Source organism: Flavobacterium sp. PL11 (assembly GCF_035985025.1).
Taxonomy (GTDB): Bacteria; Bacteroidota; Bacteroidia; order Flavobacteriales; family Flavobacteriaceae; genus Flavobacterium.
The window spans coordinates 1-55789 of record NZ_JAXCIA010000022.1 but is presented as its reverse complement, the minus strand read 5'-3'; the positions used below and the strand labels follow the sequence as shown (position 1 = coordinate 55789).

Below are 55789 nucleotides of genomic sequence, written 5' to 3'. Positions count from 1 at the left end.
TTTTTTTCCTCAAAAAAGAGTATGTTTGTCTCCTGCTTGAGTATGGGTTTGACCAAATCAAAATAGTATACAAAGAATTCAGGAAGTATAAGTTAAATGAGTTCTATGTAATTCTCCAAAGTATATTTATTTAGCCGCGGAGGTAAGTAATCTTTAATTCCTCCCCAACTTTCAGGATTGAGCCGAAATAACCAATAGTGCTGGTCTAGTCCCCTAATAATCGGACTTTAACATTTTAAGTTTTACAAACATACAAAATAAGTAAATATCTTTGGCTGGCAAGGAATAAACGACGGCGAGTTTTACACCGATGTTTGTAGAGATGTTTCAGGCCTAATCATTTTGTTTTTATAAAAATTTAGTTCATCCAACTAAAAAGGTGAAATCTCTAAATTTTGCAAGGAACTGCACTTCAAGCTCGTATTGCCCGATATTTGATTATAGGGTATCTTGAGTTTGAATGTTATTCTGCGTTTAATTTCGTCTCTTTTTTGTTCGATTAATTTTTTGTTCCAGCATTCTAAAAAAATATTTGGAGGTAAATTACACACTGATAAATGCAGGCGTTCATTGTTATATTTTTCATAGAAAAAGGTCAAAACACCTTCCAATTCATCGATCGACCAAAAATTAAAAGGACGTAGTTTTTTTGCAAAAATTGCGTGTAAACTCTCGATATGACCATTTTTTTGTGGCTTATATAGATCTGTAAATACCTGATTGAGATAGTTTTCTTTAAAAAAGTCCTAAATTAATTTTGCCGAAAACCGACTATCGTTATTATTGCGAACCTCGATGTTCACGCCTCTTTCTAAGCAATTATTAAGTTGTAAATGATTGATTATAATATGTTCCCAAGCTCTATTAACATCTTCTTTTTTGATAGAATAGGCCACCATCTTGTGCAAGATAACTCTTGTGAAAGTATCAATAGTCGTCAAAACGTAATAATGCATTTTATACTTCTGTACCCAAACAAATTTAATGTCCATTTCCAATACTTCAAAAAGTTGACTTGGAAAAACCTTGCGATACTTTACTCTAGTTTTAGCGGGTTTTTGATGTTTCTTCTTTAGCAATTGTGACTCTTTCATCAATCGATATACTTTCTTACGATTGATGGCGTATCCCTTTATATTAAGCGCAGATTCCATTTTTTGATATCCATAATCAGTGTCAGGATCTTTGTGGAATTGTTTTATTTCTTGAATAATAATTTCATTTAAAACTTCAACTTTTTCGCGAGAATTATTGGTGTACAATGTAGTGAAGGAATAAGCCCGACCTTGCTTGGTTTTCTTCTTTTGATAATAATATTGATGTTCGGTTATCCCAGATATTCGAAAAGCTACTTCTCTTTCCACGTCTTGAAAAATGTAACTTCTTGCAATTTCTTTTTTTCTCCAAGACTAATTTCTTTTTTAGCAATTCGTCTTTCAATTTTCCTTCTATTTCTTTTTATATTACAATTTCTTTGAGTAGTTTGTTTTCCTTTTCTACCTCTGTAATACCTTGCAGTTGATTTGGAGTCATTCCATGTGAAAAACCCTCTTTGCCCATAGTTTCCATTTTCTTTTTCCAAGCATAATTACTCGCCGGAAATACAAATTACTTCTCTAATGTTAGTTTAACGCCATGTTCTGAAGCTTCTTTTATGATTTTTAGCTTCTCCTCTTTGGTAAATTTTCGATTTTCGATCGTACAAATTATAGTTTTTGATTTATAATTGTGTCCGATTATTTAAGGGGTTAAAACACTGCAGAATCGTGAAATTTACTTATAATTATTCAATATTTGAAAAGTACAAAAAAGTATAATAATTAAGTCAGATATAAAAATCAGCAAGGTAATTCATAAAAAGTATTCAGGACATAAAAATAATTACGCCCTCAATATGTTAATAAAATTAATACTTCAAAAACCATAAACTGGAAAAATTAAGCAAATGTTTATAAAACAAAAAACACTTGTAAATTTTTTACAAGTGTTTAATTAAACAATTTATTGGTATGGTCTTTTTTTTAAATAGGAGCGGATATCTCTTTTTCAATACAAGAATATAAGTTCTCTACTTGATTTGGTAATCGTTGTTTCAATGCAGCTTGTGCAGCAGCTAATCGAGCGATCGGTATTCTAAATGGGGAGCAACTTACATAGTCCATACCAATTTGGTGACAAAATTCAACCGAACTAGGATCTCCTCCATGTTCTCCACAAATACCTATTTTTAGAGTTGGGTCATAAGAACGTCCTTTGATAGTTGCCATTTCTATTAATTGACCGATACCTTCTTGATCTAATACCTGAAATGGGTCGGACTTTAATATTCCCTTTTCAATGTAAATGGGCAGAAATTTACCTGCATCATCTCTTGAATATCCAAATCCCATTTGTGTAAGATCATTAGTCCCAAAGGAAAAGAAATCAGCTTCTTTGGCAATTTCATTTGCTATTAAACAAGCTCGCGGGATTTCAATCATTGTTCCAACTAAATATTGAACACTATTTGCTTTTTCCGCAAATACTTTTTCAATAATATTTTTTACTAATTGTTTTTGTAATTTAAGTTCTTTTACGGTTCCAATCAATGGAATCATGATTTCGGGATACGTTGTAATTCCCTCTGTTTTCAATTCTAACGCTGCTTCAATAATAGCCCTTGCTTGCATCTCAGTAATTTCTGGATATGTTATTCCTAATCTGCATCCTCGATGACCTAGCATTGGATTGAATTCTTTTAGACTTTCTACTTTTTGAATGATAGTCTCCAACGAAACATGCATTTCAAGTGCCATCTCTTTTTGATTTATTATGTCGTGAGGTATAAACTCGTGTAATGGTGGATCCAACAATCGAATAGTAACTGGAAGATTTTTCATTGCCCTGAGAACATCTTTTAAATCGTTTTTGTGTATAGGTAATAGTTTGTTTAAAGCTTCTCTTCTTCCAATTTCATCTGTAGACAGTATCATTTCTCTGATACGGATTAATCTTTCACCTTCAAAAAACATATGTTCTGTCCTACAAAGACCAATCCCTTCAGCACCAAATTTAAGTGCATTTTGACATTCTCTAGGCGTTTCGGCATTTGCTCTTACGCGCATAGTCCTATATTTGTCTGCTAAGTTCATAATAGTATCGAAATCCGCACTTAACTCGGCCTCCTTGTTTTTTATTTTCCCCTTGTAGACTTCGCCAGTTGTTCCATTTAATGAGATCCAATCTCCCTCATTTAAGATTTGTGATCCAATTGTTATTGTTCTATTTTTGTAGCTGATATTTATTTTTTCGGCTCCAGAGACACAACATTTACCCATACCACGCGCCACGACAGCCGCATGAGATGTCATCCCACCTCTTGCTGTTAAGATGCCCTTAGCGATATTCATTCCTTCTAAATCTTCGGGAGAGGTTTCTATTCGGACCAGAATCGTATCACTATATTTATGTGCTTCATCGGCAAAAAATACAATTTGGCCTGTCGCTGCTCCAGGGGAGGCTGGCAATCCTTTAGCTAGTACCTCTGCTACTTTAATTGCTTCGTTATCAAAAACTGGATGCAAAAGTTCCTCTATCTTTGAGGGTTCTTGCATTAATAAGGCACGTTTTTCGTCAATGAGGCCAGCAGATAATAATTCCACAGCAATTTTAACCATAGCTGCCGCTGTTCGTTTTCCGTTTCGGGTTTGTAACATCCAAAATTTACCTTCTTGAATAGTAAACTCTAAATCCTGCATGTCATTGTAATGTCTTTCAAGAAGGGCTTGGGTAGTATTTAATTCCTTAAAAGTATTTGGCAATAACTCCTCTAAGGAGGGGTACTTTATTTTACGGTTTTCTTCAGAAACACCGGCCAATGTGGCCCATTTCTTGGAGCCCGTCAAAGTTATTTGCTGCGGAGTTCTTACGCCCGAAACAACGTCTTCGCCCTGTGCGTTTATTAAATATTCACCGTTAAAGATATTTTCTCCAGTAGATGCGTCCCTTGTAAAGGCCACTCCACTGCCAGAGGTTCCGCCCATGTTGCCAAAAACCATCGCCTGCACATTTACCGCTGTGCCCCATTCCTCTGGAATTTGATGCATACCGCGATAATAAATTGCCCTAGGATTCATCCAGCTATCAAAAACAGCAGTAATACTAGCCCAAAGTTGATCCCAAGGATTTTCAGGAAATGGCGCACCTGTTTGAACTTCGCATACAGCTTTAAAGTCAAAAACCATTTGCTTTAGATCTACTGCGTCGAGTTCGACATCCAAATCAACCCCTTTATTTTTTTTATATCTTTCTATAATTTCTTCAAAAGGATTCTGATCTTCTTTTGAAGTTGCACCAACATTTAATACGACCCCAGCAAACATTTGAACGAAACGTCTATAAGTATCCCATGCAAATCTGGGATTGCCCGTTTTTGCAATTAATCCTTCGACTGAATTATCATTCATTCCCAAGTTAAGAATAGTGTCCATCATTCCAGGCATAGAAATGCGAGACCCTGAACGAACGGAAAGTAAGCATGGATTTTCATCGCTACCAAAGGTAGTTCCCATTCTTTTTTCAACGGTAGCAATTGCTAATTTTACTTCCGCCATTAATAAAGACACAACTTTATCCTTGCCAAGTTGATTGTATTCCAAACATGTTTCTGTTGTAATTGTAAATCCAGGAGGAACCGGGATACCTAAGTTACTCATTTCAGCTAAATTTGCACCTTTACTGCCTAACAAATTTTTCATGGCAGCACTTCCATCTGTCGCTCCATTTCCAAAACTATAAACTCTTACTATTGCATTTTTTGGTCTCACCATCTGTTTCACATTATTTATATTAATTTATGTCAAATTTATAACTCATTCGGAAAAGTACTTTACAATTAACCGCACTTAAGATTCACCATACACTAACATCGATAACCCAGTGATTTTTGAAATACTTTAATATTATTTTTAGGTCAGGAAAGGTCTAAATTTTCTTGATGTAAGAGTAGTGTACTATTCGTTACGATATTACGAAATCGTTTTCGTAGAAACAAATTTAATTTAAATATAGGTAATTATTCAGGTTATTTCAAAAAATACATAGTTATGAATAATTCAAGATTTCGATTTTGAAAAAAGACGTTGTGTTACTAAGCGTTGTTGATTGTTTTCTAACAATTTATTCTTGATTTATCAGATGAAACCTCAGTAGTTTTGTTGCTTTGTCAAAAACAATTAAAATTGACTACGGACAAAAAACGCATAGCGGAATTAGAAGCAAAAGTAGTACAATTGGAAGCAATCATTTTACAACTACTCGAGAATACGAGACTCTCATGCATCTTAAAGCTAGTGGTAATAGTTCAGTTCCTCCATCTAAAGACGAGAACAGACCTTTGAAAAATCAAAGTTTGTGTAACAATAGCGGTAAAAAAGTTGGTGGACAAAAGGGACACAAGGGCAGTACTCCTGAGATGACAAATACACTTGATTTTATAATTAGTTATCAACCTAATTTTTGTAAAATTTGCTCTAAAGATTAGTCGCAAACAGCCTCTGAATTGGTAAGTCGTAGGCAAGTAGTTGACATTCCACCTATTAAACCTGAATATACTGAACATCGCATTTACAAGAAAACAATCTCTTGTGGACATTGTAATTTATCTGATTTACCTGTCCAGGTTAAGACTTCCATAAGTTATGGTTCTAATATTCAAGCCACTATTGCTTATTTGCATCCCCGTCAATATCTTCCTTTTGAAAGTATGAGTGCGTTTTTTGCTGATTTTTGTAATTTGCCAATTAGCCAAGGAACTATCTGTAATTTGTTGCAGAACTTCGCTGAAAAAGCCAAACCAGCATTCGCAATTATTGCAACAAAAATGAAACAACAAACCGTTGTTGGAGCAGATGAAACAGAAATAAAAGTTGATGGAAAGAAGGGCTGGTTTTGGGCATGACAAAACAAATTTATGACTTACATTGCTTTCTCTAACAATCGAGGTTTTGCCACTATTGAAGATAATTTTGCAAAAGGATTTACAAATGTTGTTTTGGTTCATGACTGTTGGCCAAGCCATTTCAAGACCACTGCAAAACACACCAACTCTGCATTGCACATCTTTTAAGAGAATTAGTTTTTTTTAACAAAAATATCAATCTAAATGGGCAACAAATTTTAAAGCCATGTTATATGCAGCTTTAGAACTCAAGAAAAATTTAACCCCAAATCAATATTTATCCCCCGTAAAACAAAGAACTCAAATACTTAAAACACTAAATGAACTTCTTCAAGAAACAATTCTCAAAAATCAAAAAGAACTCAATGCTTTTCATAAAATAATTACTACATACAAGGATTTTGTCTTTATATTTCTGAACCATTATGAAGTCCCATTAGATAATAATGGATCGGAAAGAGCTATTAGAAATGTAAAAGTCAAACAAAAAATATCAGGGCGGTTCAAATCTACATCTGGAGCCGATGCTTTTGCAATCATAAGATCTCTAGTTGATACCACTATCAAATCTAAAAAAAATGTTTTCAAGCACTTTCGCTTATAGCTTTGAAGGGAACTGAATAGTTACAAAACTTTTTATTGCTTTAAATTTCTAGATAAAACAATCAATTTTTAATCCCTTACTTTAAAAAGTCAAGAAATAATTTTTTCTTGACTAATCAATAGTACATTATTTTTATTTAAATATTAATCAAATGTCTCATTTTAAAAAAAAAATTGATTAATCAATCTCAGCATCCTTTTCCAAATCTATATTAATTCCGTTTGATTTCTGAAAACTAATTTTCCGTCAAAGGCATCTATTAAAACAATACTATCTGTTGTAATTTTACCTGAAAGGATTTCTTTCGAAAGTTCATTGAGAACATCTCTTTGAATCACTCTCTTTACTGGTCGTGCACCAAACTGTGGATCGTATCCTTTTTCTGTTAAATAAGCAATAGCTTCTGGAGTAGCATCCATGGTTATACCTTGAAGAGCGAGCATTTTAGTAACACTCTTTAATTGTAATCCTACGATCTTAGCAATATTTTCAGTAGTCAATGGCGTAAACATTACGATTTCATCAATACGATTGATAAATTCTGGACGTACTGTTTGTTTTAATAACGCCAGGACTTCAACCTTAGCAGCTTCAGTCGCAGCTTCTATACTTCCTTTTATTCCGAAGTTTCGAGCATCAAATTTTTCCTGTATAATTTGGCTTCCCATATTAGAAGTCATTATAATTATCGTGTTTTTAAAATCTGCTAATCTTCCTTTGTTATCGGTTAAACGTCCTTCATCTAATACTTGTAATAAGATATTAAAGGTATCAGGATGTGCTTTTTCAATTTCATCTAATAAAATTACAGAGTACGGTTTTCTACGCACGGCTTCAGTTAATTGGCCACCTTCATCATAGCCTACATATCCAGGAGGCGCACCCACTAAGCGGCTTACGCTATGACGTTCTTGATATTCACTCATATCAATTCGAGTCATCGCATTCTCATCATCAAATAGATATTCAGCTAGTGCTTTAGCTAATTCTGTTTTTCCAACTCCAGTTGTTCCAAGGAAAAGGAAAGTTCCAACAGGCTTTTTCATATCCTGAAGTCCAGCACGACTTCTGCGTACAGCGTCACTAACAGCTTCAATAGCTTCTTCTTGACCTACTACTCTGTGATGCAATTCATCTTCTAGTCTCAATAATTTTTCTCGCTCGCCTTGTAGCATTTTCATTACTGGTATGCCAGTCCATTTGGCAACCACTTCTGCGATATCTTCTCGAGTTACCTCTTCTTTTATTAAAGAAGTTCCTGATTGATTTTCCTGTAATTCTTTTACAAGAACGTCTAATCGTTCTTGTGCCTCTTTTATTTTACCATAACGAATCTCCGCTACTTTACCGTAATCACCATCACGTTCAGCACGTTCTGCTTCATATTTAAAATCTTCAATTTCAGTTTTTACCGCTTGAATATTATCTACTACATCTTTTTCAGATTTCCATTTTGCATAGATTTCGTTGCGATCTTCTTTTAGATTGGCCAAATCCATGCCTAAAATCTTAAGCTTGCTTTCGTCTTTTTCACGTTTAATAGCTTCGATTTCAATTTCTAACTGCATTACTTTTCGGTCCAATACATCTAACTCTTCTGGTTTGGAATTGATTTCCATACGCAACTTAGATGCTGCTTCATCCATTAAATCAATCGCTTTGTCTGGAAGAAAACGATTTGTAATATAGCGTTGCGATAATTCAACTGCCGCAATTATAGCATCATCTTTTATTTGGACTTTATGATGCGTTTCATATTTTTCTTTAATTCCACGCAAAATAGAAATAGCACTTTCTGTATCGGGCTCTTCGACTACTATTTTTTGGAAACGTCTTTCTAATGCCTTATCTTTTTCAAAATATTTTTGATATTCATCCAAAGTAGTAGCTCCAATAGCGCGTAATTCTCCACGAGCTAATGCAGGTTTTAATATATTAGCTGCATCCATAGCACCTTCGCCGCCTCCAGCTCCCACTAGTGTATGAATTTCATCAATGAACAATACGATGTCACCTTCTGAAGAAGTCACTTCTTTCACTACGGCCTTTAATCGTTCCTCAAATTCACCTTTAAATTTGGCACCAGCAATAAGTGCTCCCATATCAAGAGAATAAACGATTTTATCCTTTAAATTATCTGGAACATCGCCATCTACAATTCTATGTGCTAATCCTTCGGCAATAGCCGTTTTTCCTACTCCAGGTTCTCCTACCAGCATCGGGTTGTTTTTAGTCCTGCGTGTCAAGATTTGTAATACACGACGAATTTCTTCATCACGTCCAATTACAGGATCAAGTTTACCATTTCGTGCTAATTCATTTAAATTTTTAGCATACTTATTTAACGAATTATAAGTTTCCTCAGCCGATGCCGACGTTACTCTTTCTCCTTTTCGCAGTTCATCAATCGCTGCCTTTAGCCCTTTTCCAGTGACACCCTGATCTTTTAAAATTTGTGCCGCTTTTGTTTTCGAATCAAAAATTGCTAAAATTAAATGTTCTATCGAAACGAATTCATCTTTCATTTTTTGTGCGATAATTTCAGCTTCATTCAAAGTTGTGTTTACTGTTCTCGAAAGCATTATTTCGCCCCCAGAAACTTTAGGAAAGCTTTGAATAGTGCTTTCTAAAATTTGAATAAATAAAGGAACATTTACATTTAATTTTTTTAGAATAAAAGGAGCAACATTTTCATCTACTTCAAAAATAGCTTTAAAAATATGTTCGTTTTCTATTTGTTGTTGCCCTTGGCTTTGAGCCAATTGCTGAGAAAGTTGAATAGCTTCCTGAGATTTAATGGTGAATTTATTTATATTCATGATTTTATACTGATTTATTGATATTTGATTAACTTTGTATGATTAGACAATCTATATTCCATTATAAAATTATAGACAAATTGACAGAATTTTCATGATAATTATCATATTAAAATGTCAAATTGTCTAAAAACAAAACAATTATGAGTTTTTTTAGAAATATTTTTAGTAGTACAGATAGCAGTGGGGCAAAAGAAAGCAAAATTGATTGGATTGAACTTACAGATTTAGGTCAGTTAAATGAAATTAATGCAATATCCGCTATAAAGCCGGTTGCGATTTTTAAACATAGCACCCGTTGTAGTATCAGTAGGATGGCACTAAAACAGTTTGAAAATGAGTTTAATAACTCGGATAAAATTACACTTTATTTTTTAGACTTAATTGAAAACCGAGCTATTTCTAATGAAATTGCAAATCAGTTTGGCGTAACCCATCAATCACCACAGCTGATTTTAATAAAAGAGGGCAAGGTCATTTATCATGTGTCGCATAGCGATATTGATGCTGATGCATTAGGTAGTAAAGTTTAAATAAATTTATTCATAAATCCACGAATTCTTTTTTTAGTCAATTTGTGGATTTATTATTTTTAATAGCCACCAGTTGAACCTCCGCCACTAAATCCTCCACCTCCAAATTCCATAGGAGAATCAATTGTAGCTTCTGGCTTTAAGCCAAATTGAGAAGTCAAGATTAAGGCTTCCGTATGAAGAAAATCATTTGAATTTATAAATCGATCTGGTCTAAAGGTTATTCCTTCTTTTTTATCTTTTAACATTTTAATGCTGAAATACGCTATTGCAAAAAGAAGTAAACCTACTGTAATTAAATATATTTCAGCAGGTATATCAAGAAAGTAAAAGTCTATGGAGTACAAAGAAAATACAAAAGTTAACAATCCGATCCATAAGAAAGACCGATCTAATTTTTTTAAGCCATAAAAAATATAGCTAATAGGCACAATAAATGTGAAAATGTAAAAGAACCAAGCAAATGAAATGTCAGCATTAGCGGTAATCTCATGTCCTAATAACGCAACTGAAAGTTCACGAACTACCAAATAGTTTCCTGAAAAATAAAATAATAGTAAACTATAGTACTTCACTAATAGTAATCCTTTCTGACAAATAGGATATTGAACATTTATTGTAATTTTTACGCAAATAAAGCAGCAAACAATTGCATAAAGCATTAGAATAAATGGCAGTATACTTTTACCAACAACTCCCATTTCGAACATAGTATAAGCTATTGTGGCAGTGCTCGCAAAGCAAAAAATTATAATTGAAGCGCGATTGATATACCTAAAATAGCTAAGTAAAGCAACGATTGTAGTAACTGCTGCAATTACAAGTTCAAATTCATTAGTTATAGTTCCTATTGCTCCAGCTAATAAAAGCTGTCCACCTATAATAAAAGCATCATCTAATCCGTGCTCTAAGAAATTCTGTCTTGCAAAGAACTCTGCTCCAATAAAACCTACAGCTGCAAATATAAAAAGGAACATCTCAAAATTATTATCCAAAACACCCAATCCAAATAGCGTAAGAAAACCGCAAATAGATGAATATAAAAGCATTCCTAAAAGCAAAAAACCTAAGCGAAACAATATGTTTTTCTGTCTTTTGGGTGTCGGTAATAATTTCTTAATTATTGCAAATTGATCCTCTGTAATAAATTTAGCATCCAATAATGAATGTGCCTCTTCAACCAAAAGCTGATTTTCTAATCTTATTTTATCTTGTGCTATCATTTTTTAATTTCAGAGTTAAATTTCTTAATTAATAGTATAAAAAGGAATATAGCACCTATTAAATAAAATGGACTTAAAATTAATATGATTTCAAACATATCTGTCAAATTCAAGTAATCGATAATTTTGAATAAAGTAATATTTAATCCAATAAAACCATACAAGACAGTAAATATAAAAAGAGAAACAGCTTTGATCTGATAACTGTAATTATAAAAATAATAGGTAGCGATTCCTAAAATAAAGGAAAACAGAAGGTAGTAATTGTTATCAATGATATTATTCAAGCATGATATCCCAATCAGATGGAGTGCGAAAGTCAAAAATATTAATGCAAAATGTATTTTGAGTTTGATTTTAAAACTGTAACAATTCCATAAAATGAGCACGATACCTAATCCTGTCGCGGCATAACTTAAGGAATTTGTATCGTATAAACCATTTTTTAAAAATGACTGTGGAGTTACTGTCAATCCAATATATGCTGCTAATCCCATTAAAGCTAAAGAAAGTACGTTTTTATTATCAAAATAGTATCCGGAAAATAGTCCAATTGCAGTTGGGATTATTGTTGCTAAACCGTAGTTAGTACCGAATGTATTATACTGAATTTGAAGATAACCAATTAATATGCAAGTCAATAAGTTAGCCGTAAGAACGATGTATTCCATCACCGAACTTTCAAAATGCATTTGATTTTTTTGAAATGGCGGTGCTTTTTTAAAACTAAAGTAATAACATATTGCAGTTACAATGACAATCAATGAAATTATAATGGAATGTCCTATGGTATCGATGTTTTGATATATTAAAACACCAATTCCAGAGGTGAATAGTAACACAGATAAGTACAGAAATATTTTTAATTCTGCATTTAAAGAAAATATATTTAAACTTCGATAGCTTGAAATTTGTTTGTATTGCTCTTCAGTTATTAACTGTTTATCAAAAAGAGTTTGAGTAGCCCTTTGATGCATATTTTCCATTTAGCGTATTTTAGTTAACCAAATGTAAGGAAATTATAGAAAAAAACGTAATGAAAATCTCATCCCTTTAGATCAATAACTTGTTGTATTGACCACATAAAATTTTATCTTTATTTTTTTTAAATTCAAATTAACAATAATTATCTCATAAGTGTTTTTTTTCTGGATAATAAAACTACTACTTTTTAAGGATTATATAACTATTGTAGATTATATCTTCAAAAATTTATGATAATTAAAGAAGATAAAATTAATTAACACCTACTATTTTATAAAATTTTAACTTAATTATATAATAAAAAATTTTTATAATATAAGTTTTAGGGAACGTCATTTAACTAACTTGTGAGACATTAAATTCATAAGTAAGTTACATCAGTATGATAGATCGTTTTTTAAGAATCAGAGAAAATTCAGAACAACTTTGCAAACCTTTATTTATTGAAGATTTTTCGCTTCAGGCTAGTGAATTTGCATCACCGCCAAAGTGGCATTTGGCACATACTAGTTGGTTTTGGGAAGAGTTTGTACTAACAAAATATGCTCACAATTACACGCTTTACAATGAAGACTTTCATTTTTTATTTAACAGTTATTACAATAATGTAGGAAAGCGAGTTTTACGTCCTTCAAGAGGCTTAATGTCAAGACCTACTGTAGCGGCAGTTTATAACTATAGAAAATACGTTACTAACGCTGTAGTTACTTTTTTAAACACAAATCCAAGTGAAGATATTTTAGCTGTAATTGAAATCGGAATAAATCATGAGGAGCAGCATCAAGAACTTTTAATTTATGATATCAAATATATTTTAGGAAACCAACCAACTTTCCCCGTTTATCAAGATAGTTTTAAAACTGAAATTGAAACTCAAGCAGACCATTTTATTCAGATTAATGCAGGCTTGTATGAAATAGGGCATCAAGGAAATAGTTTTTGTTTTGATAATGAATTGGGTAGTCACAAAGTGTATGTGAACGATTTTGAGATAAGTGGCAAGCTAGTTTCAAATCGTCAATATCTAGATTTTATTTTAGCTGGAGGTTATCAAAATTTTAATTTTTGGCACGATGACGGATGGAGTTGGATAAATAGCAATAAGATTGAAGCGCCATTGTATTGGCATAAAATAGATAATGAATGGTGGTATTATACTTTAAATGGTTTAATTAAATTAGATTTAGATTTACCAGTGATGCATCTCAGTTTCTATGAAGCTTTTGCTTATAGCGAATGGAAAGGTTGTCGTTTACCAACTGAATTTGAATGGGAAATTGCGAGCAATAAATTCAAGTGGGGACAGCTTTGGGAATGGACAAACAGCGCTTATCTGGCTTATCCAGGATTTAGTAAATCATCCGGCGCATTAGGCGAATATAATGGTAAGTTTATGATTAATCAGATGATTCTTCGAGGCAATTCTGTAGCAACTCCAGAAGGACATAGCCGGAAGACATATCGTAACTTTTTTCCTCCAGATATGCGTTGGCAATTTAGCGGATTGCGATTAGCAAAATAATTAAAAATCAATAGTATAAAAATGAGCATAAATTAGATTTGGTCACAAAGACCGATGATGATATGCATATTCCTCCCTAACTGTCGGGACTAATAAAAAATAAATCTTATCTATATATGAAAGCAATATTTAATAAAGTAGTGATCGCAGAAAGTCAAGAAACTGTGGTCGTTGAAGGAAATCATTATTTTCCTTTTACAAGTGTTAATTGGGATTATTTTACAGAAACAAGTCATCATTCAACTTGCCCGTGGAAGGGAAAGGCTTCTTACTATACTGTAAAAGTTAATGATGAAATAAGTGAAAACGCGGCTTGGTTCTACAAAGAACCAAAGGAGTTAGCTAAGAAAATAAAAGATCATGTAGCATTTTGGAAAAAAGTCACAATCGAAGAATAAATTTCTCATTTATAATAAAATTATGAAAAAGTTTGATTTTATAATTATCGGTAGCGGGCAAGCGGGAGTACCTTTAGCTTTTAGCCTTGCTAAAAAAGGAACAGTTGCATTAATTGAAAAAAGTCTTATTGGTGGGACTTGTGTCAATACCGGTTGTGTTCCTACAAAAGCGTATGTTGCCAGTGCACGCCGAATGTGGGATAGCTTGCATGGAGAAGAAATGGGAATTGAAATTCCAGCTGGTGCAAAAGCTAATCTTGAGAAAGTAAAAGCGAGAAAAGAGATTTTAGTGAACGCTTCGCGCGAAGGTATTGAGAACAGTATTGCTGAAAATGATAACATTACGCTATTTAGAGGTGAAGCTCATTTTATTTCAAATTATGAAATTAAAGTTAATGATGATAAAATTACTGCTAATCAAATTTTTATAAATGTTGGCGCACGAGCAATTATTCCTATCGAATTTGCTACGGTAGATTATTTAACTAATGTTGATATTTTGCAGCTAACAAAGATTCCTGAACACTTAATAATCATTGGCGGAAGCTACATAGGATTAGAATTTGGTCAAATGTTTAAACGTTTTGGTAGTAACGTAACCATAATTGAAAGCGGGAATCGACTCATTAGTAAAGAAGATGAAAATGTAAGTAACGCAATTGCTCAAATTTTTCGAGATGAAGAAATAGAGATTGAATTTAATGCTGCAGAGTTAGTTGCATCGCAGGATGGGAATATTATTTCCGTAAAAATAAATGGAACTAATAAAGAAATTAACGGTACTCATTTACTGCTGGCTGTAGGTAGGTCGCCAAATACCGACACATTACGTATAGAAAACACTTCAATCATTTGCGACGAAAAAGGATATGTAGCTGTTGACGATTATTGCAAAACTAATGTAGCAGGTATTTTTGCGATAGGAGACTGTAACGGTAAAGGTGCCTTTACTCATACTTCTTATAATGATTTCCAGATTGTAGAAGACTATCTTTTGGGAGATAAAAAGAGGAAAATCAGCGACAGAATTATTACTTATGGATTATTCATTGATCCACCGCTTGGGAGAGTGGGTATGACAAAAGTTCAAGCTATAGAGAAAGGTTTTTCTATTTTGATTGGTAATAGACCTATGAATAAAATTGGTCGGGCCAAAGAAAAAGGAGAAATTAAAGGATTTATGGAAGCGGTTATTGACGCAAAAACAAATGAGTTTTTAGGAGCTTGTGTTTTGGGCGTAGGTGGTGATGAAATTATCAGTGGAATCACTAATTTAATGTATGCTAAACAGCCTTATACCATTTTAAGAGATTCCATTCATTTGCATCCTACTGTTAGTGAACTCATACCTACAATGCTAGAAAATTTAAAATCAATCGCTAAAGAGTAAAATTTTGATTAAAAAATTATATGGTCATTTAAGTCCAAACAGTTTGCTACTTTACGGAGCGTTATTTGGTTTATTCTTTTTTCTTACTGGTTTATTTGCTCCCACTTTTTTAACAGATGTTTTAAATAAAGTGAATAAAATTTTGCTAGCTATTTTTAGTACTTATTATTTATGGGTTGGATTGATAAGCGTTATAGCAGCTTTAATTATTTTGTTTATGCCAATGCGCAAGCAACGTTTAGGTAATGAAAAACCGGCTTTCTCTTATTTCAGTTGGGTTGCCTTATTGTACAGCACGGGCATGGGTTCAGGATTATTATTACGTGCAGTTCAAGAACCAATTTATTATCTAAATAATCCTCCCGTTGCAACATTAAATAATAAGGTTACCGCTTTACAGTACACTTTTTTTCACTGGGGTTTCACGCCTTGGGCGATGTATAGTTTGTTTGGTTTGATTGTGGCTTATAATCTATATGTAAAAAAAATCCCTAATTTGTTAGATGCAATTGTTCCTTATGCTAATCGTAAAATCGTTAAATATATTGCCACAATATTTATTGTATTGATCACAATAACTGGCGTTATAGCCTCATTGGGATTAGGAACAGCTCAAGTTGTAAATGGTATAGAATATGCTTTTAAAGTAGATTACGGTACAAATTTTTTACTGATAATGGTTGTTCTTATTGGAATTGTAGCAACATATTCAGCATTGACAGGAATAAATAAGGTAATCAAATTTTTAGCTGATTTCGACTTTACATTTTCGATCATACTTATGTTGTTTATTGGTTTATTTATGAATTTTAATAATTTTTTGTATCAAACTTTCGTAGCTTTTTATAATTATGTTATTCATTTTGTAGAAATGAGTTTGTCACTCGGAAGTTATAAAACTACTCCAAGTTTCACTCAAGAGTGGACCGTTTTTTATTGGGCTTTTTGGTTAGCTTGGGTTCCATTTACGGGAATATTTATCGCCAGAATATCAAAAGGTAGAACAATAAAAGAGTTTTTAATAACAACAATTTTCATTCCAACATTAGCAACCATTATTTGGTTTTCCATATTTGCAAATTCAGCTTTTGAAATAATTGCGTTAGGTGATAAAACACAATTTAATAATGTTTTCATTTCATTATTTGTGTTTCTAGAGCATTTTCCTTTATACTCTATTACATTTTTTATCGCAGGTTTACTGGTGCTTATTTCCATTATAAACTCTGTTGATTCTGCAATATTTGTTTTGGGAATGTTTAGTGATAATGGTAATGAAAATCCCTCTAAGAGGCATAAACTGGGCTGGGGATTGATAATTACTACTACGGCTCTTGGACTTACAGCCCTTGGAACTAGTGAGCTCCTTAATGGTGTTAGTAATTTATTAATTATAATGGCTTTACCTTTTAGCTTCTTATACGGCAGCATCGTTTTTACATTTTTCAAAAATATAATTGCAAATAAAGGATCCACAATCAATACTGAGGAGAACTAATCATTTAATTGACCACCATAATTAGAAATATTTTACACCAAATAAAGATGACTGAAATAAAAACTATAAAAAAAATTGAACATATCAATACTGCAGTCGATTATTTTAAAAATGAAATTGATGAAGGATTGAGCAGTATTAAAAAATCATTGCCATCAAAGTATTTTTATGATAAAAAAGGCGACGCCTTATTTGTAAAGATCATGCACCTGCCCGAGTATTACGTAACGCGATCAGAACATGAAATTTTTAGAACAAAAAGTCAGTCTATTATTGAAGCTTTACATCTTAACCCCAACACCTATTTTGAATTAATTGAATTGGGAGCTGGCGATGGTTTAAAAACTAAGGAGCTCTTACGAGAATTAAATCGATTACATTATAAGTTTGATTATATGCCTGTTGATATTTCTAAAAATGCGTTAGAGAGCTTGGAGAAAGACTTGAATAAAGAAATGCCAAGCCTGTCAATAAAAACGAAACAAGGAGATTATTTTGAGGTTTTAGAATCATTAAATGAAAATCATAATTCAAAAGTAATTCTGTTTTTAGGGTCAAATATTGGAAATATGTCTGATGATGTTGCTACTGATTTTATGTCTAAATTAAGTGCTAATTTACAAAATAAGGATAAACTATTGTTGGGTGTCGATCTAATTAAACCGGCTTCCATTGTACTTCCTGCATACAATGATAGTCAAGGAATAACTGCGGCTTTTAACTTAAATTTATTGCAGAGAATAAATAAGGAATTAGGAGCTAACTTTGACTTAAAATTTTTTAAGCATCAAGCTGAATATAAGGAGAGCGACGGAATTGCAAAAAGTTTTTTGGTTAGTACCAAGGCACAACAAGTTTACATCACTAAAATCAATAAAAATTTTAGTTTTCATGAAGGTGAAAAGATTTTGACGGAAATATCCAGAAAGTATAATGATGAAATTTTAAATTCAATTTTAAGCAAAACCGATTTTATTATTAAAAATAGAATTACAGATAGCAAAGTTTATTTTGCGAATTACATTTTAGAACGTAAATAAAATTTATAATTGCACAAATGCAATTGTAAATTTTGCAATTTGAAAAAGTGTTTTTTTAGTTTAAAAGCAATTTAATTTTCATAAATAAGTGCTGAATAAAAAAGAAAAGTGACTTAACGTATTTTTCGCTATAATGATCATTTTATTTCTAATAGGCTAACTTCATCTTTTCTTTAATCTCGTTTAAGCAAAGATTATTAATGCTGCCTTCGTGCGTGTGTTTGGTTTCCTTTGGTGATTGAAATGTGCCATTTTCAAGCTGTTCTGCAACTGCTTTATAAGCATCTCTAAAAGGAATTCCAGCAACTACCATTTCGTTTAAGGAATCTACCGTAAATAAATAATCATATTTTTTATCTTCTAAAATATGCTTTTTTACTTTGATATCCTTAATAGAGAAGATAGCAATATCTAAACAAGCTTTTAGATTTTGAATCGCAGGAAATAAACCTTCTTTGAGCAATTGTAAGTCTCTATGATAACCACTAGGAAGGTTATTTGTGATCAAAGTAATTTCATAAGGTAATGCTTGTATTTTGTTGCATTTTCCTCGGATCAGCTCAAAAACATCTGGATTTTTTTTATGCGGCATTATGCTTGAACCCGTTGTAAGATGTGCTGGTAAAGAAATAAAATCAAAATTTTGACTCATGTACAAGCAAACATCCATAGAGAATTTAGCCAAAGTTGCTGCAACACTGCTCATTGCAAATGCGACTGTTTTCTCTGATTTTCCACGGCTCATTTGGGCTGCAACTGAGTTGTATTTTAAGGTTTCGAAACCTAATTCTTGAGTTGTAAAGGTTCTGTCGATAGGGAAGGAGCTCCCATAACCTGCTGCAGAACCTAATGGATTTTGGTCTACAATTTTCAATGCTGCATTCAGCATTGTCATATCATCAATCAATGTTTCAGCATAAGCAGAAAACCACATTCCAAAAGAAGATGGCATAGCAATTTGCAGATGGGTGTAGCCAGGCAACAAAACATCTTGATGTTTCTCAGCTGATTCCATTAGCAAATCAAAAAGTGTTTTTACTTGACTTTTGAAGTCTTTTACAACGTCCTTTAAATATAAATTGACATCTACTAAAACTTGGTCGTTACGAGAACGAGCAGTGTGGATTTTTTTTCCAGCATCACCAAGTTCTACCGTTAATAAATATTCAATTTTTGAATGTACGTCTTCAAAATTGTCTTCAATTATGAAGTTTCCATTTTCAGCATCTTTGATAATATCTTGTAAAGCTATAACTAATGAATTAGTTTCTAAATCCGATAAAAGTCCAATTTGCCCTAGCATTTTGGCATGTGCAATGGATCCTAAAGCATCATATTTGGCCAAAACTAAATCTAACTCTCTATCATTTCCAACAGTAAATTGTTCAATTTGCTTATCTGTTGGTATTCCTTTTTCCCAAAGTTTCATAGTTGTATTTTTATTTCGCTGAGATTCTCAGAAGTTTCTCAAAGACTCGCAAAGTTTCTATTTTTTGAATTACTATACTATCTAAAGTAATTTTAATTGTCTTAATTTCCGAAATTCCCTAGCCCCGATAGTAGTGTAAATCCTTTTTTGACTCGCCCTAGCGAGGTAAAAAAGATTGTAACGAATAGCGGGAAATAGCTCCTAAAAAAATTACTGTCTGAAAAAATCGCTTAAAATCTTAATATACAATTCAATTCCTTCTTCGATTTCGCTTAAATAAATAAATTCATCTGCGGAGTGTGATCGCAAGGTTTCTCCAGGTCCTAATTTTAAAGATTTACAACTCAAAACTGATTGATCTGAAAGGGTGGGAGAGCCGTAGGTTGTTCGTCCTAAAGCGATTCCCGCTTGTACCAATCCATGATTAACGGCAATTGAAGAAGCGTTTAAATGCATCGACCGTGGATTTACTTCGGCGATAATATGTTTTCTTACTATTTCTAAAATTTCGCTATTATTGTAACAATCATTGACTCTTATATCAACCACTAAATCACATTGTGACGGCACTACATTGTGTTGTTTTCCAGCATAGATTTGAGTAACCGTCATTTTTACAGGTCCCAATTGTTCTGATATTTTTTCGAATTGATAGCTGTTGAACCATTCGATAATAGATATTGCATTATAGATTGAATTATCAGCATTGTTATGAGCGGCGTGACTTGCAGTTCCTTTTACGATAACGTCTAAGACCAGTAATCCTTTCTCTGCAACAGCCAACTGCATCAATGTGGGTTCTCCCACAATGGCACATTCCAATTCTGGCAAATGTTTTAAAACACTATTTAATCCTTTTTTTCCGCTACTTTCTTCTTCGGCTGAAGCTACGATGACAATATTGTAAGGAAGATTCTGATTTTCGTAAAAATAAACAAAAGTGGCAAGTAAAGAAACTAAGCAACCGCCGGCATCATTACTGCCTAGCCCAAATAACTTACTGTTTTTTACAAAAGCTTTGAAAGGATCGTTAGTGTATCCTTGATTTGGTCTTACCGTATCGTGATGCGAATTTAGCAAAAGAGTAGGTTTGTTTTCATCAAAATATTTGTTGAAAGCCCAAACATTATTATTTTCTCTTTTGAAAGGGATGCTGTTTTGTGTAAACCAATTTTCAATTAAAAGTGCCGTTTTATCTTCTTCACTTGAGAATGAAGGCGTTTCAATTAGCGATTTTAATAATGCAATAGCTTCTTGTGTTAAGATATTTATACTTTTCATACTTTATTATTTTGCAATAGAGGTGGTATTTTTTGCCATGAAGGCACAAATGCACAAATTTTTTAATCTGTGTAAATTTTTGAAATTTGTGTCTTATATATTATAATTCTATGGTTGTGTAAATTGTATTTTCATTCTTTAACATCCTGTGGTGTCCAATTTTTATTTTTTTAACTCCTTTTAGTAAGCTGTTAAAACAATTATCAAGTTTAGGAATCATACCTGAGTGTATCGCTTTGTCGTGTCGTAATTTAGAATATAGTTCTTGATTCATTATTTCAATTACTGAAGAATCGTCATCTGAATCATATAGAACTCCAGGTTTCTCAAAGCAATAACTTAAAGTAACTTCAAATGTTTTTGATAAAGCTATAGCTAATTCGCTAGCTATTGTATCCGCGTTAGTATTGAGCAATTGACCTTTTCCATCATGAGTTATCGCGCAAAATACAGGAATGACTCCATTAGAAAGTAGGCTACTTACTAATTCGGTATTTACTTTCTTGACATCACCCACAAACCCGTAATCAACTGTAGGATGATTTCTTTTTGAGGATTGTATCAAATTACCATCAGCTCCAGAAAACCCCATGGTATTACATTGATTTGCTTGTAATTGAGCAACAATATTTTTATTTATTTGTCCTGCATAAATCATCACTGCAACATCTAGCATTAGTGCATCCGTAATCCGTCTACCTTCAATCATTTGGGGAGTTAAACCAATGCTTTCTGCCATTTTAGTAGCTGACTTTCCACCGCCATGTACAAGCACTTTGTAGCCTTCAATTTTAGAAAAATCTAATAAAAATTGTGCTAATTCAGCTGGATTATCTATGATGTTTCCACCAATTTTAATGATGCTTACCGCTTTTTTAGTTTCCATTTTTCTCTTATTTCTTTTTTCCAGTGCTTGGAAACTTTCCATTTGATGTTGTTGCGCAGAATTTTAATATTTTTTGTAAAACCAGTTGTGCTGCATAAGTTCTATTATTAGCTTGCTCAATAACAATTGAATTTTCGCTATCTAAAACCTCGTCACTTACAATTACATTACGTCTTACCGGTAAACAATGCATAAATTTAGCATTATTGGTCAATTTCATTTTATCAGCTGTAACGGTCCAGTTAGAGTCTGAATTTGTGATTTTACCATATTCTTTATAATTACTCCAGTTTTTAGTATAAATGAAATCAGCATTTTCAAATGCTTTATTTTGGTCGTATTCAATCGTAGAATTTTTAGTGATTTCAGGATTTAATTCGTATCCTTCAGGATGAGCGATTACAAATTCTGCATCTTGTAACTGCATCATTTCCACAAATGAATTTGCGACAGCTTGTGGTAATGCTTTTGGATGTGGAGCCCACGATAGCACTACTTTAGGTTTATGTTTTGTTTTATGTTCAGCCATGGTGATTGCATCTGCTAGTGACTGTAGTGGGTGACCAGTTGCACTTTCCATATTGACAATAGGAACTGTAGCATGTTTTAAAAAACCGTTAAGGACGATTTCGGCATTGTCTTTTTCTTTATCTACTAATCCAGCAAAAGCTCTAATAGCGATAATATCGCAATATTGGGAAATTACAGCAGCCGCTTCTTTAATGTGTTCGGATGCACCAGAATTCATAATAGCACCGTCTTCAAACTCAAGTGTCCAACCTTCACTAGTAAAATTCATTACCATTACGTTCATCCCTAAGTTTAATGCTGCTTTTTGTGTGCTTAAACGTGTTCTTAAACTTGAATTGAAAAACAACATTCCTAAGGTTTTATTTTTACCCAGTTTTTTGTTTTTAAGTGGTTTTTTCTTGATTTTTATTGCTTGTTTGACCCATTTTTTAAGCGATTCTATGTCTTGTATTGATATGTAATTCATTTTTTTTTATTTAATTGATTATTTGATTAATTGGTTAAAGGTGTAAACGAATAAAAGATTAACCACATAACCAATTTTTAAATTATTTTAGTAAAAGGAATTTCGTCTCTTAAAGCTTTCAGAATAAAATTATCATTTAGTCCATTGACGATCCAAGTTTCGATATTTGCAGCTTTTGCTATTGCTGTTGCTTCTATTTTAGATTGCATTCCGCCTGTTCCATGTGAGGATTTTGAATCACCTATTTCTTTTTTCATCAATTGTAAGTCAGTTACAAGCGTAATCGTTTCCGGAATAGCGTTATCGATTGATAATTTAGTGTAAATACCATTGGTGTTAGTGGCTATAATTAGAAGGTCAGCTTTTAATAAAACGGCTGTCAATGCGGCTAACTTATCATTGTCTCCAAACTGAATTTCATCAGTGGCTACAGTATCGTTTTCGTTTATTATTGGGATGTAATTATTCTTAACTAATACATTAATAGTATTTACAATATTGACTTTAGATTGTTCTTTTTCGAAATCAGAATAAGAAAGCAAGCATTGCGAAATCAACAATCCTAAATCACTAAAGCTTTCATGATAAATCCGCATCAAATGGGGTTGACCAATAGAGGCTAGCGCTTGTTTTACAAAAACATCTTTATCTTGGTTTTCTAGTCTTACAAATTGTTTGGCAGCAGCAATAGCACCTGAACTCACAATTATAAATTCATAATCCTTTTGTAATTCAGCTATTTGTATACCTATATCCTCAATTTTTCCTCTCGAAATATAATTGGTTTCTTTAGTTAATGTATTGCTTCCTAACTTTAATAATATTCTTTTTTTCATATTATGCTTTTGGCTTTTAGCTTTTAGCTGTTGGCGTTACGACTTGTAATATAATTTCAATTTAACATGGCTAAAAGCTAAAAGCAAATAGCCAAATGCTTAACAATCTATCTTATCTGCCCATCCCCGTAAATATACCATTTATTAGTAACCAAATGTTGTAAACCAATTGGTCCGCGCTGATGTAATTTATCAGTGCTTATTGCTAATTCGCCTCCAAGGCCAAATTGTCCTCCATCAGTAAATCGGGTAGAAGCATTTTGATAAACTGCCGCAGTATCTACATTTTCCATAAAATACTGCGCAGTGGAAACATTTCTGGTAATGATTGATGCTGAATGTCCACCGCAATACTTATTAATTTTATCAATAGCTTCTTGATCACAATTTGTGGTTCCAATTACAATTTTATAATCTAAGAACTCTTCGTGCCAAATTAAATCAGATTCAATTTGGCGAATATTAGCTACTTTTGAAATCCCTTGATCGCCTAAAACAGTGATATTTTTTAGCTGTAATTCGGTAATTAATTTTTTGGCAAATTCTTCCCAATTCTCTAAATTAGTATCTATTAAAACTTTATCTAAAGCATTACAAACCGAAATATTTGAGGTCTTTCCATTTATGATAATAGCAAGTGCTTGGTCTAAGTCAGCATGAGCGTTTACATAAACGAAATTATTTCCACGACCGCTTATTATTACAGGACAAGTAGCATGTTTTTTTACAAAAGCGATTAATTTTTCTCCACCACGAGGAACAATTAAATCGACTTTTTGTGTTGGTGTTTCTAAGAAAGTCTGTGTTTCTTGGCGATTATAGTTCAAATATTCTACCCAATCTGTTGAAATATTATTTTCTTTTAAAGCTTGATGCCATAGGTCGATAATTTTCAAATTAGACAGTAAAGATTCTTTTCCACCTTTTAACAAGATCTTATTCCCTGACTTAAAAGCAATTCCAGCAGCCTCTACCGTAACGTCAGGCCTAGATTCGTAGATAATCATTATGGTTCCAAAAGCAGCGGTTTTATTGATGATTTTCATTCCATTTGAATGGTCAAAATTAAAACGTTCGACACCAATAGGATCTTCTTGACAGGCTAATTGTTGCAAAGATAAAATCATTCCATCAATCTTAGCATCGTCAACTAATAAGCGTTTTTCCATTGCCAAGTCCTCTCCAGAATAATTACTTATGTCCTGTTGATTTGTAGTTTTAAGACTGGCTCTCTCTTTTTCTAAAAGCTCCACCATGCTGCTTAAAACTAAATCTCGTTTTTGTATTGGTAGTAAATGGTTCATAGTTTTTATTTAAATATTTGAGCGTGTTCGTTGCAGCCAATTGGTCTATTTGTCCTAAATTTTTTATCAATTGCCACGGGTTTAAACCCGTGGCAATTGATAAGAGAAAAACTTGAGGCAAGAAATAATGCTTTTGTTTCTGATTCTAAAAGTCAAAGACTTTTAGAATAATTTAAAATCTTACCTTTTTTTGGTTATAAATCACTTTATAGGTTGTCTTAATGTCAACCTCTAGCGAATAATTCTTAAATAGTACTTTAACGCTGTTAAACTTTTTTTCAAAAATCACCTTATTTTTATCTTTTTCAAAGTTTTAAACTTTGAAAAAGATTTATTTATGATTTCAACTCTGCTAAACTTTCTTTTAAAGCATTGATAAAAGTATCAATAGCTTCTTTTTTGATTGTTAGTGGAGGAAGGATTCTTAATAAGTTTTTATTGCTGGCACTTCCAGTGAAAATATGTTTTTCAAGAATTAACTTTTTTCGCAAGGCACTTACATCAAAATCAAATTCTACGCCTAGCATTAGTCCTCTACCTTTAACTTTAATGACCTCTGGGACTTCTTTTATTTTTTCTTGAAAATAGGTAGAAATTGCTACTGCATTTTCCATTAATTTCTCTTTTTCGATAATATCTAAAACTGCAATTCCTGCTGCACACGATAAATGATTACCGCCAAAGGTTGTTCCTAACATGCCATAAACTGCTGCGATATGATGACCAATTAGTACGCCTCCAATAGGAAAACCATTACCCATTCCTTTAGCAATAGTTATTATATCTGGCGTAACGTTATGGTGTTGAAATCCAAAAAACTTGCCAGTTCGTCCGTATCCGGCTTGAACTTCATCTAAAATGAGAACTGCTTCATAAGTTTTACACAACTTTTCCAGCGTTTGAAAAAACGATGTCGAAGCTTGATCTAATCCACCCACACCTTGAATAGATTCAATTATTACAGATGAGACATCTCCCTTTGCAAGTTCTTTTTCTAAGGCATCAATATCATCAAATGGCAGGAATGTTACTTTTTGTTGTTTGTTTAAAGGGGCATTAATTTTTTCATTGTCAGTTACTGCAACAGCAGCTGAAGTTCGTCCATGAAAGGAATTATGGAAAGCAATCACTCTTGATTTACCATTTACAAAAGAGGCTAGTTTTAAAGCATTTTCATTTGCTTCAGCGCCTGAGCTACACAAGAATAAATCATAATTTTCGCAGCCAGATAATTTTCCTAATTTTTTAGCTAATTCCTCTTGAATTGGATTTTGAATCGCATTTGAGTAAAACGCTAAATGATCTAATTGATCTTTGAGCTTTGCCACGTACTCAGGATGTGTATGACCCACAGAAATTACGGCGTGTCCACCATAAAGATCTAAATATTCAATTCCTTTGTCATCAGTAATGATACAATCTAGACCTTTTACCGGAGTTACATCATATAATGGGTAAACGTTAAATAAATTCATTGTTTTTTATTTTTGTTTAATAGTTTAGTCGGTTAATCGGTTAATCGATTAAACAGTTAATCGATTAACCGAATAAATGTCTTTAAAATCCTGATGGTTTCAAATGTAGTCCTGTGCTTTCATCTAATCCAAACATTAAATTCATATTCTGAATCGCTTGGCCTGAAGCTCCTTTTACTAAATTATCAATCACTGAGGTAATTAATAATCGGTTTCCTTTTTTCATTAAACTGATGATACATTTATTGGTTTGCACCACTTGTTTCATATTAATGTTTGTTGTGGTCACAATTACGAAAGGCTGATCTTTATAAAAATTTTCATATTTTTCCAATATATTTTCCAGCTTTTCCTCGACTGTAGTGTATAATGTTGCAAAAATTCCTCTAGCAAAATCACCTCTATTTGGAACAAAAATTAATTCATTTTTATAGTCTGCCTGCAGCTGATTCACGCTTTGGTTAATTTCGCCTAAGTGCTGATGTTCAAAAGCTTTATAATGTGACATATTATTAGATCTCCAACTAAAATGTGTGGTTTCTGATGGAGAAACGCCAGCTCCTGTACTTCCGGTGGTGGCATTAATATGAACGTCATGATTCAGCAATTTGGCTTCCGCCAAAGGCAATAATGCTAATTGAATGGCTGTTGCAAAACAACCTGGATTAGCTATAAATTGAGCATTTATAATTGCTGTTTTGTTCAGCTCCGGTAGTCCATAAACGAAAGTGCCTGCGTTAAATTTTTTATCTGCGGTCAAGCGAAAATCATTACCTAAATCGATAATTTTAGTGGTACTTGCTAACTGATGTTGCGCTAAAAATGCTTTAGACTTGCCATGTCCTAAGCACAAGAAAATAACATCTACAGCTGGATTTACAGTGTCAGTAAAATTCATTTCGATGTCACCTAATAAATCATGATGCGCCACAGAAAGTGGTTTGCCTGCATTAGTTGTGCTATAAACGAAATCTAATTTAGCCTTAGGATGAAACATTAATATTCTGATTAATTCCCCTGCAGTATATCCTGAACCACCTATTATTCCAACGTTGATCATAATTTCTATTATTTTTTTAAAACTGAATTTCTTTTACTATTCTCCTGTACGTTCTTTTACCTTTTAGTTGTTTTTAAATATTTTAAATCATGTCTACAAGTTCTGAAAAAGACCGTGTAGAAGGTAATAAATAATCTTAAACTGTTTTGGCTAGACGAGTGCGTGAGGGATAGAGGCCGCTTCCTTTTGTGAAGCGTTAGCGCAACAAAAGATACAGCATATAGCCCGACCCATCCCCGATAGCAATCGGGGTTACAGAAGGTCACGCCCAAAAACTAATTATTATCATTCATAAGTTTCATTATTCACTGATGAAAATATGTTTTGTGCATTGCCTAAAATTTTAATAAATCCTTTAGCATCATCAGATGTCCACGCATTATTCATTTCGCCGTATTGTCCAAAACCTGTATTCATCAAATCATTTTCAGACTCTATTCCGTCAAGCGAAAAATGATATGGTTTTAAAGAAACAGTTACTGTTCCATTCACTGTTTTTTGAGTGTCTTCAAGGAAAGCTTCAATGTTTCTCATCACAGGATCAAGAAATTGTCCTTCGTGAAATAACATCCCGTACCAGTTTCCTAATTGCTCTTTCCAGTATTGCTGCCATTTTCCAAGAGTGTATTTCTCTAATAAATGATGGGCTTTAATAATAATCAAAGGAGCAGCGGCTTCAAAACCAACTCGGCCTTTGATGCCAATAATTGTATCGCCTACGTGAATATCTCGACCGATAGCATATAAATTGGCTATTTTTTCAAGAGCAACAATATTATTGGACGGTTTATCTTTTTTGCCATTTATAGCAATTAGTTCTCCTTTTATAAATTCTAAAGTTACTTTTTCTTCGCCTTCTTTATGTAATTGTGATGGATAAGCCTCATTAGGCAATGGTTTTCCTGAAGTTAATGTTTCTTTTCCTCCTACGCTAGTTCCCCACAATCCTTTGTTGATCGAGTATTGCGCTTTTTCCCAGGAATAATGAACTCCATTTTTTGCTAAATAATCTACTTCTTCTTGCCTAGATAATTTTAGATCTCTGATAGGAGTGATAATCTCAATTTCGGGAGCTATGGTTTGGAATATTAAATCAAACCGTATTTGGTCATTACCAGCACCAGTACTTCCATGAGCAATTGCTTCAGCACCCATAGATTTGGCATATTTTATAGCTTCCATCGCTTGAAAAACGCGCTCGGCACTTACTGATAATGGGTAGGTGTTATTTTTTAATACATTGCCATAAATTAAATATTTTATGGCTTTGTCATAATATTTATCTACAATTGTTAGGTTAGTATGTTTTGCGCTACCTAATTCGTAAGCTCTTTCCTCGATGGCATTAAGTTCTTCTACATCAAATCCACCTGTATTTATAAGGACAGTATGTACTTCATATCCTTTTTCATTTTTTAAATATTTCAGACAATACGATGTGTCTAAACCGCCACTGTAGGCTAATACTACTTTTTTCATTTTATTTATTTTTTCGATCTAACTTACATGATAATAAGTATCAGTTTTAAAGTAAATCAGATTTATAGTTTATATTGATTTTTCTAAGAAAATGGCTTGCTTTATTTTTTTTAAACGATTCCAAATCCTCACGTTGAAAGGATGTTTTGGTGGATCCTTAACTTTTTCTTTCGGGTCATAAAGCATCCCGGTACAAAGGCATAACTTATTATCTTTACTTTTTAGAATTTCATAATTAGTGCATGTTTGGCACCCTTTCCAGAAACTTGGGTCACTCGTTAATTCAGAAAAGGGAACAGGTTTGTATCCTAAGTCCGAGTTAATTTTCATTACCGCTAAACCTGTAGTTATCCCAAAAACTTTAGCCTCAGGATATTTTTTTAAGGAATAGTCAAATACAAATGATTTAATTTTTTTAGCTAAACCTAAATTTCGGTAATCTGGATGTACTATTAAACCTGAATGCGCTACAAATTTTCCGTGTTGCCAACTTTCGATATAACAAAAACCGGCAAATTGACCTTCGACCAATGCAATGACAGCATCGTTAGTTTCCATTTTTTTCTGGATGTAGTCAGGAGTTCTTTTTGCAATTCCAGTACCTCTTAATAGAGCGGATAACTCTATGGTATCGCAAATTTCTTGCGAATATTTATAATGTTCTTCCTGAGTTACAATAATAGAAATATTCATTTCAAGAGTTGAATTTTGAGTTAAATAATATGTAAGACGTTTGTTTTTGAAATAAACTTTCATCAATGACTACTAGAGCACAAAAATTATATATTGTTAAACAATAAATAAGATGATGACCTAAAACCAGTAAATTAAATATAGATTTTGGGTATAATGTTCGAATACAAAATAGGATTGATTTCAAAACGAGAAAATAAAAAATGAATAAAAATATATCAGAACACTTGTGGAAACTATACTAATAGCGTCCGTACTTCGGGAGAAGTAGTAGGTCTGTTTGTCCGTGAGATTGGATTTATATTTAAACTGTTCATTTTCATTGGGTCAAAAGTAAACAAAATTTAACAAGGAATCATTTGTTTGGTTAACAATAACAAATTTTTATGGTATTGTTATCTTTAATCAAAAAAAAACTCCCTGACTGTTTTAAGTCAAGGGTTTTTTTACGAAATAAGTATTAGACACTAATTTCTAAATCTATTATTAGTAATAATGTTTTTTATTTTACTCTTTAAATCTTCACCAGTATCATAAATCATTTGCTCACTGCTTGGAAAAATAACCGATTTTTTATCAAAATATAAGTAATAATTATCGTCTGATGCGCGACGGTCTCCTTTATAAGTTGCATGAATATTTTCAAAAACGTATTCACTTGTGATAGGGAATGTTTTTAAAATTTGCTTACTTTTTAAGTTTATATAATCGATTTTAGCGGTTATTTGACAAGATTTAAATTGTCTAAACTCATAAATAGTAGCATTTACTTTTCTAAGATTATCGACTAATACCACTTTACCTTTATCATCTAAAACTTCTTTTCCATTAGCATCGATCAGCTTTTTAGTGCCATCTTTGATGATGCGTTCTTTTGAAAATTCCTTTTCTTTTATTTGCTCAGGTGATATATAAATTTGTCTAAAATTGATTATTAATCCATAATCGTAATAAATTCCTTTTTGTTCAGCATTATGATAAACGGTCCATTTGTCATTTAATCCTAAGGTGCTGAAATCTAATAAATCATTTTGAAGGCGCACGGGAATAATCATATTCGTTTCATTTTTAGTATAAACCGAAACATAGTCAGCGCCTCTAACCTTTGCATCTTCTAGTAGCTGCACAACGTTTTTATAATTGGGATTTATTTTGTTTAGATACTCTAGATCGTCATACGCTGTTCTATAATTCATTTTGTCTGAAGTAGACAATAATTTTTTTGCATTAGCATGTAAATAGGCTGAAAGCGTATTTTTACTATCTATTATTTCATCAGTATAATTATCAAAGGGGAAAATTGCATTCCGTCCTTCTTTAATTAGTTTTAAAGGCAACAATGGTTTAATATTCTCTTGGCGTTGGTTTAACTGTAAATAGGTTGTATATATTTTTTCCAATTGGGAAGGATTGGCCTCTTTATTTAGCATTTTTATTGAATTCAAATCTTGCTCTTTTGCTTTGGCGAAAGCCTCCTCTAATAAATAAACATAATCTTGCTTTGCTTTTTTATTTTTATTAGTCTGTAAATAGGAACGAGCACTATTGATGGCCTGATCATAATTTCCCGAACTTAATAAATTTTGTGTCTGCTTCACGCCGCAAGCAAATACGCAGAGTACTAAACATATTAATAGTAATACTTTTTTCATTGGTGATTTATTTTTGGAACTACTAATTATATTAAAAATAATGAATGATCAAAAGTAGCAAAATTTATATGTCTATAAATCTAATTTCAATAATTGTATTTGTTTATTATTTGACCTTAAGTCTACGTAAAAATAAATTTAATAATACTCGTTCTTAGCTAACTAGCTAAGATTTTAGCTGCACAAGTGAAAGAGTATGATCAGTATTTAATTTCAAGTTATTTATATTTTCCAATAAATAAGCTTTTTATAAAAATAATTAAATAGTAGAAGCAAAAGTATGGGCTGAAAACAAAAAATTGCTCAACGCTAAACTTAGTATAATAAAACAATAAATGTGGTTATGATATTAAAGGAGATTTTTTATCTTTAAAATTATTTTTAATTCAAAAAATTTATGAAAAAATTACTAAGTATTTATCTTTTATTTGTTGGTACAATTCTTTGTGCACAAGATAAAGCAACAAATTATGTGGCTGATAATTACACTAAAAAAGAAGTCCATATTAAGATGCGAGATGGCGCAGAACTCTTCACGGCAATATACAGTCCGAAGGACGTTTCAAAAAAATATCCTATCATAATGCAAAGAACACCCTACAATTCAGGGCCTTATGGAGACGATCAATTAAAGCGCAGTATTTCTCCGAGTGAAACCATGATGAAGGAAGGCTATATTGTGGTATATCAGGACGTTCGCGGTAGATATATGAGCGATGGATTGTATGATAATATGCGTGCTTTTATTCCCAATAAAAAAGGGAAAACTGTTGTTGATGAAGCCTCTGATACTTATGACACTATTGATTGGTTAATTAAAAATGTGAGTAACAATAATGGAAATGTGGGAACTTGGGGTATTTCCTATCCTGGTTTTTATGCGACTTATTCATTATTAAGTAATCATCCAGCATTGAAGGCTGTTTCTCCACAAGCTTGTATTGCTGATTTCTTTTTTGATGATTTTCACCACAATGGTGCATATTTATTAAGTTACTGGAAAGTGACGCCATTATTTGGACCTCAAAAAACAAAACGTACGACTGAATCTTGGTTTAAATTTCCAGAAATAGGTACAAATGACGATTATCAATTTTTCTTGGATGCAGGTCCTTTATCGAATTTAGATAAATATTATGGAAAAGACAACGAGTTTTGGCAACAGTTAAAAGATCATTCTAGTTATGATGATTTTTGGCAAAAACGTGATATTCTTCAACATCTAAAAGATATTAAACCTGCTGTAATGACAGTAGGAGGTTGGTTTGATGCCGAAGATTTGTACGGACCTTTAAACACCTATTCGACAATTGAAAAAACGAGTAAAAATTATAACACACTTGTTATGGGACCTTGGAGTCATGGCGATTGGGCGCGAAATTCAGCCAAACAAGTAATTGGTAACATAAATTTTGGAGATAGTATTTCTAGTTTTTATCAAAAAAATATTGAAGCTAATTTTTTCCGTCATTTCTTAAAGAATAATGGAAAAGGTGAAAATAAACTGCCAGAAGCTTATGTTTTTGATTCGGGATCTAAGGACTGGAAAACCTATGATGCTTGGCCACCAAAGAATACGGAGAAGCAGGATTTCTTTTTGCAAGAAAATCAGTTAACTAAAATGGCTAAAAGAAATATTGCTTTTGAAGAATTTCTAAGCGATCCTAAAAAACCCGTTCCTTACTCAGAGGATATAAAACAACAAGGAATGACGCCAAGGAAATACATGACTGATGATCAGCGTTTTGCTGCAAGACGTCCAGATGTAATCGTCTTTGAGACTGAAATTTTAGATAATGACACAACGCTGGCAGGAGAAATTCTGGCTAAACTGCAAGTTTCTACAACTGGAACAGATGCCGATTGGATTGTAAAAGTTATTGATGTATTCCCAAAAGATGAGCCAGAAACTAAAGAAGTAGCGCCTTATTTAAAAATGAGTAATTATCACATGATGGTGAGAAGCGAAGTAATGAGAGGTCGTTTTAGAAATAGTTTTTCAAAGCCTGAGCCTTTTGTAGCTAATCAAAAAACCGAAGTAAATATAAAACTGCAAGATGTATTTCACACCTTCAAAAAAGGACATAAAATACAAATTCAAGTTCAAAGCACTTGGTTTCCATTAATTGATTTGAATCCGCAAACATTTGTAGATAATATATTTTATGCAAAACCAGAAGATTTTCAAAAGCAAACACATCGAATTTACAATGATTCAAAAATTCAGTTTACTGTTTTGAAATAAGTCTTATTGTAGAACAAGATTTGATGATATTTAAAAAGCATCAACTGTAAATAGTACAGTTGGTGCTTTTTTAGTTTTTGATTATAAATCTTTTTACTTTAAAGTATGCTGGCTTAATATTTTATACACTTCGTTTATATTATTACCCCCTTTTCCAAATTGTTTTACAATTGGATTTAGATCATGATTTAACCAAATTTTTAACTCGGCATCCATATCTAAGATTCCAGCGCTCTCTTTTGAGAACTTTTTAATACTAGTGTAAGGAATAGACATATATTCTACTTTAGTTCCCACTAACTGCTTTTCAGCTAATATTAATCTTTTGTTAGTAAAAATAAACATGTCTCTAATAAGTTTATATGCTTTTTCAATTGTTTCTCCTTGAATTAATAAAGGTTCAAATTCTGTTGTTACATTTTGAATATTAACTTCTGAAGCATTGCCCAATATGGCATTAAATAGTCCCATAATTTTTATTTTTGATTATATTTCGTTTTGTATTTATCATTTAATTTAGTTTGGTGTGTTTCTAAACTAATTGATCTACCTTGAATAAAAGCATTTGTCAATTTGTTAGTTCTCATGTCTAGTGCGTCACCTTCTGATATAAATAAGGTTGCATCTTTACCTTGTTCTAGTGTACCACATTGGGCATCAATACCTAGTATCTTTGCAGTGTTAGAGGTGATTAGCTTTAAAGCTTCTTCTTTTTGCATTCCGTAAGCCACGCAGGTTCCTGCTAAAAACGGTAAATTTCTGGTATTCATTCTTTCCATACTACCACTATTTTCTAAACCTACAAGCACTCCTTTATCTGATAATAATTTTGCTGATTTAAATGGAAGGTCAATATCATCATCTTCTTTTAATGGCATTTCATGTACTCTTCTCAACAGCACACTAATATTGTTTTTTTGTAATAATTCAGCTGTTTTGTAAGCTTCATAACCTCCTACAATTACCATTTTCTTAATACCATTTTCTTTGGCAAATTGTACTGCATCCGTAATTTGCTTCTCCTCATTAGCATTGATAAAAACAGTCTGAGTTCCATCAAATATTCCTTTTGCAGCTTCTAATACTACATTTCTGTCCTTTGAAGCGCTTGCTAAATACGCTTTAGCATCAGAAAGAAAAGCGGCTAATTCCGCTATTTGTTTTGGATAATCCTTATTAGCTTCAATTCCACCTGGCTCAAACCAAGAACCACTTCTTTTAAAAGTAGAAGGGAAATTCACATGAATTCCGTCATTTTCTTTGATTAGTGCATCTTCCCAATTCCATGCATCAAGCTGTACAATAGATGATGTTCCAGCTATTCTACCTTCACGAGGCGTTATTTGGGCCATTAAAACCCCATTTGGTCTTACCGTTTCGACAACTTTAGAGTCTGCGGTGTAAGCAATAATACTTCGAATATGTGGTTTCATAACGCCAATTTCTCCTTCATCATCTGATGATTTAACAGCATCAATTTCAACTAAACCAAGTGTAGAATTTGGAGCTATAAATCCAGGATACACATGTTTTCCGCTTGCGTCAATTGTTATATCGTAAGCATCTTTAGCTAAACGAATTACAGTGGCGTCTGCAACTAAGTTGATTTTTCCATTTACAAACCCAATAGCACTGTTTTCTATAATTTTGCCATTTCCTAAATGTGCAGTTGCATTGAGTATTAAAACTGATTTACTTTGTTTTAATGCAGGTATTTGTTGTGCTTTTAGATGTATTGATAAACCAAATACCAATAATAAAAGATATATTTTCTTATTCATTGTTGTTATATTTTTAAAGTTGCTTAGCTTTTTTCAAAGTCATTAATTTAAAATTTTAATTTATTGTCTCTAGCACACTATATTTGTAAATACCTAATTTGATGCTGTATTGATTTTTATAATGCGATAACAACTAATTTTATTCTTCCATAGTATCGCAATGGTATTCTACCTTTTCTGTCTTTTTAGGTTCTTGCGTAATCATGCCTTTGTTTTTTTCTTGCAACAACTGGCTAATTAACTCATTGCGTTCTTTTGAAATAGTGATTCTATTTTCTTCGTCTTTTTTGCTGTCATAATATACAACACCTTCAATTAATGTTTTTTCAGCTTTCGCATAGATAGAAAGAGGATTATTATTCCATAATACTACATCAGCATCTTTACCCACTTTAATACTCCCTACTTTATTATCGATACGCAATAATTTAGCTGGATTTAAAGTAACAAATTTCCATGCATCTTCTTCTGATACATCACCGTATTTCACTGCTTTTGCTGCTTCTTGATTCAATCTTCTAGACATTTCAGCATCATCAGAATTGTAAGCTACAACAAGACCTGCGTTATGCATAATAGGTCCATTAAAAGGTATTGCGTCATTTACTTCAAATTTATACGCCCACCAGTCAGAGAAAGTAGAAGCTCCCACACCATGTTCTTTCATTTTGTCAGCTACTTTATAACCTTCTAGAATATGTGTAAAGGTATTAACTTTAAAATTAAATTTATCAGCTACATTCATCAACATCAAAATTTCAGATTGTACATAAGAGTGACAAGAAATGAAACGCTCGCTATTTATTATTTCAGCTAGAGTTTGCAATTCTAAATCGACTCTTGGTGCTTTTTCTTTTCCTTTTTTACCAGCAGCGTTATATTTTTTCCAAGCCAAGTCATATTCTTTAGCACGTTGAAAATAATCTATAAAAACTTGTTCTACACCCATCCTAGTTTGAGGAAAACGTGTTGGATTTGTAATTCCCCAATTGGCTTGTTTTACATTTTCTCCAAGGGCAAACTTGATGAAGCCTGGCTGATCTTTATAAAGCATTTCTTCTGGAGAAGCACCCCATTTCCATTTTACAATCGCAGAGCGACCGCCAATAGGATTTGCAGAACCGTGTAGCAATTGAGAAATAGTTACTCCACCGGCAAGATCTCTGTAAATATTAATGTCTTCAGAATTGACCACATCTTGGATAGTCACTTCGGCACTTGAATTATGTCCACCTTCATTCACTCCATTAGAAATAGCGATATGAGAGTGTTCATCAATAATTCCGCTGGTTAAATGTTTTCCTTTTGCATCAACTATAGTTGCTGAAGCGTCAGAAATATTTTTTCCTACAGCTGCTATTTTTCCATTTTTGATAAGGACATCTGTTTCTTGTAAAATTCCTTCTTTTTCATTTGTCCAAACGGTTGCATTTTTAAAAAGCATTGTTTGTGCTTCTAATTTCTTAGTGTTACCGTACGCAACATTTGGAAATGTAGTAGGCATAATTTTAAATTGATCTTCGGTTTTTACAGGTTCAACTATTTTTACAAAAGGACTAGTTTTTACAGCCGACCATTTTGTTTCGGTTCCGTCTGGTAAAACTGCTTTTCCTGAAAGGTTTTCTGTGTTATCAATATAGCCAATAAGTCTAGTGAAGGTCGTTTTTGTAGAATCATTTGGTTTTATTACTGTTGACATCCAGTTTTCAGAAATAGTAAGTTTAGATTTTACTTTTTTTGAATCAGTTGTCGAGATCTCTGATTTAGGTGTAGCAATCTCTCCATCAATTTTCCAACTAAATTTTTCATTATTGATAGTCAAATCGTAAGTTCCACGAACATCTTTAACAGTAATGTCATTAACAACATATTTATTTCCTTGCACCCAGTTTTCATATAAAGTTGTTTTCTCATCGAAAATTTCGCCCGACGTGATAACAAAATTAGCTAAACTTCCAGTTTTCAAAGTTCCTATTTGATCACTTTTTCCTAGGATGGCTGCAGGAATCGTTGTTAATGCTTCCAAAGCTTTTGTTTTATCAAAACCATATTTAATCGCTTTTAATAAATTAGGTCTAAAATCCTCCATTTTCTTTAACTTGTCGGTTGTTAAAGCGAATGTAATTCCGTTATCTGATAAGACTTTTAAGTTAGTAGGAGCTTGATTCCAAAAACGCAAATCTTTCAATTCCATTTGATCGGCCTGGTTGGGATCAGAAACATCGTAAGCTAGCGGAAAATTTATTGGAATAATATACTTAGAATTTGTTTTTTTTATTTCATCTAATCTTTCAAATTCATTTCCACTTCCTTTCAATACATAATTTAAACCAAATTCTTTAGCAATTTTAGCGGCTCTTAAACTGTTCAATTTATCTTCAGTTGTAAATATTTGAACTAGTTTATCATTATTAGCGAGTGCTTCCAGTGATAAATCCTTAGTAACCGAATTTCCTTTTTTATACCAGTCTAAGTCAAAATACATTTGGCGCAATAATGCCATCATGCCCATTAATGAACTAGGATAGGCTTGGTTTGTCGTAACACTTTTTGTGAATCCAAAATGATTAGATACTTTGTCAGATAGCAATTGTTTGCTTTTATCAAAGTTGTTTAGAGCTATTAAAGTACCAGTTCCACGGGCAATTCCATCTTGAAGGTGCGTACCAACTACACCAAATCCAGCTTTTAATAATTCCTCAGCTTTACTTTGATCGTATACGAAACTTTCAAATGCATTGACCTCTGAACGAATGCTTTCATTCCAGTAGTAACCGATTCTTTTTGTATCATACAAAGGATTTCGCTCTGTGTTTCTCTTTGGTTTTTCGATACCAAAGCTAGTATACATATCAATAAACGAAGGATAAATTGATTTCCCTTGTAGGTTTATTGTAGTAGCGTTCTTAGGAATTTCTACTTTAGTGCCAGTAGCAATTACTTTACCATTTTGAATTAGTAATGTACCATTTTCAATAACCTGAGTGGGTGTTACATAAATTCTCGCATTGGTAAAAGCGGTGTAATTCATAGTAGTGTTGTGAATACTTTCGTTATTTGGAAAGTACTCTTGGGCATACGTTTTTGTCAATAAAAAACTGAGAACGAGTAGCAGAATTGTTTTTTTCATAATGTAGGTTTGTAATTAGTGGTTAAATATATTAAAATGATAATGTTTTACCAATTTTATTTTTGATTTACTTTTAATATTTATTTAATACTAATGATTGAATAAATATTCTCTGATTTTCTTGTTCAATTTTTATAAATAGTAGCATTTTTTATGTATTATAAATCTGATTTTCACTATTATTATATTTTTTGCTTGATTAGTATAAATAATTAGAAATGTTTATCTAATTTTAGATTTAAATACTTAAATATGCTAATTAAAGTTTTTGGAAGTGCCGTTTTTGGTGTAGAAGCTACAACTATTACTGTTGAGGTAAACATCGATAAAGGAATTGGATACCACTTAGTTGGCTTACCTGATAACGCAATCAAAGAAAGCAGTTATCGTATTGCAGCGGCGCTAAAAAATAATGGTTATTCTATGCCAGGAAAAAAAATTACTATTAATATGGCTCCTGCTGATCTGCGAAAAGAAGGTTCAGCTTATGATTTAACTTTAACTATAGGTATTCTTGTCGCTTCAGGACAAATCAAGGCGGATGACATTGACAAGTATGTAATAATGGGAGAGCTTTCTCTTGACGGAAGTTTACAACCTATTCGTGGTGCTTTACCAATTGCAATAAAAGCAAAGGAAGAAGGTTTTAAGGGTTTCTTTTTACCAAAGCAAAATGTAAAAGAAGCCGCTATTGTAGCTGGATTGGATGTCTACGGAATTGATAATGTTCAGGAAGTTATAGATTTTCTTGAAGGTAAAGGCACGTTAGTACCCACAACAATTGATACGCGAGCCGAATTTTATAAAACTTTAGATTTTCCAGAATTTGATTTCTCGGATGTAAAAGGGCAGGAGAGCATAAAGCGCTGTATGGAGATAGCCGCTGCTGGCGGTCACAATATTATATTAATAGGTCCACCTGGCGCTGGAAAAACGATGCTCGCCAAACGTTTACCAAGTATTTTGCCGCCTATGACCTTGCGTGAAGCATTAGAAACTACTAAAATTCATAGCGTAGCGGGAAAATTGAAAGAAGTTGGATTGATGAATCAACGGCCATTCCGTAGTCCGCATCATACTATTTCAAATGTGGCATTAGTTGGTGGCGGAAGTTATCCACAACCTGGTGAAATCTCGATGGCTCATAATGGTGTTTTATTCCTAGATGAGTTGCCAGAGTTTAAGCGTGATGTTCTTGAAGTAATGCGCCAACCGCTAGAGGATAGGGAAGTAACCATTTCTAGAGCTAAGTTTACGGTTACTTATCCTTCTTCATTTATGTTAGTGGCGAGTATGAATCCAAGTCCAAGTGGTTTTTTTAATGATCCTGATTCGCCTCAAACTTCTTCGCCTCATGAAATGCAGCGGTATTTAAGCAAAATTTCTGGTCCTTTATTAGATCGAATTGATATTCATATCGAAGTAACACCAGTTCCTTTTGATAAATTATCAGATGATCAAAAAGCAGAAAGTAGTGTAGAAATTCGTAAAAGAGTAACAGCTGCAAGAGAATTACAAACATTGCGTTTTGAGCAAATGGAAAATATTCACTACAATGCTCAAATGAACACAAAGCATATAAGAGAATATTGTGCACTTGATGATGTTTCTAAGCAATTGCTAAAAACAGCCATGGAACGACTAAATCTCTCGGCTCGCGCTTATGATAGGATTTTAAAAGTTGCCAGAACAATTGCTGATCTTGAAGGAGCCTCCACGGTTATTTCATCTCATATTGCAGAAGCAATTCAGTATAGAAGTTTAGATCGCGATGGTTGGTTGGGATAATTGTTTGTTCTCTAAGTATGCCCTTGTGTTTATAAAAGTTGTCCAACTTGAGGTAACGATAATCGGTTTTTAAACTATATAACTTTAATAATATACTTCAGTTGGAGACTGATTAATCTTTATTCAAATTCTCAAGCTTTCTAAAGTTGAAAAAAATAAATAGAACAAAAAGCCCACGGTTTAAACCGTGGGCTGATTTATAATAGTATTATCAAAAAAAATTATTTAGTAAAACGTCTTTCAGTATTAGCACTTGGTCTTCGCGGGCCAAAACTATTATTGCTTTTCTTTACGGGTTCAACTTTGGGAGTTCTTGGAGTCGAATTTCTTTGTGGTCTACCTTGACCTAGTTTTATAGGTTCCTTTGAAGCTTTTGGATCAGGCTCAAAACCCACAATTTGCTCTTTTTCTAATTTTAAACCAATCAGTTTTTCAATATCACGTAAAAATACTGTTTCATCTGGACTAAACAATGAAATAGCTTCTCCGCTCGCTCCAGCTCTTCCCGTTCTACCTATACGATGAACATAGTCTTCTGGAATATTTGGCAATTCAAAATTCACAACATGAGGTAATAACGGGATATCTAAGCCACGCGCAGCAATGTCTGTCGCCACTAGGGCAGTTACGCTTCCGTTTTTAAAACCTGCTAACGCTTTAGTACGTGCGCCTTGGCCTTTATTTCCGTGAATAGCTGCTGCGATAATTCCAGCATTATTCATGCTTTCACATAATTTATTAGCACCTTGTTTAGTTCGAGTAAAAACAAGAATTTGTTTCCAGTTTCCTTCAGTTATAAGTTTAATAATTAAGTCTGTTTTCTTCTCTTTGGCAACAGGATATATTTTTTGAGCAATAGCTTCAACAGTTGTGTTTTCCGGAGTAGCTTCCACCTGCACTGGATTGTGCAATATTCCCATTGCTAATTTTTTAATATCCTGTGAAAACGTAGCTGAAAATAATAAATTTTGTCTTTTTACGGGTAAAACTTTCAATATGCGTTCAATATCTCTAAGAAATCCCATATCTAGCATTCTATCAGCCTCGTCTAAGACTAAGATTTCTACTTTACTGAGAGAAACTAAACCTTGATTTTGTAGATCGATAAGTCGGCCCGGAGTTGCTACTAAAATATCTACACCGTTTTTAAGTTGAGCTGCTTGTGGATTTTGATTAACACCTCCAAAAATCACTGTACTTCGAACATCTAAAAAACTGCTATATTCTTTGATGTTTTCAAAAATTTGAGCAGCTAATTCCCTTGTTGGTGTTAGTATCAGCGCGCGAATTGGCCTGTGTCTCAATTGTTGGCTTTGTGATACTAATTGCAATATAGGTAAAGTAAAAGCAGCAGTTTTTCCTGTTCCTGTTTGTGCAGATGCTAAAACATCTTTACCTTCTAATATTGGTTTTATTGATTTTTGTTGAATGGGAGAAGGAGTTGAGTATCCTTTTTTACTGATGGCTTTTAATAAAGCATCAGATAATCCTAATGAGCTAAATGACATAAATTGTGTTTATGAAGCAAACACAATTTACAGGTTTACTTCTTTAATTTGCTGCGAAGGTAGTACTATTTTTTTAATGTGTTTTTAATTGATAAATTTAGTTTGACTAATAGGAAGTTGCATTGGTGAAGATGATTGTTTTTTAAGTCAATAATTATTGAGCCAATTTTTATCATCCCATTTTTTTTAAATTATCATAATTAATATTGGCCTTAGTTAAAATAATCAATCGGGTAATTAAACCCGATTTATTATCCTACAGCAGTACATTATTATTATCTTATTTCAGCAAAAGTATTCCCTTGACTAATATCACCTGTATTATAACCCTTCATAAACCAAGCTTTTCGTTGCGCTGACGTTCCATGTGTAAAGGATTCTGGAACGATACGCCCTTGAATTTTTGATTGTATAGCGTCATCTCCCACCGCATGAGCGGCACTTAAGGCTTCATCAATATCGCCTTCCTCTAAAAAGTTATTCATTTTTTGGTTATAATGTGTCCACACTCCGGCATAAAAGTCGGCTTGTAATTCTAGCGCTACTGATAATCTATTAGATTCAATTTTACTCTTTCCTTGTTGCATTTCTCGCATTTTTGCAGAAGTTCCCATCAACGTTTGTACATGGTGACCAATTTCGTGCGCTATTACATAGGCGGTGGCAAAATCTCCTCCTTGAGCACCAAATTTAGTTTTTAGCTCTTCAAAAAATGCTAAATCCATATATACCTTTTGATCAGCAGGACAATAAAAAGGGCCAGAGGCTGCGGTAGCACTCCCACATCCCGTTTCATAGAAATCTGTAAATAAAACAAGATTTGGTTTTTCATATTGCATATTATTTTCTTGAAAAATCTTACCCCACACATCTTCAGTATCTACTAATATAGCTTCAATAAATTTACCTTCCTCTTTTTCTTTAGCTGTAAGTTCTCTTTGTTCAGTTGGTGCTTCTTGACCTTGAGTCATTTGTTCTAATAAAGGTGTTAGCATTTGTGCATTTTCTCCACCAAAGGCGTTCAGGAGCAAGATTACTACACCGATTATTCCGCCTCCCAAAATTGTTTTTCCTCCAGAAGACATACCTCTCTTATCTTCAAAGTTGCCGCTACTACGTCTGCCACTCCATTTCATAAGTTTTATTTTTTTAAGTTTATACCTAAATTTACCCTGTTAATTAAAATATTAATGTACCCATTTTAAAAAAGTTTGTTCAATAATTCCTTTTATAATTGGTTTTGGAATATAATCATTCATGCCTGCTGCAAGACATTTTTGCCTATCTTCTTTTTCAGTTCCAGCAGTTATTGCAATTATCGGAATTTCTTTTCCATATTCTAATTTACGAATTACTTTTGTAGCTTCATAGCCATTCATAATTGGCATTTGTATATCCATAAAAATAATATCAGGTAATATAGACTCAAATTGAATTACCGCTTGCTCTCCATTTACGGCGTCAAAAATAGTTGTTTTTATAAATAAATTTTTAATAATTGTTTTGAGCAATAACATATTAACAGCATTATCTTCTACAATTAAAACTTTTACATTCTTATTAATAAAAGTGGAGACAGTATTTTTTTCTTTTAATATTTCTACATCATCTACATCAATCGAATTATTTATACAACTTTCTTCACTACTTTTTAGTTCTAAATCAAAGAAGAAAGTAGTTCCCAGTCCTATTTCGCTTTCTAGCTGTAATTTGCTATTCATCAAAGCTAAAAGCTGATTAGAGATTGTTAATCCTAAACCTGTACCTCCAAATTTCTTAGTTGTTGAACTATCCTCCTGCGAAAAAGCCTTGAATATTCTATTTTGATTTTCTTTTAGTATTCCAATTCCAGTATCTATCACAGCAAAGCGTATTAAAGTATTATGAGCATCAACCTTTTTTATGGTTTGTATGTGCAGTTTTATCGATCCTACTTCAGTAAACTTGACAGCATTGGCCAATAAATTTATTAATATCTGTTTTAACCTTACGGCATCAAGCCATAAAAAACGTGGTATATCTGGGGATAAGATAAGTTCTAATATTAATTTTTTCTGATTAGATTCGTATAAGATTAAATCTATTACTTGCGTGAGTAATTCATTTATATCAATTTTTTCTTTATACAGTTCTAATTTTCCGGCTTCAATTTTAGAAAAATCTAATATGTCATTTATAATATCTAAAAGTGAATGTGCTGAGTGATTTATAGTTTTCATGTATTTCTCCTGAATAACATCTAACGCTGTATTCATTAGTAAATCTGTAAAGCCAATAATTCCGTTTAAAGGCGTTCGTATTTCATGACTCATATTAGCTAAGAATTCTGACTTCGATTTATTTGCCGCCTCCGCTAATTCTTTTTCTTGTAATACGGTTTCAGACTGTTTTCTCTCAGTTATGTCAATATAAATACCCTCTAAAAATGCAATTTTTCCATCTCTATAAATAGTATCTCCAAATTCTTCTACCCAAACTATATGACTATCCTTATGTATAATTCGATAAATTAAGTGTATTGCAATCTTATTATTAATGGCATTAATTTTTGCTTCAATGATATCTTTTTTATCTTCAGGATGAATTAAATCTGTAAATGACAATTGACCATCAATAAATTTAGATTTATCGTATCCTGTTAATTTTTCTATTTTATCATTTACGTAAATTTTCTGATTGCTTTCATTAAACTGTGATAAGTAAACAGTTCCTGGAATATTATTAGCTAATAATCTAAATTTTTGTTCACTTTCATAGATAGCATTTTCATCAGTTATTCTTTCAATAGCAGAAGAAATATTTCGAGCTAGTGTTCGTAAAATTCTAATTTCTGCATCTGACCAATATTTTTCCTTCTGAGTATCATCAAAACCAATGAATCCATAAAATTTATTTTTGACAAATATGGGAAACAAAATTAATGATACAACATCTAGATTTTCTAATTTACTTTTTAAAGACGGATTTTTAATAGTTTCAATATTTGCTTCATACGTATCATTATTTAGCAAAGGTTCTAGTAATTCTTCAAAATATTCAAATGGTATGTTTTGTAAAGTGCTATTTAAGGTTGTTAAAGTTGTATTACCTGCTATCCATCTGTATTTTTGACTTATTACGTTTTTAATAAGATCTTTTTCATAATAGTAAGTCCTGTGAGATTTAGTTGCTTTGCCCATAATAATTAATATATCTGCAAATAAATCAGCTATATTATTACTGTTTAAAAATTTTTCGGTGCAAAGCGTCATTGCTGATAAAAGTTCTGTTTTGTATTCTAATTTTTTTTCAGCTTCAAATTTACTATGAGAAATTAAAGTTATTGCAATTAAATCAGCTACTGTGCGTGCAAAAGTAATATCATCATTATCCCAATATTTAGCTACTCTAGCATTTTCTAATGATAAAACGCCAACTAATTGACCATCAGAAAATATAGGAATATCAAGCTGAGATTTAATATCATTTTTGAGAAAGTAGTCATTTGTAAACTCTGAAAATTCATATTTAGCAAATACATCAGGAGCAACTATTTGTTTATTACTTATAATTGACTTAAAGTAAATTGGATAATTTTCTTTTCTCAGTATTTTGCCATTTTCAAATGAATCGTCATCTAGACTGTAAAGTACTTCACAATTGATTTTATCGACAGAATAATTCCAATAACTAACTCTATTACATGAAGTTACTTTAGCGGCAGATTCTATAATTTGCATTAAGCTAATTTCAAGATTATTATAAATACTATAATTTGTTGATGATATTTTCTTTATAATAGCATTATATTTTTCAATTTTTAAATCTCGAATTCTATTTTTAAATTCAATTTCTTTAAATTTAGTGATATCTCTCGCTATACCTGAATAACCAATTATTTCTCCCGAAGCATCTCGACGAATAATCACTTTTTGAGATATCCAAAGTTCTTCACCGTTCTTCTTTAACAAAGGAAATTCATTGACAGGAAAATAATCCTCAGCAGTATTATTTTTACTATAAAAATCTATTACGGTTTTGGTATACGTTGGTTTAATAAATTGTGAATAATTTCGACCAATGACTTCCAAATTATCATACCCAAATGATTTTGTGGTATATTTATTCACAAAGGTGAAATTTCCTAAATGATCTACCTCAAAAATAAGATCTACTGCATTTTCAATTAAATCTCGATATTGATTGCGTATTAGGATTTCATTAGTTACATCTTGCCCAATAACAATAAGTGAATTATTTGAAAATTGATGATTATCCCAACGGATAAATTTGAAATCGTTATTTGAACATATTATTTTATGAACACAGTCTTTATCTTCAGGAAAGTTATTAGTATTGAAATTATTATAACACTCCTTATTTTGTAAAAAATTCCAATATCCTTTTCCCAAAACATCTTCGATGCTATACCCTAAAATTTGTTCTACATTTTCACTACAAAATACAATTTCGCTTGATTTATCTATGGCAAAAATTAAAAATTTGCCTTCATTGATAATTTGGTTATTAAATTTGGCATCATTGTTTCGATTTAATAAAAGTACAAATTGTATATAGTTTAAAACGGTGACCACAAAACAGTTTACAGCAAGTATAAAAATGGTCACTGAAGGAAGTAGATCAAAAATATATACATATAAAAGATACAAAAAAACGGAACTTACAAAAGTCCAGTAAACATAAAAAGATTTTAAGATCGTATGAGAAAAATAAAAAATAACGGCAAATGCTGTTGTAGGTATTAAATCATTAGGTGTTATAATTAAATTTCTTGCAATTGTGGCAAAATAAAAGAAAAACAAAACAATAAAAATGTATCGTATGTTTTTTAAAACAAATTTAGATTTGGTACTGATAAAATAAATAACAATAAGAGTAAGGCCTAAACCACAATTTAAAAGAAGTAAACTTTGGGATCTAATTTTAAAATATTCTAATATGATTTCTATAATTGTTAATAGAATCCCTAAGAGCAATAAATAGATTTGATATTCCTTATTTGCGGTTAATGTAACCGATTGCTTTTCTGACAAATCACTTTTTAAACTTGATTTAATATTTAAAATACTATAAATTAAAAAAAATAATAAAGTGGATACTAGAAATACATATAAAGCATTAAGCACCGATGAATTCGGTACTAACACTAAAAATCCTTCACCCATTGCACTATATAATTTCATGTAATTAAATTTCAAAATAGAACAATAGACTTACTTGTAAATGGTCACATTAAATTGTAAATGTGTTAAAGATCACAGTCAAATTTACTGGAAATTAATATTTTAAAAATTAGTGATATTATTGCTATCAGACTCAAAACCTAAAATATTGTTATACAATGCATAATATAAAGAATACATAAATGGAATTGTAAAGAAAATACCAATACAGCAACCAATAAAACCGATTAAAACCCCAATTCCACTCACTATTAAGAGTCCCAATATGATTAAGGGTTGTTTTGAAACAATAGTAAAACTTGCTTCAATAGCCTCAATAGCAGATAATTTACCAAAAATAATTAAGGGAATAGTCATTATGGTAAACAACGAAATAAATAAACTTACTAGTAAATTAAGTAATGGGATTTCAGCATAGTTTAAGACTGTTGATAATAAGGAACTGACAAGAGATAGTAAAAAGGTAGCTATAAATAGTTCCTTAAAAAAAGGAGGCTTATAGAATTCAAACATTGTTGATACATGAAATTCTTCGTCATTCTCTGCACAATAGGCCATTTTTATTAAACCTGCAGTGAAAGGACTCAATAATGATCCTATTAATATAGAGGCAGCAGAGATAATTAACAATGTATTCATCCCAAAATTCTGAACTTGTAAATTTTCGGGTTTAAAAAATTCTAGAAATGCTGCACCTCCTAAATACGAGGCTAAAAGGCCAAAGACAATTAAAGAAATGACAAAGAAAAATACGAAAATAACTAAACCTCCATATAAAGCTATTTTTTTATAATTTTCAAATGCGTGTTCAAACACGCGACCAAAATCTAAAGCATATCCTTCTTTTTTTATTACTGCTATTCTATCTTTAATATTATTCATTAGGTTTAACTTTTGGTTGGTTATTTGCTTTTAAAATCTGAAAACTATGTTTTTAGTATTGATGTAAAATGCTGCTATTGACAATTGTAATAAGCCTGTCAAAAATAGTATCTTTTTGAAAATAACATTTACATAATACTATTTTTGTTTGTTATTTTATAGCCAGTTCAGTACTTTTCGTATTGTTTTTAATTTATCCTTGTATGGAGCGTACCGCATAGTCAGGTCTAGCCAAGTACCTCTTTTTACAACTGATTTCTTATGAGAGAAAATATCAAACGTTAATTTTCCATGGTAAGCACCTATGCCTGAATGACCAACACCTCCAAAAGGTAATCGATTGTTTACTAAGTGCACAATGGTGTCGTTTATACAACCCCCACCAAATGAATATTTGAGTAACACCTCATCAATAAACGTTTTATTTTCAGAAAACAGATAAAGTGATAATGGCTTATCATAGCTCATTATAATTTTATCAATATCACTCACTGCTTGATACGATATAATAGGAAGTATGGGTCCAAAAATTTCCTCCTGCATTGCTTTCGAATTCATTTCAGGTTCGTCCAATAGAGTAGGAGCTAGAAATAAAGTATCCGCATTTGATTGCCCTCCATAAATAATCTTTTGATTTTCTAATAGACTTAGTTGCCGTTGCCAGTTTTTTAGATTAATTATTCTAGCGTAATCGGCAGATTCTTCTGTGTTTTTTCCTAACGCAATTTCAATTTCTTGAATTAAACATTTGACAAAAGAATCTTTCACTTTATGGTGCACCAATATATAATCAGGCGCCACACATGTTTGGCCTGCATTAATCAATTTTCCCCAAACAATTCGCTTGGCACTTAACTCTATATTTGCAGTTTCGTCAACAATACAGGGGCTTTTCCCACCAAGTTCAAGTGTAACTGGCGTTAAATTTTCGGCTGCTGCTTTTGCTACTATTTTCCCTACGGGAACACTTCCTGTAAAAAAAATATAATCCCAACGTTTTTTTAATAATTCTGCTGCAATTGTAGCGTCTCCCGTTACAACCTCAACCTGCTCTAAAGGGAACGTTTCATTTATTATTTTAACTATAATAGCAGCAGTATGGGGTGTAAGTTCAGATGGTTTTAAAGTGACTTTATTTCCAGCGGCAACTGCAGCTACAAGCGGACATAAAGCTAACTGAAAGGGATAATTCCATGGAGACAATATTAATATATTTCCGTAAGGTTCACTATAAATATAATCTAAAGAGGGAAAATTAATTATAGTAGGCCATACTTTTGTTGGCTTAGTCCAAGAATTAATATTTTTTATAGTGTTTTTTAAATCGCTAATTACATAATTGGTTTCTGTTAAAACAGCTTCAAAAGCAGGTTTCTTAAAATCATCATATAAGGCCTTAATAATCGCATCCTCATGTTTTGTAATTACGTGCAATAATTTTATCAACGATTCTTTGCGGTATTTTATATCAGTTTTGTGGCTCATCGGATTATTTTAGTTCTAAAAATACATATTATTATTGTAATCCAACTTTCATTTTAAAAAAAACTAATAAAAAGCCTTACTATTTTAAGTTTGTTGATTACGATTTTTTAAACCACTCTAGTCAATTAAAATCAAACGGCGTTCCAAATGGGTTCATCAGGAGTAGGAGCTGTTATAGTTAAACTTTCTTTACTTACAGGATGTATAAAAAATAATTTCCTAGCGTGTAGATGGATTCCTCCATCAGGATTGCTGCGATCAAATCCATATTTTAAATCTCCTTTGATAGGTGATCCAATCGCCGAGAGCTGTGCTCGTATTTGATGGTGTCTACCAGTGTGTAAATTAATCTCTAAAGCAAAATAATTATTGAGTTCTTTGATTATATTGTAATCTAAACTCGCTAGTTTACTATCGGGAACTTCTTTTAAATGTGCTTTAGAGCTATTGTTTTTCTCGTTCCTTTTTAGATAATGCACCAATTTATCTTCTGATTTTATAGGTTTATTTTTAACAATGCACCAATACGTTTTTTGAGTTTCTCTATTGCTAAAAAGTTCGTTCATTCTAGTCAGCGCTTTACTGGTTCGAGCAAAAACCACAATTCCCGTTGTAGGTCGGTCTAACCGGTGAACTACGCCAAGAAAAACTTCTCCGGGTTTATTGTATTTATCTTTTATATACTCTTTGACCACATCTGATAATGGTTTGTCTCCCGTTTTGTCCCCTTGCACAATATCACCAACACGCTTATTGATGATAATAAGATGATTGTCTTGGTACAAGATTTGCAGATTTGCTTTAGTTGAAACTATTTTCATAAAGATTCTCTTAAATGAGGTATGAAAATTTAATATTGCTCATTTGCATTAGGAAAATCAGCTGATTTTACATCAATAACATACTGGCCAATTGCAGTAGTCATTCCGTCATATAAATCCATATAACGTCTCAGAAAACGAGGGCTAAATTCATTATTCATTCCCAGCATATCGTGAATTACAAGTACTTGTCCATCTACTCCGCCGCCAGCACCTATTCCTATAACAGGAATCGAAATACTTTTAGCTACTTTTTCGGCTAAATGAGCTGGAATTTTTTCTAATACTAGCGCAAAACAGCCTAAGCTTTCAAGTAATTTAGCATCTTCCATTAATTTTTCAGCTTCTTCTTCCTCTTTAGCACGTACAGTATAAGTTCCAAATTTATAAATCGATTGTGGGGTTAAACCCAAATGACCCATTACTGGAATACCGGCATTTAAAATTTTCTTAATAGAATCTTTGATCTCTTTTCCGCCCTCTAGTTTTACCGCATGACCACCACTTTCTTTCATAATTCTGATAGAAGAACGCAAAGCTTCTTTTGGATCTGATTGATAACTTCCAAATGGTAGATCAACGACAACAAGAGCTCTTTCAATTGCCCTAACAACAGATGATGCATGATAAATCATTTGGTCTAAAGTGATAGGCAACGTAGTTTCATGTCCAGCCATTACATTAGAAGCTGAATCCCCTACAAGAATCACATCAATCCCAGCGCTATCAACGATTTTTGCCATTGTAAAATCATAAGCGGTAAGCATAGCAATTTTCTCGCCATTGGCTTTCATTTCAATCAGCGACTTTGTAGTTATTCTTTTATAATCTTTTTTTGCGACAGACATATTTGGTGTTTTAAGTGCGTAAAGGTAACAAAATGAATAATTGATGTAGTATAAACACTCAGTATTATTATGGTTTTTAAAAAGTAGAAATTTTGCGCATTTTTCCTTTAAAATGTCTAAAAAAATAGATAACTATTTTTTGCTATCATCAATTTAGCTTTTTACATATTCTTGGTTTTTACTTCTTTTTAAACAGTAAGAATAGAAATGGGCAGTAGACAATCGTAAGAAAATAACGGTATTATTTTTACCATACAAGCCATGTAAGATTTAAATATAATCTTTTATAATGTTAGCAATTTATAAGTTTATAGGATAATTGTTTGGTGTTAAATAAAGACGATACAAGTGACAAAACTACGACAGCGAAATACGACGAAAATTTGTTCCTGTAACTTACTATTTTAAATTCTAAATTACATGTTACCTCCTACACTCAATGATCATTAGTGATAGAAAGTTATTGAAAATAAATAGGTTATGTGATAATTGTCACCGTTGTTCTTCATTATACAAGCTACTTTTAAATTATAAAAATAAATGTTATGTCAAAAATAGTCATTTTAGGCGCCGGAATATCGGGACATGTTGCTGCGTCACATTTGAGAAGAAAATTAGGTAAAGAACACGAAGTATTAGTGGTTTCTCCTAATAGTAATTATCAATGGATTCCTTCTAATATCTGGGTGGGAGTGGGAAGAATGAAATCTAAAGAGCTATTATTCCCATTAACGCCTTTGTACAAAAAAAAGAATATTGGTTTTAAACAAGCTAAAGTAGTTTCATTTCATCCTGAGGGTGATGCAACAGAGTCTAAACCCTATGTAATGGTTGAGTATATGGCTGGAGAAGAAAAGGATAAAAGAGAAAAAGTAAATTATGATTATCTAATTAATGCAACAGGACCAAAATTAGCTTTTGATCTCACCGAAGGTTTAAATCCTGGTACTAATAGAGCATACTCTGTATGTACTTACAGCCACGCAGAACATGCTTGGAAAGGATTAGAGAGTTTAATTAAAGAAATGAAAAATGGTAAAAAAGCTAAAATACTAATTGGTACAGGTCATGCCAAAGCTACTTGTCAGGGTGCTGCATTTGAATACATTTTAAATGTAGAGCAAGAATTAAAAAGGCATAAAGTTCGAGATATGGCTGAAATCACATGGATTTCAAATGAATTTAAGTTAGGTGATTTTGGGATGGATGGAATGCTACTAAGTTACGGAAACAAAACCATGCCGTCATTTGAGATGGTGGAAATGGTTTTTAGAGATCGAGGGATAAAGTGGATTTTGGGCGCTGCGGTTACTAAAATAGAAGATGGTGTTGCACATTATGAAAATTTAGATGGAGAATTTAAATCTGAAAATTATGATTTTGCGATGCTGATTCCTTCATTTGCTGGACATGGTTTTAAAGCTTTTGATAAAAATCAAATTGATATAACAGAAAAATTATTCAAAGGTTTTATGCTTGTAGATGCTGATTATACTGTTAAACCTTACGAAGAATGGTCTGTAAAAGACTGGCCAGAGACTTACCAAAATCCATCTTATCCCAATATTTTTGCACCAGGAATTGCTTTTGCACCGCCTCATGCTATTTCAAAACCAAGAAAAAGTAAAAATGGTACTGATATAACACCCGCGCCACCACGAACAGGAATGCCGTCAGGAATAACTGCGAAAATTGTTGCTGATAATATTATTGATTCTATAAAATCGAATCATGTTTCACTAAATCACAGGGGCTCTATGGGAAATATGGGTGCTGCATGTATTGCCTCGGCGGGATTTGGCTTGACAGCAGGAAGCGGAATAAGTATTACTACTTATCCTATTGTTCCTGATTATGAAAAATATCCTGATTCGCAAGGTCGTCAGTTAGGGAAAACTTTTGGAGAAATAGGCTTAGCAGGACATTGGTTGAAATTGCTTTTGCATTACGTATTTATTTATAAAGCCAAGATGAAACCTTTCTGGTGGCTTATTCCGGAATAAAAATGAAACAAATCAAATTGCAAACTTTAAAATTAGTACAATGACAACTCAAATAACAAAATACCAACGCTTTGTAATGATGAATCCAGTGATTCAATTTTTCAAACTGATTTACCTTTCATTAAAGGTTTTAATAGTTGTTGCTGGTGGTCATGGTGGTACAAGAAGTTAAATTAGTAGTAGAGCTGTATGTAATGAATAATGATTAATTTGTTTTATAATAATCTCATCTATCCTGAAACTTTTGACAAAATTACTTTGAGTAACTTACATAATCAGGGTCAGTATTAATCATATTTATAAGTTAATAAAAAGGTTGGAAATAGTTGATTTTTTATTATTTCAATTTGATTTTAACAATGTTTTTTAAAATCAATCTAATTTAGAATCATTTTTTAGTTATCATTTAAAAAGCTAATGGTAGTAATTATTTGGTTATCGTATACCAATTAATCATTTTTAATTGCGAAATTGCGCACGGACTAAAATCAAATTTAATTATAGAATTCACTACTTATGAAGAAAACATTAGTTTTATCGCTTTTACTAATTGGAGCATTTACGGCATTTTCACAGACTAAAGAGGAGCAAATGTTAAAGGAGATTTATAAATCTTCATTAACAAATGCTAAATGCTACCCATGGTTAGATCATTTATCAAATACAATTGGTTCGCGTTTATCAGGATCAACGGGGGCAGAAAAAGCAGTTGTTTACACAAAGGCACAACTGGAAACACTTGGACTAGACAAAGTGTATTTACAAGAAGTAATGGTTCCTAAATGGGTTCGAGGAGAAAAGGAAATTGGTTATTTAAAAACAGGGAATAAAAAAATTGATTTTGCAATTTGTGCACTTGGCGGATCAGTGGCTACACCAAAAAAAGGAATTGAAGCCGCTGTGATTGAAGTAAAAAGCCTAGAGGAATTAACAGTTTTAGGAAAAGAGAAAGTAAAAGGTAAAATCATTTTTTTTAATAGACCTATGGATCCCGAATTTGTAGAAACATTCAAAGCGTATGGAAGTTGCGTAGATCAAAGATCGTCAGGCGCGCGTGAAGCAGGAAAACTCGGTGCTTTAGCCGTTATCGTAAGATCAATGAATTTGCGCTTAGATGATTTTCCGCATACTGGTTCTACTAATTATGGTGATATTTCGAATGACTTAAAAATTCCTGCTGCAGCAATCAGTACAAATGGAGCTGAGTTGTTGAGTAAAAATTTAAAAGAGAATCCTACTGCAAAATTCTTTTTTAGACAGTCTTGCGAAACTTTTGATGATGTCTTGTCCTATAATGTTGTAGGAGAAATAAAAGGAACTGAGCATCCAGAAAGAATAATGGTGGTAGGCGGACATCTTGATTCTTGGGATTTAGGGGATGGATCGCATGATGATGGAGCAGGATGTGTGCAAAGCATGGAAGTACTTAATATTTTTAAAAATATTGGCTATAAGCCAAAAAATACCTTGCGCGTTGTTCTCTTTATGAACGAAGAAAACGGTGTTAGAGGCGGTATAGAATATGAAAATCAGTCTAATAAAAATAATGAAAATCACATATTTGCTTTAGAAAGTGATTCAGGAGGTTTTTCACCAAGAGGTTTCTCTATTGAAGCTGATGAAGCAAATTTTAATAAAATCAGCAGTTGGGGAAAACTATTTGAACCCTATTTAATACATCGATTTGTAAGAGGATTTCCAGGAGTAGATATTGGTCCATTGCAATCTAAACATATTGTAAAAGTTGGTTTACAGCCAGATTCACAGCGATACTTTGATTACCATCACGCCGCTAATGATACATTTGATGCAGTCAACAAAAGAGAATTAGAATTAGGTGCAGCAGCCATGGCATCTTTAATTTACTTAGTAGATCAAAATGGAACTATAAAATAAAATTGTAAAAATTACAAAGGTGCGATTCTTTGCTGTTTCAATATTTAAACGAAATAGTAAACGTTGCACCTTGATTTATTTTACTTTCTACAGCAATACGACCACCTAAACTTGTAATATGATTATAAACTAAATAAAGACCAATACCGCTGCTGCTGCTATCATCATTATCATGGAATTTTTCGTAAAGGCCAAAAATTTTATCCTTTACCTTATTTAAATTAAATCCAAGTCCTTTATCCGAAAATATGAGTTGATTTATGCCATTCATTCTTCGAGATTTAATTGAAATGTGAGGTACTTGATCCAGTTTTGCATATTTTATTGAGTTGGTAATTAAATTCAAAAAAATACTTTTGATGAACGCTTTGTTAAAAGTAATAGTTTCAAAAGCATCAAAATCAATTATAATGATGGCTTCTGAATCATTTATTAAGGAAATTATTGAAGCAAGAATCTCGTCTAATGCTTCTCTTAAGTTTACTTCCTCAACTTGAGTATTAACATGCTCATTTTCAATTAAATCATTAATTGAATCATTTAGCGTTTTATTTAATTTCTCACTTGTTAATTTAAGAATTTCAAGTAATTCTAATGTTTCTGGATCATCAATTTTAGAAATATTGATCAAACTGAAAACAGAAAGCATATTATTGATTGGTGATTTTAGATCATGTGAAGTTTTATGTGACAGTACAGTTAATTTTTTATTTATTTGGGTTAGATTAGTAAGTAGTAAATTACGCTCTTCTTCTATTTTCTTTTTATGGGTTATATTTTTTGCAATTGCATAAACTAATTGTTCAGATTCTACAGGCATTGAAGTCCACGATAACCATATTATTTTTCCACTTTTAGTAATATATCTATTCTCAAAATTTAATAAAGGTTTGTTTTTATAAACAAGTTCTCTTGCCTCGATGGTGATTTGTACATCTGGTGCATAAATAAATTCAATAAGTGGTCGTGAGTATAATTCCTCTTTGGTATATCCTAATAATTTTGAAACTGCCGAATTAATTCTTTTAAAATAGCCATCATATCCGGCGATACAAATTAAATCAGCTGATATATTAAAGAAATTAGGTTCTTCGCTTAAATTAGTGGAATATTAAAAACTTAGCTAATTTTGGGGTATGGAATTAGATGGATTAGGAGTTTTGCTAGGGGTTAAATCT

General features: G+C 32.3%; 43 protein-coding genes and 1 pseudogene. 15 read left to right on the top strand and 29 right to left on the bottom strand.

Features of this window, described 5'->3' with window-relative positions:
• Positions 1–371: 371 nt before the first annotated feature.
• The 4 genes and pseudogenes from RCH18_RS16150 to ppdK form a co-directional block, all read right to left on the bottom strand.
• Positions 372–707 (bottom strand): annotated as a pseudogene (locus RCH18_RS16150) (integrase core domain-containing protein); the annotation flags it as partial.
• A 39-nt stretch (positions 708–746) separates the two neighbouring features.
• The gene (locus tag RCH18_RS12020) at positions 747–1364 is read right to left on the bottom strand and encodes an IS3 family transposase (RefSeq protein ID WP_326937002.1); all 618 of its coding nucleotides are present in this window, start codon (positions 1362–1364) and stop codon (positions 747–749) included.
• A complete protein-coding gene (locus RCH18_RS12015; protein ID WP_326937001.1) occupies positions 1349–1582 on the bottom strand; it encodes a hypothetical protein in 234 nt (77 codons plus the stop codon). Before RCH18_RS12015 ends, RCH18_RS12020 begins: the two co-directional genes overlap by 16 nt.
• Before the next feature lie 439 nt (positions 1583–2021).
• A complete protein-coding gene (ppdK, locus tag RCH18_RS12010) occupies positions 2022–4808 on the bottom strand; it encodes a pyruvate, phosphate dikinase (RefSeq protein WP_326937000.1) in 2787 nt (928 codons plus the stop codon).
• A gap of 392 nt (positions 4809–5200) precedes the next feature.
• Between ppdK and RCH18_RS12005 the strand changes: the two genes are divergently transcribed.
• The 4 genes from RCH18_RS12005 to RCH18_RS11990 are packed head-to-tail and all read left to right on the top strand — an operon-like array spanning position 5201 to position 6542.
• Positions 5201–5521, top strand: coding sequence for a DUF6444 domain-containing protein (locus tag RCH18_RS12005; protein ID WP_326936999.1), 321 nt, complete (start codon positions 5201–5203; stop codon positions 5519–5521).
• An 18-nt stretch (positions 5522–5539) separates the two neighbouring features.
• On the top strand, positions 5540–5938 hold the full coding sequence (locus RCH18_RS12000; RefSeq protein WP_326936998.1) for an IS66 family transposase: 399 nt from the start codon (positions 5540–5542) through the stop codon (positions 5936–5938).
• A gap of 12 nt (positions 5939–5950) precedes the next feature.
• Complete coding sequence (locus RCH18_RS11995) at positions 5951–6106, top strand: hypothetical protein (RefSeq protein ID WP_326936997.1); 156 nt, start codon at positions 5951–5953, stop codon at positions 6104–6106.
• A gap of 58 nt (positions 6107–6164) precedes the next feature.
• Complete coding sequence (locus RCH18_RS11990) at positions 6165–6542, top strand: IS66 family transposase (RefSeq protein ID WP_326936996.1); 378 nt, start codon at positions 6165–6167, stop codon at positions 6540–6542.
• Positions 6543–6748: 206 nt separating this feature from the next.
• Here the strand turns inward: RCH18_RS11990 and clpB are convergent, their stop codons facing one another.
• Complete coding sequence (gene clpB / locus RCH18_RS11985) at positions 6749–9361, bottom strand: ATP-dependent chaperone ClpB (protein WP_326936995.1); 2613 nt, start codon at positions 9359–9361, stop codon at positions 6749–6751.
• Positions 9362–9504: 143 nt separating this feature from the next.
• Here clpB and ytxJ point away from each other — a divergent pair, with 143 nt between their 5' ends.
• On the top strand, positions 9505–9894 hold the full coding sequence (ytxJ, locus tag RCH18_RS11980; RefSeq protein WP_326936994.1) for a bacillithiol system redox-active protein YtxJ: 390 nt from the start codon (positions 9505–9507) through the stop codon (positions 9892–9894).
• A 59-nt stretch (positions 9895–9953) separates the two neighbouring features.
• On the opposite strand, the gene RCH18_RS11975 is transcribed toward ytxJ, so the two are convergent.
• Both RCH18_RS11975 and RCH18_RS11970 read right to left on the bottom strand, forming a co-directional pair.
• Positions 9954–11117, bottom strand: a complete 1164-nt coding sequence (locus tag RCH18_RS11975) for a hypothetical protein (RefSeq protein ID WP_326936993.1) — start codon at positions 11115–11117, stop codon at positions 9954–9956.
• On the bottom strand, positions 11114–12103 hold the full coding sequence (locus RCH18_RS11970) for a DUF2157 domain-containing protein (RefSeq protein WP_326936992.1): 990 nt from the start codon (positions 12101–12103) through the stop codon (positions 11114–11116). Before RCH18_RS11970 ends, RCH18_RS11975 begins: the two co-directional genes overlap by 4 nt.
• Positions 12104–12483: 380 nt before the next feature.
• Here RCH18_RS11970 and egtB point away from each other — a divergent pair, with 380 nt between their 5' ends.
• The 5 genes from egtB (at position 12484) to egtD (ending at position 17949) form a co-directional block, all read left to right on the top strand.
• Positions 12484–13623, top strand: coding sequence for an ergothioneine biosynthesis protein EgtB (gene egtB / locus RCH18_RS11965; protein WP_326936991.1), 1140 nt, complete (start codon positions 12484–12486; stop codon positions 13621–13623).
• A gap of 116 nt (positions 13624–13739) precedes the next feature.
• Complete coding sequence (locus RCH18_RS11960; protein ID WP_326936990.1) at positions 13740–14021, top strand: DUF427 domain-containing protein; 282 nt, start codon at positions 13740–13742, stop codon at positions 14019–14021.
• 22 nt (positions 14022–14043) lie between these two features.
• Positions 14044–15411: a mercuric reductase gene (locus tag RCH18_RS11955; RefSeq protein ID WP_326936989.1), complete on the top strand. Its 1368-nt coding sequence runs from the start codon at positions 14044–14046 to the stop codon at positions 15409–15411.
• A gap of 4 nt (positions 15412–15415) precedes the next feature.
• The gene (locus tag RCH18_RS11950; protein WP_326936988.1) at positions 15416–16909 is read left to right on the top strand and encodes a BCCT family transporter; all 1494 of its coding nucleotides are present in this window, start codon (positions 15416–15418) and stop codon (positions 16907–16909) included.
• 47 nt (positions 16910–16956) lie between these two features.
• The gene (gene egtD / locus RCH18_RS11945; RefSeq protein ID WP_326936987.1) at positions 16957–17949 is read left to right on the top strand and encodes an L-histidine N(alpha)-methyltransferase; all 993 of its coding nucleotides are present in this window, start codon (positions 16957–16959) and stop codon (positions 17947–17949) included.
• A 148-nt stretch (positions 17950–18097) separates the two neighbouring features.
• Here the strand turns inward: egtD and argH are convergent, their stop codons facing one another.
• The 11 genes from argH to RCH18_RS11890 all read right to left on the bottom strand — a co-directional run bounded on the left by argH (position 18098) and on the right by RCH18_RS11890 (position 31041).
• Positions 18098–19378 (bottom strand): argininosuccinate lyase, encoded by a 1281-nt coding sequence (gene argH, locus RCH18_RS11940; protein ID WP_326936986.1) that lies wholly within the window; start codon positions 19376–19378, stop codon positions 18098–18100.
• 210 nt (positions 19379–19588) lie between these two features.
• Complete coding sequence (locus RCH18_RS11935; RefSeq protein WP_326936985.1) at positions 19589–20659, bottom strand: M20 family metallo-hydrolase; 1071 nt, start codon at positions 20657–20659, stop codon at positions 19589–19591.
• 100 nt (positions 20660–20759) lie between these two features.
• A complete protein-coding gene (argB, locus tag RCH18_RS11930) occupies positions 20760–21545 on the bottom strand; it encodes an acetylglutamate kinase (protein ID WP_326936984.1) in 786 nt (261 codons plus the stop codon).
• 7 nt (positions 21546–21552) lie between these two features.
• Entirely contained in the window at positions 21553–22542 is a 990-nt protein-coding gene (locus RCH18_RS11925; protein ID WP_326936983.1) for an N-acetylornithine carbamoyltransferase, read from the bottom strand.
• A 77-nt stretch (positions 22543–22619) separates the two neighbouring features.
• Positions 22620–23378, bottom strand: a complete 759-nt coding sequence (gene proB, locus RCH18_RS11920; RefSeq protein ID WP_326936982.1) for a glutamate 5-kinase — start codon at positions 23376–23378, stop codon at positions 22620–22622.
• Positions 23379–23485: 107 nt separating this feature from the next.
• Positions 23486–24682: a glutamate-5-semialdehyde dehydrogenase gene (locus tag RCH18_RS11915; RefSeq protein WP_326936981.1), complete on the bottom strand. Its 1197-nt coding sequence runs from the start codon at positions 24680–24682 to the stop codon at positions 23486–23488.
• Positions 24683–25017: 335 nt separating this feature from the next.
• Positions 25018–26157: an aspartate aminotransferase family protein gene (locus RCH18_RS11910; RefSeq protein ID WP_326936980.1), complete on the bottom strand. Its 1140-nt coding sequence runs from the start codon at positions 26155–26157 to the stop codon at positions 25018–25020.
• 82 nt (positions 26158–26239) lie between these two features.
• Positions 26240–27217 (bottom strand): N-acetyl-gamma-glutamyl-phosphate reductase, encoded by a 978-nt coding sequence (argC, locus tag RCH18_RS11905; RefSeq protein ID WP_326936979.1) that lies wholly within the window; start codon positions 27215–27217, stop codon positions 26240–26242.
• 285 nt (positions 27218–27502) lie between these two features.
• Positions 27503–28696, bottom strand: a complete 1194-nt coding sequence (locus RCH18_RS11900) for an argininosuccinate synthase (RefSeq protein WP_326936978.1) — start codon at positions 28694–28696, stop codon at positions 27503–27505.
• A gap of 69 nt (positions 28697–28765) precedes the next feature.
• Entirely contained in the window at positions 28766–29389 is a 624-nt protein-coding gene (locus tag RCH18_RS11895) for a GNAT family N-acetyltransferase (RefSeq protein WP_326937004.1), read from the bottom strand.
• 467 nt (positions 29390–29856) lie between these two features.
• Positions 29857–31041 (bottom strand): hypothetical protein, encoded by a 1185-nt coding sequence (locus tag RCH18_RS11890; protein ID WP_326936977.1) that lies wholly within the window; start codon positions 31039–31041, stop codon positions 29857–29859.
• A 397-nt stretch (positions 31042–31438) separates the two neighbouring features.
• On the opposite strand from RCH18_RS11890, the gene RCH18_RS11885 reads away from it, so the two are divergent.
• Positions 31439–33286, top strand: a complete 1848-nt coding sequence (locus RCH18_RS11885) for a CocE/NonD family hydrolase (protein WP_326936976.1) — start codon at positions 31439–31441, stop codon at positions 33284–33286.
• A gap of 93 nt (positions 33287–33379) precedes the next feature.
• Here RCH18_RS11885 and RCH18_RS11880 read toward each other — a convergent pair whose 3' ends face one another.
• The 3 genes from RCH18_RS11880 to RCH18_RS11870 all read right to left on the bottom strand — a co-directional run bounded on the left by RCH18_RS11880 (position 33380) and on the right by RCH18_RS11870 (position 38197).
• Complete coding sequence (locus tag RCH18_RS11880) at positions 33380–33757, bottom strand: PH domain-containing protein (RefSeq protein ID WP_326936975.1); 378 nt, start codon at positions 33755–33757, stop codon at positions 33380–33382.
• Between the two features lie 5 nt (positions 33758–33762).
• Entirely contained in the window at positions 33763–35067 is a 1305-nt protein-coding gene (locus RCH18_RS11875) for an amidohydrolase family protein (protein ID WP_326936974.1), read from the bottom strand.
• 139 nt (positions 35068–35206) lie between these two features.
• Positions 35207–38197 (bottom strand): amidohydrolase family protein, encoded by a 2991-nt coding sequence (locus RCH18_RS11870; protein ID WP_326936973.1) that lies wholly within the window; start codon positions 38195–38197, stop codon positions 35207–35209.
• 252 nt (positions 38198–38449) lie between these two features.
• Here RCH18_RS11870 and RCH18_RS11865 point away from each other — a divergent pair, with 252 nt between their 5' ends.
• Positions 38450–39985: a YifB family Mg chelatase-like AAA ATPase gene (locus RCH18_RS11865; RefSeq protein ID WP_326936972.1), complete on the top strand. Its 1536-nt coding sequence runs from the start codon at positions 38450–38452 to the stop codon at positions 39983–39985.
• 221 nt (positions 39986–40206) lie between these two features.
• On the opposite strand, the gene RCH18_RS11860 is transcribed toward RCH18_RS11865, so the two are convergent.
• From RCH18_RS11860 to panB, 7 genes are all read right to left on the bottom strand, one after another.
• Positions 40207–41493 carry a DEAD/DEAH box helicase gene (locus tag RCH18_RS11860; RefSeq protein WP_326936971.1) on the bottom strand — a complete coding sequence of 429 codons (1287 nt, stop codon included), beginning with the start codon at positions 41491–41493 and terminating at the stop codon, positions 40207–40209.
• Positions 41494–41768: 275 nt separating this feature from the next.
• Positions 41769–42629 carry a KPN_02809 family neutral zinc metallopeptidase gene (ypfJ, locus tag RCH18_RS11855; RefSeq protein ID WP_326936970.1) on the bottom strand — a complete coding sequence of 287 codons (861 nt, stop codon included), beginning with the start codon at positions 42627–42629 and terminating at the stop codon, positions 41769–41771.
• Between the two features lie 51 nt (positions 42630–42680).
• Positions 42681–46676: a PAS domain S-box protein gene (locus RCH18_RS11850; protein WP_326936969.1), complete on the bottom strand. Its 3996-nt coding sequence runs from the start codon at positions 46674–46676 to the stop codon at positions 42681–42683.
• A gap of 102 nt (positions 46677–46778) precedes the next feature.
• Entirely contained in the window at positions 46779–47558 is a 780-nt protein-coding gene (locus tag RCH18_RS11845) for a hypothetical protein (protein WP_326936968.1), read from the bottom strand.
• A gap of 156 nt (positions 47559–47714) precedes the next feature.
• Complete coding sequence (locus tag RCH18_RS11840; RefSeq protein ID WP_326936967.1) at positions 47715–49043, bottom strand: aldehyde dehydrogenase; 1329 nt, start codon at positions 49041–49043, stop codon at positions 47715–47717.
• A 131-nt stretch (positions 49044–49174) separates the two neighbouring features.
• The gene (locus tag RCH18_RS11835; RefSeq protein ID WP_326936966.1) at positions 49175–49864 is read right to left on the bottom strand and encodes an RluA family pseudouridine synthase; all 690 of its coding nucleotides are present in this window, start codon (positions 49862–49864) and stop codon (positions 49175–49177) included.
• A 29-nt stretch (positions 49865–49893) separates the two neighbouring features.
• Positions 49894–50712 (bottom strand): 3-methyl-2-oxobutanoate hydroxymethyltransferase, encoded by an 819-nt coding sequence (gene panB / locus RCH18_RS11830; protein ID WP_326936965.1) that lies wholly within the window; start codon positions 50710–50712, stop codon positions 49894–49896.
• Between the two features lie 545 nt (positions 50713–51257).
• Here panB and RCH18_RS11825 point away from each other — a divergent pair.
• The 3 genes from RCH18_RS11825 (at position 51258) to RCH18_RS11815 (ending at position 54611) form a co-directional block, all read left to right on the top strand.
• Positions 51258–52715 carry an NAD(P)/FAD-dependent oxidoreductase gene (locus RCH18_RS11825; protein WP_326936964.1) on the top strand — a complete coding sequence of 486 codons (1458 nt, stop codon included), beginning with the start codon at positions 51258–51260 and terminating at the stop codon, positions 52713–52715.
• A 40-nt stretch (positions 52716–52755) separates the two neighbouring features.
• Positions 52756–52887: a hypothetical protein gene (locus RCH18_RS11820; RefSeq protein WP_326936963.1), complete on the top strand. Its 132-nt coding sequence runs from the start codon at positions 52756–52758 to the stop codon at positions 52885–52887.
• A 344-nt stretch (positions 52888–53231) separates the two neighbouring features.
• Positions 53232–54611, top strand: coding sequence for a M28 family peptidase (locus tag RCH18_RS11815; protein WP_326936962.1), 1380 nt, complete (start codon positions 53232–53234; stop codon positions 54609–54611).
• Positions 54612–54648: 37 nt separating this feature from the next.
• Here RCH18_RS11815 and RCH18_RS11810 read toward each other — a convergent pair whose 3' ends face one another.
• Complete coding sequence (locus tag RCH18_RS11810) at positions 54649–55683, bottom strand: PAS domain-containing sensor histidine kinase (protein WP_326937003.1); 1035 nt, start codon at positions 55681–55683, stop codon at positions 54649–54651.
• Positions 55684–55789: the final 106 nt, after the last annotated feature.

What these genes read in the sequence shown, in the direction of transcription:
- ppdK (WP_326937000.1), bottom strand. Translation starts at nt 4,808, where the DNA reads ATGGTGAGACCAAAAAATGCAATAGTAAGAGTTTATAGTTTTGGAAAT.
- RCH18_RS11995 (WP_326936997.1), top strand. Translation starts at nt 5,951, where the DNA reads ATGACTTACATTGCTTTCTCTAACAATCGAGGTTTTGCCACTATTGAA.
- RCH18_RS11990 (WP_326936996.1), top strand. Translation starts at nt 6,165, where the DNA reads ATGTTATATGCAGCTTTAGAACTCAAGAAAAATTTAACCCCAAATCAA.
- clpB (WP_326936995.1), bottom strand. Translation starts at nt 9,361, where the DNA reads ATGAATATAAATAAATTCACCATTAAATCTCAGGAAGCTATTCAACTT.
- ytxJ (WP_326936994.1), top strand. Translation starts at nt 9,505, where the DNA reads ATGAGTTTTTTTAGAAATATTTTTAGTAGTACAGATAGCAGTGGGGCA.
- RCH18_RS11975 (WP_326936993.1), bottom strand. Translation starts at nt 11,117, where the DNA reads ATGATAGCACAAGATAAAATAAGATTAGAAAATCAGCTTTTGGTTGAA.
- RCH18_RS11970 (WP_326936992.1), bottom strand. Translation starts at nt 12,103, where the DNA reads ATGGAAAATATGCATCAAAGGGCTACTCAAACTCTTTTTGATAAACAG.
- egtB (WP_326936991.1), top strand. Translation starts at nt 12,484, where the DNA reads ATGATAGATCGTTTTTTAAGAATCAGAGAAAATTCAGAACAACTTTGC.
- RCH18_RS11960 (WP_326936990.1), top strand. Translation starts at nt 13,740, where the DNA reads ATGAAAGCAATATTTAATAAAGTAGTGATCGCAGAAAGTCAAGAAACT.
- RCH18_RS11955 (WP_326936989.1), top strand. Translation starts at nt 14,044, where the DNA reads ATGAAAAAGTTTGATTTTATAATTATCGGTAGCGGGCAAGCGGGAGTA.
- egtD (WP_326936987.1), top strand. Translation starts at nt 16,957, where the DNA reads ATGACTGAAATAAAAACTATAAAAAAAATTGAACATATCAATACTGCA.
- argH (WP_326936986.1), bottom strand. Translation starts at nt 19,378, where the DNA reads ATGAAACTTTGGGAAAAAGGAATACCAACAGATAAGCAAATTGAACAA.
- RCH18_RS11935 (WP_326936985.1), bottom strand. Translation starts at nt 20,659, where the DNA reads ATGAAAAGTATAAATATCTTAACACAAGAAGCTATTGCATTATTAAAA.
- argB (WP_326936984.1), bottom strand. Translation starts at nt 21,545, where the DNA reads ATGGAAACTAAAAAAGCGGTAAGCATCATTAAAATTGGTGGAAACATC.
- RCH18_RS11925 (WP_326936983.1), bottom strand. Translation starts at nt 22,542, where the DNA reads ATGAATTACATATCAATACAAGACATAGAATCGCTTAAAAAATGGGTC.
- proB (WP_326936982.1), bottom strand. Translation starts at nt 23,378, where the DNA reads ATGAAAAAAAGAATATTATTAAAGTTAGGAAGCAATACATTAACTAAA.
- RCH18_RS11915 (WP_326936981.1), bottom strand. Translation starts at nt 24,682, where the DNA reads ATGAACCATTTACTACCAATACAAAAACGAGATTTAGTTTTAAGCAGC.
- RCH18_RS11910 (WP_326936980.1), bottom strand. Translation starts at nt 26,157, where the DNA reads ATGAATTTATTTAACGTTTACCCATTATATGATGTAACTCCGGTAAAA.
- argC (WP_326936979.1), bottom strand. Translation starts at nt 27,217, where the DNA reads ATGATCAACGTTGGAATAATAGGTGGTTCAGGATATACTGCAGGGGAA.
- RCH18_RS11900 (WP_326936978.1), bottom strand. Translation starts at nt 28,696, where the DNA reads ATGAAAAAAGTAGTATTAGCCTACAGTGGCGGTTTAGACACATCGTAT.
- RCH18_RS11895 (WP_326937004.1), bottom strand. Translation starts at nt 29,389, where the DNA reads ATGAATATTTCTATTATTGTAACTCAGGAAGAACATTATAAATATTCG.
- RCH18_RS11890 (WP_326936977.1), bottom strand. Translation starts at nt 31,041, where the DNA reads ATGAAAAAAGTATTACTATTAATATGTTTAGTACTCTGCGTATTTGCT.
- RCH18_RS11885 (WP_326936976.1), top strand. Translation starts at nt 31,439, where the DNA reads ATGAAAAAATTACTAAGTATTTATCTTTTATTTGTTGGTACAATTCTT.
- RCH18_RS11880 (WP_326936975.1), bottom strand. Translation starts at nt 33,757, where the DNA reads ATGGGACTATTTAATGCCATATTGGGCAATGCTTCAGAAGTTAATATT.
- RCH18_RS11875 (WP_326936974.1), bottom strand. Translation starts at nt 35,067, where the DNA reads ATGAATAAGAAAATATATCTTTTATTATTGGTATTTGGTTTATCAATA.
- RCH18_RS11870 (WP_326936973.1), bottom strand. Translation starts at nt 38,197, where the DNA reads ATGAAAAAAACAATTCTGCTACTCGTTCTCAGTTTTTTATTGACAAAA.
- RCH18_RS11865 (WP_326936972.1), top strand. Translation starts at nt 38,450, where the DNA reads ATGCTAATTAAAGTTTTTGGAAGTGCCGTTTTTGGTGTAGAAGCTACA.
- RCH18_RS11860 (WP_326936971.1), bottom strand. Translation starts at nt 41,493, where the DNA reads ATGTCATTTAGCTCATTAGGATTATCTGATGCTTTATTAAAAGCCATC.
- ypfJ (WP_326936970.1), bottom strand. Translation starts at nt 42,629, where the DNA reads ATGAAATGGAGTGGCAGACGTAGTAGCGGCAACTTTGAAGATAAGAGA.
- RCH18_RS11850 (WP_326936969.1), bottom strand. Translation starts at nt 46,676, where the DNA reads ATGAAATTATATAGTGCAATGGGTGAAGGATTTTTAGTGTTAGTACCG.
- RCH18_RS11845 (WP_326936968.1), bottom strand. Translation starts at nt 47,558, where the DNA reads ATGAATAATATTAAAGATAGAATAGCAGTAATAAAAAAAGAAGGATAT.
- RCH18_RS11840 (WP_326936967.1), bottom strand. Translation starts at nt 49,043, where the DNA reads ATGAGCCACAAAACTGATATAAAATACCGCAAAGAATCGTTGATAAAA.
- RCH18_RS11835 (WP_326936966.1), bottom strand. Translation starts at nt 49,864, where the DNA reads ATGAAAATAGTTTCAACTAAAGCAAATCTGCAAATCTTGTACCAAGAC.
- panB (WP_326936965.1), bottom strand. Translation starts at nt 50,712, where the DNA reads ATGTCTGTCGCAAAAAAAGATTATAAAAGAATAACTACAAAGTCGCTG.
- RCH18_RS11825 (WP_326936964.1), top strand. Translation starts at nt 51,258, where the DNA reads ATGTCAAAAATAGTCATTTTAGGCGCCGGAATATCGGGACATGTTGCT.
- RCH18_RS11820 (WP_326936963.1), top strand. Translation starts at nt 52,756, where the DNA reads ATGACAACTCAAATAACAAAATACCAACGCTTTGTAATGATGAATCCA.
- RCH18_RS11815 (WP_326936962.1), top strand. Translation starts at nt 53,232, where the DNA reads ATGAAGAAAACATTAGTTTTATCGCTTTTACTAATTGGAGCATTTACG.